General features: G+C 57.2%; 52 protein-coding genes and 1 pseudogene (2 of these 53 cut by a window edge). 12 read left to right on the top strand and 41 right to left on the bottom strand.

The features are described from left to right. From HGO40_RS01660 to rpmH, 25 genes and pseudogenes are all read right to left on the bottom strand, one after another. Positions 1-1,562, bottom strand: the 5' portion of a protein-coding gene (locus HGO40_RS01660) for a TnsD family Tn7-like transposition protein (RefSeq protein WP_108184498.1). Its footprint begins 106 nt before the window's first position; the window shows 1,562 of its 1,668 coding nt (coding positions 1-1,562); it begins with the start codon at positions 1,560-1,562; its stop codon lies beyond the left edge, outside the window. 16 nt (positions 1,563-1,578) lie between these two features. Beyond that, on the bottom strand, positions 1,579-3,039 hold the full coding sequence (locus HGO40_RS01655; protein ID WP_095160024.1) for an ATP-binding protein: 1,461 nt from the start codon (positions 3,037-3,039) through the stop codon (positions 1,579-1,581). Continuing rightward, positions 3,036-5,204, bottom strand: a complete 2,169-nt coding sequence (locus tag HGO40_RS01650) for a TnsB C-terminal domain-containing protein (RefSeq protein ID WP_108184499.1) — start codon at positions 5,202-5,204, stop codon at positions 3,036-3,038. Before HGO40_RS01650 ends, HGO40_RS01655 begins: the two co-directional genes overlap by 4 nt. Then, positions 5,201-6,055, bottom strand: a complete 855-nt coding sequence (locus HGO40_RS01645) for a TnsA endonuclease N-terminal domain-containing protein (protein WP_024014928.1) — start codon at positions 6,053-6,055, stop codon at positions 5,201-5,203. Before HGO40_RS01645 ends, HGO40_RS01650 begins: the two co-directional genes overlap by 4 nt. A gap of 283 nt (positions 6,056-6,338) precedes the next feature. Continuing rightward, positions 6,339-8,171 (bottom strand): glutamine--fructose-6-phosphate transaminase (isomerizing), encoded by a 1,833-nt coding sequence (gene glmS, locus HGO40_RS01640; RefSeq protein ID WP_250961610.1) that lies wholly within the window; start codon positions 8,169-8,171, stop codon positions 6,339-6,341. A 1-nt stretch (position 8,172) separates the two neighbouring features. Beyond that, the gene (locus HGO40_RS01635) at positions 8,173-8,949 is read right to left on the bottom strand and encodes a DeoR/GlpR family DNA-binding transcription regulator (protein ID WP_250961609.1); all 777 of its coding nucleotides are present in this window, start codon (positions 8,947-8,949) and stop codon (positions 8,173-8,175) included. Between the two features lie 211 nt (positions 8,950-9,160). Then, positions 9,161-10,528: a bifunctional UDP-N-acetylglucosamine diphosphorylase/glucosamine-1-phosphate N-acetyltransferase GlmU gene (gene glmU / locus HGO40_RS01630; protein WP_250961608.1), complete on the bottom strand. Its 1,368-nt coding sequence runs from the start codon at positions 10,526-10,528 to the stop codon at positions 9,161-9,163. Positions 10,529-10,651: 123 nt separating this feature from the next. Further along, complete coding sequence (locus tag HGO40_RS01625) at positions 10,652-11,068, bottom strand: F0F1 ATP synthase subunit epsilon (RefSeq protein WP_186706462.1); 417 nt, start codon at positions 11,066-11,068, stop codon at positions 10,652-10,654. A 45-nt stretch (positions 11,069-11,113) separates the two neighbouring features. Next, positions 11,114-12,490, bottom strand: coding sequence for a F0F1 ATP synthase subunit beta (atpD, locus tag HGO40_RS01620; protein ID WP_014340987.1), 1,377 nt, complete (start codon positions 12,488-12,490; stop codon positions 11,114-11,116). A gap of 27 nt (positions 12,491-12,517) precedes the next feature. Then, a complete protein-coding gene (atpG, locus tag HGO40_RS01615) occupies positions 12,518-13,378 on the bottom strand; it encodes a F0F1 ATP synthase subunit gamma (protein WP_250961607.1) in 861 nt (286 codons plus the stop codon). Between the two features lie 50 nt (positions 13,379-13,428). Further along, on the bottom strand, positions 13,429-14,973 hold the full coding sequence (gene atpA / locus HGO40_RS01610; protein WP_003207093.1) for a F0F1 ATP synthase subunit alpha: 1,545 nt from the start codon (positions 14,971-14,973) through the stop codon (positions 13,429-13,431). 21 nt (positions 14,974-14,994) lie between these two features. After that, entirely contained in the window at positions 14,995-15,531 is a 537-nt protein-coding gene (locus tag HGO40_RS01605; protein WP_003207094.1) for a F0F1 ATP synthase subunit delta, read from the bottom strand. Positions 15,532-15,543: 12 nt separating this feature from the next. Beyond that, complete coding sequence (locus HGO40_RS01600; RefSeq protein ID WP_250961606.1) at positions 15,544-16,014, bottom strand: F0F1 ATP synthase subunit B; 471 nt, start codon at positions 16,012-16,014, stop codon at positions 15,544-15,546. Between the two features lie 58 nt (positions 16,015-16,072). After that, positions 16,073-16,330: a F0F1 ATP synthase subunit C gene (gene atpE, locus HGO40_RS01595; RefSeq protein WP_003097235.1), complete on the bottom strand. Its 258-nt coding sequence runs from the start codon at positions 16,328-16,330 to the stop codon at positions 16,073-16,075. 131 nt (positions 16,331-16,461) lie between these two features. After that, the gene (gene atpB, locus HGO40_RS01590; protein ID WP_039593180.1) at positions 16,462-17,331 is read right to left on the bottom strand and encodes a F0F1 ATP synthase subunit A; all 870 of its coding nucleotides are present in this window, start codon (positions 17,329-17,331) and stop codon (positions 16,462-16,464) included. Positions 17,332-17,347: 16 nt separating this feature from the next. Further along, complete coding sequence (locus tag HGO40_RS01585) at positions 17,348-17,755, bottom strand: F0F1 ATP synthase subunit I (protein WP_053126821.1); 408 nt, start codon at positions 17,753-17,755, stop codon at positions 17,348-17,350. 148 nt (positions 17,756-17,903) lie between these two features. Beyond that, complete coding sequence (locus HGO40_RS01580) at positions 17,904-18,776, bottom strand: ParB/RepB/Spo0J family partition protein (protein ID WP_053126822.1); 873 nt, start codon at positions 18,774-18,776, stop codon at positions 17,904-17,906. Between the two features lie 9 nt (positions 18,777-18,785). Beyond that, positions 18,786-19,583, bottom strand: a complete 798-nt coding sequence (locus HGO40_RS01575) for a ParA family protein (RefSeq protein ID WP_003187199.1) — start codon at positions 19,581-19,583, stop codon at positions 18,786-18,788. Between the two features lie 18 nt (positions 19,584-19,601). Then, complete coding sequence (rsmG, locus tag HGO40_RS01570; RefSeq protein ID WP_250961643.1) at positions 19,602-20,237, bottom strand: 16S rRNA (guanine(527)-N(7))-methyltransferase RsmG; 636 nt, start codon at positions 20,235-20,237, stop codon at positions 19,602-19,604. Positions 20,238-20,242: 5 nt separating this feature from the next. After that, positions 20,243-22,141, bottom strand: coding sequence for a tRNA uridine-5-carboxymethylaminomethyl(34) synthesis enzyme MnmG (gene mnmG, locus HGO40_RS01565; RefSeq protein WP_250961605.1), 1,899 nt, complete (start codon positions 22,139-22,141; stop codon positions 20,243-20,245). A 692-nt stretch (positions 22,142-22,833) separates the two neighbouring features. Then, positions 22,834-24,204 (bottom strand): annotated as a pseudogene (mnmE, locus tag HGO40_RS01560) (tRNA uridine-5-carboxymethylaminomethyl(34) synthesis GTPase MnmE). A 79-nt stretch (positions 24,205-24,283) separates the two neighbouring features. Continuing rightward, positions 24,284-25,966 carry a membrane protein insertase YidC gene (gene yidC, locus HGO40_RS01555; RefSeq protein ID WP_250961604.1) on the bottom strand — a complete coding sequence of 561 codons (1,683 nt, stop codon included), beginning with the start codon at positions 25,964-25,966 and terminating at the stop codon, positions 24,284-24,286. A 2-nt stretch (positions 25,967-25,968) separates the two neighbouring features. After that, the gene (gene yidD / locus HGO40_RS01550; protein ID WP_010465488.1) at positions 25,969-26,214 is read right to left on the bottom strand and encodes a membrane protein insertion efficiency factor YidD; all 246 of its coding nucleotides are present in this window, start codon (positions 26,212-26,214) and stop codon (positions 25,969-25,971) included. Continuing rightward, positions 26,207-26,608 carry a ribonuclease P protein component gene (gene rnpA / locus HGO40_RS01545; RefSeq protein WP_003207107.1) on the bottom strand — a complete coding sequence of 134 codons (402 nt, stop codon included), beginning with the start codon at positions 26,606-26,608 and terminating at the stop codon, positions 26,207-26,209. Before rnpA ends, yidD begins: the two co-directional genes overlap by 8 nt. Positions 26,609-26,624: 16 nt before the next feature. Beyond that, positions 26,625-26,759 carry a 50S ribosomal protein L34 gene (gene rpmH, locus HGO40_RS01540; protein WP_003213577.1) on the bottom strand — a complete coding sequence of 45 codons (135 nt, stop codon included), beginning with the start codon at positions 26,757-26,759 and terminating at the stop codon, positions 26,625-26,627. Between the two features lie 568 nt (positions 26,760-27,327). Between rpmH and dnaA the strand changes: the two genes are divergently transcribed. From dnaA to gabP, 5 genes are all read left to right on the top strand, one after another. Continuing rightward, positions 27,328-28,854 carry a chromosomal replication initiator protein DnaA gene (dnaA, locus tag HGO40_RS01535; RefSeq protein ID WP_250961603.1) on the top strand — a complete coding sequence of 509 codons (1,527 nt, stop codon included), beginning with the start codon at positions 27,328-27,330 and terminating at the stop codon, positions 28,852-28,854. 38 nt (positions 28,855-28,892) lie between these two features. Beyond that, entirely contained in the window at positions 28,893-29,996 is a 1,104-nt protein-coding gene (gene dnaN / locus HGO40_RS01530) for a DNA polymerase III subunit beta (protein WP_003196145.1), read from the top strand. Positions 29,997-30,010: 14 nt separating this feature from the next. Continuing rightward, positions 30,011-31,114, top strand: coding sequence for a DNA replication/repair protein RecF (recF, locus tag HGO40_RS01525; protein WP_092167953.1), 1,104 nt, complete (start codon positions 30,011-30,013; stop codon positions 31,112-31,114). A gap of 5 nt (positions 31,115-31,119) precedes the next feature. Next, on the top strand, positions 31,120-33,537 hold the full coding sequence (gene gyrB, locus HGO40_RS01520) for a DNA topoisomerase (ATP-hydrolyzing) subunit B (protein WP_250961602.1): 2,418 nt from the start codon (positions 31,120-31,122) through the stop codon (positions 33,535-33,537). A 304-nt stretch (positions 33,538-33,841) separates the two neighbouring features. Further along, positions 33,842-35,236 carry a GABA permease gene (gene gabP / locus HGO40_RS01515; protein WP_250961601.1) on the top strand — a complete coding sequence of 465 codons (1,395 nt, stop codon included), beginning with the start codon at positions 33,842-33,844 and terminating at the stop codon, positions 35,234-35,236. Positions 35,237-35,356: 120 nt separating this feature from the next. Here gabP and HGO40_RS01510 read toward each other — a convergent pair whose 3' ends face one another. Continuing rightward, positions 35,357-36,091 carry a response regulator transcription factor gene (locus HGO40_RS01510; protein WP_186706455.1) on the bottom strand — a complete coding sequence of 245 codons (735 nt, stop codon included), beginning with the start codon at positions 36,089-36,091 and terminating at the stop codon, positions 35,357-35,359. Between the two features lie 218 nt (positions 36,092-36,309). Here HGO40_RS01510 and HGO40_RS01505 point away from each other — a divergent pair, with 218 nt between their 5' ends. After that, positions 36,310-37,827, top strand: a complete 1,518-nt coding sequence (locus HGO40_RS01505) for a sensor histidine kinase (protein ID WP_250961600.1) — start codon at positions 36,310-36,312, stop codon at positions 37,825-37,827. A 201-nt stretch (positions 37,828-38,028) separates the two neighbouring features. Here the strand turns inward: HGO40_RS01505 and HGO40_RS01500 are convergent, their stop codons facing one another. The 4 genes from HGO40_RS01500 to glyQ form a co-directional block, all read right to left on the bottom strand. Further along, complete coding sequence (locus HGO40_RS01500; protein ID WP_250961599.1) at positions 38,029-38,808, bottom strand: lysophospholipid acyltransferase family protein; 780 nt, start codon at positions 38,806-38,808, stop codon at positions 38,029-38,031. 80 nt (positions 38,809-38,888) lie between these two features. Next, entirely contained in the window at positions 38,889-39,422 is a 534-nt protein-coding gene (gene gmhB / locus HGO40_RS01495) for a D-glycero-beta-D-manno-heptose 1,7-bisphosphate 7-phosphatase (protein WP_250961598.1), read from the bottom strand. Positions 39,423-39,425: 3 nt separating this feature from the next. Next, on the bottom strand, positions 39,426-41,480 hold the full coding sequence (gene glyS, locus HGO40_RS01490) for a glycine--tRNA ligase subunit beta (RefSeq protein ID WP_250961597.1): 2,055 nt from the start codon (positions 41,478-41,480) through the stop codon (positions 39,426-39,428). Then, positions 41,477-42,430: a glycine--tRNA ligase subunit alpha gene (gene glyQ / locus HGO40_RS01485; RefSeq protein ID WP_250961596.1), complete on the bottom strand. Its 954-nt coding sequence runs from the start codon at positions 42,428-42,430 to the stop codon at positions 41,477-41,479. The genes glyS and glyQ overlap by 4 nt, the downstream gene beginning before the upstream one ends. Positions 42,431-42,511: 81 nt before the next feature. Here glyQ and HGO40_RS01480 point away from each other — a divergent pair, with 81 nt between their 5' ends. From HGO40_RS01480 to HGO40_RS01460, 5 genes are all read left to right on the top strand, one after another. After that, entirely contained in the window at positions 42,512-43,069 is a 558-nt protein-coding gene (locus HGO40_RS01480) for a DNA-3-methyladenine glycosylase I (RefSeq protein WP_250961595.1), read from the top strand. Positions 43,070-43,112: 43 nt separating this feature from the next. Then, positions 43,113-44,000: a lysophospholipid acyltransferase gene (locus HGO40_RS01475; protein WP_250961594.1), complete on the top strand. Its 888-nt coding sequence runs from the start codon at positions 43,113-43,115 to the stop codon at positions 43,998-44,000. 387 nt (positions 44,001-44,387) lie between these two features. Then, positions 44,388-45,113, top strand: coding sequence for a hypothetical protein (locus HGO40_RS01470; protein WP_250961593.1), 726 nt, complete (start codon positions 44,388-44,390; stop codon positions 45,111-45,113). Positions 45,114-45,243: 130 nt separating this feature from the next. Beyond that, positions 45,244-45,597 carry a VOC family protein gene (locus HGO40_RS01465; protein WP_250961592.1) on the top strand — a complete coding sequence of 118 codons (354 nt, stop codon included), beginning with the start codon at positions 45,244-45,246 and terminating at the stop codon, positions 45,595-45,597. Between the two features lie 164 nt (positions 45,598-45,761). Then, positions 45,762-46,550 (top strand): SDR family NAD(P)-dependent oxidoreductase, encoded by a 789-nt coding sequence (locus HGO40_RS01460; RefSeq protein WP_250961591.1) that lies wholly within the window; start codon positions 45,762-45,764, stop codon positions 46,548-46,550. A gap of 114 nt (positions 46,551-46,664) precedes the next feature. Here the strand turns inward: HGO40_RS01460 and HGO40_RS01455 are convergent, their stop codons facing one another. The 4 genes from HGO40_RS01455 to HGO40_RS01440 form a co-directional block, all read right to left on the bottom strand. After that, positions 46,665-46,994 carry a hypothetical protein gene (locus HGO40_RS01455; RefSeq protein ID WP_250961590.1) on the bottom strand — a complete coding sequence of 110 codons (330 nt, stop codon included), beginning with the start codon at positions 46,992-46,994 and terminating at the stop codon, positions 46,665-46,667. 33 nt (positions 46,995-47,027) lie between these two features. Further along, positions 47,028-47,447 carry an organic hydroperoxide resistance protein gene (locus HGO40_RS01450; RefSeq protein ID WP_250961589.1) on the bottom strand — a complete coding sequence of 140 codons (420 nt, stop codon included), beginning with the start codon at positions 47,445-47,447 and terminating at the stop codon, positions 47,028-47,030. Between the two features lie 370 nt (positions 47,448-47,817). Then, positions 47,818-48,942 (bottom strand): GGDEF domain-containing protein, encoded by a 1,125-nt coding sequence (locus HGO40_RS01445; RefSeq protein ID WP_250961588.1) that lies wholly within the window; start codon positions 48,940-48,942, stop codon positions 47,818-47,820. Positions 48,943-49,243: 301 nt separating this feature from the next. Next, complete coding sequence (locus HGO40_RS01440; RefSeq protein WP_033062452.1) at positions 49,244-49,618, bottom strand: lysozyme inhibitor LprI family protein; 375 nt, start codon at positions 49,616-49,618, stop codon at positions 49,244-49,246. Between the two features lie 680 nt (positions 49,619-50,298). On the opposite strand from HGO40_RS01440, the gene HGO40_RS01435 reads away from it, so the two are divergent. Next, a complete protein-coding gene (locus HGO40_RS01435; RefSeq protein ID WP_250961587.1) occupies positions 50,299-50,646 on the top strand; it encodes a DUF6124 family protein in 348 nt (115 codons plus the stop codon). Positions 50,647-50,797: 151 nt separating this feature from the next. On the opposite strand, the gene HGO40_RS01430 is transcribed toward HGO40_RS01435, so the two are convergent. The 7 genes from HGO40_RS01430 to HGO40_RS01400 form a co-directional block, all read right to left on the bottom strand. Further along, entirely contained in the window at positions 50,798-51,661 is an 864-nt protein-coding gene (locus HGO40_RS01430) for an HNH endonuclease (protein WP_250961586.1), read from the bottom strand. After that, the gene (locus tag HGO40_RS01425; RefSeq protein WP_250961585.1) at positions 51,658-53,226 is read right to left on the bottom strand and encodes an AAA family ATPase; all 1,569 of its coding nucleotides are present in this window, start codon (positions 53,224-53,226) and stop codon (positions 51,658-51,660) included. The genes HGO40_RS01430 and HGO40_RS01425 overlap by 4 nt, the downstream gene beginning before the upstream one ends. A gap of 373 nt (positions 53,227-53,599) precedes the next feature. Continuing rightward, positions 53,600-54,523 carry a Kiwa anti-phage protein KwaB-like domain-containing protein gene (locus HGO40_RS01420; RefSeq protein ID WP_250961584.1) on the bottom strand — a complete coding sequence of 308 codons (924 nt, stop codon included), beginning with the start codon at positions 54,521-54,523 and terminating at the stop codon, positions 53,600-53,602. 2 nt (positions 54,524-54,525) lie between these two features. Further along, on the bottom strand, positions 54,526-55,104 hold the full coding sequence (locus HGO40_RS01415; protein ID WP_063323629.1) for a KwaA family protein: 579 nt from the start codon (positions 55,102-55,104) through the stop codon (positions 54,526-54,528). A 374-nt stretch (positions 55,105-55,478) separates the two neighbouring features. Further along, positions 55,479-56,252 (bottom strand): MetQ/NlpA family ABC transporter substrate-binding protein, encoded by a 774-nt coding sequence (locus HGO40_RS01410; protein WP_250961583.1) that lies wholly within the window; start codon positions 56,250-56,252, stop codon positions 55,479-55,481. Positions 56,253-56,329: 77 nt separating this feature from the next. Next, entirely contained in the window at positions 56,330-56,992 is a 663-nt protein-coding gene (locus HGO40_RS01405) for a methionine ABC transporter permease (protein ID WP_250961582.1), read from the bottom strand. Continuing rightward, positions 56,992-57,671, bottom strand: the 3' portion of a protein-coding gene (locus tag HGO40_RS01400; protein ID WP_250961581.1) for a methionine ABC transporter ATP-binding protein. Its footprint extends 328 nt past the window's final position; the window shows 680 of its 1,008 coding nt (coding positions 329-1,008); its start codon lies off the right edge, out of view; it ends in the stop codon at positions 56,992-56,994. The genes HGO40_RS01405 and HGO40_RS01400 overlap by 1 nt, the downstream gene beginning before the upstream one ends.

Here is a 57,671-nt window from a genome sequence, read left to right as displayed (position 1 = left end):
AAGCCTTCGATTGGTTCACATACTTTTTCGAGCATTGCTGCACAGAGAGGAAGCTTGCAGAGCTGCTTTTCGAAGCGAGAAAGAACATGAAGCTCCCGACCAATCCTGGTACGCGAAATGCGGACAGGCTTGCCCGCGAGAGCATAAAGCGTGTCGGCACACTGACGGACTTCGCCGGCCAGTCTCGCATCGAGGGCAGCGAACATTTCGGTGCTATTTAGACGAGGCGTACGATGTGGGCTTGGGTTTGCAGTTGACTCCGAAAGCCACTGTCTATCGTGACGATACAGCCATGCATACCCCCTGCATGCATGTGCTTTGTAAAATCGATAATCAGCCTCGAAAGCCGCGCGTCTTGCGCATAGCTCAATGTGAAATCGTGCCTCCCTCCAAGCATCTTGCCCGCCGGGTACATTTCGGATGTGACGATAGACATACGCTGATGAAACGCCTAGAACGGCAGCGATCTTTTTGGCATCAGCTCCTTCAAGAGCATGTTCCCACACAGCGGCTGACGAACAGTCCAAGCCTTCACCAGGCATCACCGGAGAAAGGCGCGCGTGAAGCCGAATGTGAGCTTTCGGATCACATGCCACCGCCTGTTTCACAGGGCATTGACCATGCAGCAAGCTCACCATTTCAACGCCCAGAGCACCGGCCAATAAGATGTATTTGAGCGGATGGTGAGAGGTTATAGGCGTACGAAGCAGCTTCGTGACCCATGAGGCGGGTGTACCTGCACGAACATCTCCGAGTATAGAAAATTCCCATTCTCGCGGGAGTGCGGCAAAAAAATCGGCCATGTGCTGCGCCAGCATGTGCAGGTGCAAGCGATGGTTATCAGAAGCAAGGTTGAGCTGCGTTGCCCTGTGTAAAAGCGTGAAGCGCACCGCCTCCGCCGACAAAGCAGTGACTTCAGACTCGAGGACCTGAAGTGAGCGCAACGCTATTTCGTGAAGCGGTGGCATGCACCGCAACGGGGTGTCGAGAAGTACTGTGTGTGCTTGCACATTCTCATCACTGGGCAGATTGAGTTGTCGAGAGCTGCGGCTGGACCAGCGAGGATCAAGGATCCTGAGTGACGTACCGTGATGCGGACATACCAGCACGCCTGGAAGCATGTGGACCCTGTGCCAGTAAGCGACTCCCCGTTGAGCCTGATCTTGGGCGATACATTCTGGGCATAACCGCACTCGGGAGGCGAATCCAATACGGCTCGCGTTGACGCCCAGCTTTAACATCAAGCCTTTACCATCAGCGGTCATCAGCGTCCGAGCGTGTTCAACCTGGCTCACCCTCAAAAACGGCGCGTAATAGGGTAGTAATGTGTGGCGCATCAGGACCTCGGCTACCGATAGCTCGGTACCGCTGGGTAGCGCGTCGACAAAATCCCCTAAGTGACTCGGGAATGCCACATTTTGCGAAAAAGCTGCCGCCGATTTCAGTCCGGCAAATGCTGCTTGGCAATTACGAACACCGCAAAGACGGGCATAACGAGAAATCACGCTGTGCAGCGTCTCGTCGGGAAACGCGGCGGGGAAGAAATGGAGTTTAAGCTGCACTTCACCCCCCTCCTACTCACGCTTTGTGATACATCGGTGAGAACTCAAACAGGTCCTCGTTGAGCCAGCCCGCAGCGCGCAGAGCGTCGAGGGGAGCGTCATGTTCGCTAAGCGCTTTAGCCTCTGAGTTTTCCACAGCAGTAGCAATCGGCGATGGGTGATCTTTCGCAAGAATGGTTGGAGATGGGTCTGCCGGTTTCTCACGGGATACAACGCTTCGAAGCAAGGTGAGGCGATCCTCTCGTGCCAATCCATCGAAGACCATCATTTCGCTCAGTTGATCCTCAATCGGCAGCAAATCGTCAAACTGTCGCATCCGCTTCGGATCACGGCTACGCAGGGCTGAAAGGGCTGGCTTTAGAATCTGCATTTTTGAGTTGCTTACCTTCACCATGACCTCGGCAGTCAAACACTCCGAGCCACTCTGGACCGCATAACGCTGACTCAATACCAGCAGCTTGACCAGGAAATCTGTCACGCCTTGAGTGTGTTCATACAGCGTGTCAAAAATCTCGTCGGTCAGCTCGGCAGTCTGCTTGCACCACTGATAGCTCCAGAGATTTTCGACCAACAACCGCCACTCCTCATCATCCTTTTCGAATCGTTTGAATTCGAGCGTACCGGCACCACAAACTCGGCGGGCAGTCCGCATGGCTTCTGAGAACAGGCTAATTGTCGAGTTCGTGCCACTGAAAACCACCGGGATACCGATGTTGTTTACCAAGTGCAGGAAAAAATTCAGCATGCTCTCTTTACCACCGGTTTTCGCCAGGTGGAGGTTTTGCAGCTCGTCGATCAACAAGGCGCCGATGAAAAACGTGCTGGCCACCTGCTCCATCTGTTGCAGCGCATCATTGATGTTTCGATGCCTGTAGCGCTTGTGGTAGTCCTTATCTCCTAGAGCGTCACCAACCGCATAAAAAAACTGCTGGCAAAATCCAGCCAGCGATCCATCCCGAGGGCAGTCAAGCTTCAGCCATGTGATTTGGGTATGAACAAACTGCTTTCCCTCATAGCGCTCATGACGGATTGTCTGTGGATAAAGGCTCAAGATGGCGTGGAGCGCCGTCGACTTGCCAATGCCGCTCAGGCCGACGACGGTAAACGTTTCTGCAGTGGACTTGAACGCATCGTGGTAACGCTGAGCTCCCGATAAAGAATGCAAATGCCGGACGGTAGCGGGCGACATAGGGTTACGCCCGACATACCCTCGACGGATGAGCAGTGAGAACAGGGCCTCCAGTTCCAGATGTAGCAAGAACGGCTGTACGACGGTTCTCAGCCTGTCGATACAGTGAATTCGAGTGGCTCCTTCGAGCGTCAGCTCTTTCGGATCCACCGGCTGAGGAAAGTTCGAGATCAGTTCAACAGCCGCCGCCTCCGACAATATCGGAGGCAAAGCTTCGATCAGCGGGTTACCCGCGTACTCACTAATGTCCTGTCTGACGTAATTGGCAAACGTCTGTGCACCTTTCATTTTGCCTGTCCTGGCCGAATTCTTTTGAGCAAATCGATAACCTGCGCGGTGCGCTCGCCGGCATATGAATCATGCGCTTTCGGTGTCGTTTCAGATTGAAGTGAAGCTGGCTCCACCCTCACGCCTTCAGGAACAACCGCATTTTCACGCTCACGGAGACGTTCTTCTGCGCGGTTCTCGCGGATGTGTCCAGTGGCCTCTGCCTTGGTAGGCGGAGCAGGTTCCTGTTTTCGTTCTGCGAGCGCATGACTGATGATCTGGTGGACCTGATCGCTAAGCTGCACACGGCTTTCCAGCTCAGCTCGCCGGCGCGTAGGCGGTTTTTGGCGATAGGCTTCGAGCAGATCAAAAATCTCGTCCGAGCGGTAATTCGCGTAACCGGCATCCGATCGTCGAAGATCACAACGGATAAACTGCTTGGCCTCTCCTTGAATCCAAATGTGTGCCGCCGAGTTCGGATCGAACCAACACTCTATTGACCAAACGCCCCCTTTGCGAGCCTTGGCAAACCAATCTTTCTCTATGGCCATATCACACACGTAGTGCATGCCGCGAAACATCACTCCGCCCTTTTGAACGGTCGCGCGCTCACGCGGTAAAAGGTGGAGATAAACCAGCTCGTCGGGACGTTTGTTGGATTCGATCAGGTCGTTGTCGCAGGCCCAATTCCATATACCGTTGGGGGTAGGTTCTACGCCGTCATTCATCATCGCTTGAGTCAGTCGGTCAGGCTGTCGATGGTGTCGGTTATAGTGGAGCACGCAATTAATGAGGATTTGGGTGAACTCTTTGAGGTTCAGCGTGGCATCGAGCCGGTAATCTCGCTCGCCGCGCTCTTTGTCCCTCGCAGCTACCCCGCCAGGTAGCCATCTGATACCCGTCAAATCATTCAAAATGCCAAACCGACTTTCTACCATAGGCTTCCAATCAGGCCGATAAGGTGGAGCAGTGCCCATCTCAATTCCCAATCCTGAGGATAACCCCTCTGCTGCGAGTGACAGCATCTCTCCCCGGTCGGCGTAAATCTGGTGGGGCAGGTGGTGACAATTCCAATCATCTGCATTGATTTCAACGCCGTTCTGAGCGCAGAACTCGACTTTGGAGGTAAACGCGTTGAACAGCGCTTGTCTCGCCCCATTCCAACTAGGGCCCTCCAATCCTACATAGAGACCAGCAATTATTCCGGAGAAACTATCCACTACGATATAAACGACGGGCCGACCAATGAGCATCCGTCTAGAGTAGCTGTTGACCAAATAAATATCGGCAATCGTTGCGTCGATTTCGAACTGATGACAGGGTCCACGCAGCCAATCTCGAACGGTACCTGAAAGCGGACGGCAATCCTTTAACCACCTCCTCAACCCTTTACGGCCACGCTCGGTTTCAATCTCGTCGAAAAAAATCTGCCCCCAATATTGGAACTGCCTCAAGCTGGGGAGTTCTGAACCAGGCAACAAACGAAGCGCTTCTTCACTGTTTTTAGAGATGTCTCGAACAGAGTAGAATCGTCTCAACATTTCGTCATATGCGCTCGAAATGGAAGATTTCTTATCTCTTACATAAAGAGCATATCCAACACGGATGCATCGTTTATCAACTGCACTGAGCATCTTTGAAGGCGAAGTAAGAACGCCTTGAAATTTAGGCTTTCGCCCTGGTGGCCTGCTCGGATCATATTTTCTATCGGCAACACCTACTGCCGTATAATTGTTAAGCAATGAGTTGCGAACTTGACCATATAACCAATAGCGGTAAAGAAGCCGATAGATCGTTTTCCGCTGAATTCCGAGTTCTGACGCCCGTTTGCTAACAAGTCGGCCTAACTCACCTCGTACAAATATTTGTCCTGGGTATTCAGGATCTAGCAGAGGGGCGATGACGGCCCACTTTTCGTCCCGGCCTTGCTTGGCTCTCTCATCCAACTGTTCCTCAAGCACAAGCATGAACTCGGGCGTGGCAATGGCTGCTGATTTGGTGTGACCAGACGCTAACGATCGACGCAGCTCCTCCAGTCCAACAGCGTATGGCTGCCGGGGTGGGTCAGCTAGATCCATCAAAACTGCTAAGTCATGCGTTTCATCCTGGTAAAGGAGCCTGGCTATCGTAGCGATGACCGACAGATCGGTTACAGGCTCGAAAACGTCATTAACGAGAACAGTCATGACATTTTCTCCTTCAACGATACTTGGACAGGGCTCGGTGAAACTTCGAAGCCAGGAACTAGACCAGTAAGGTGGAGAGGAGTGTTAACCAAATCGATTTTCAGTATCTTGTTCCAAACCAGATGAAAGAAAATTGCTTGAGCGTCTATATAGGAAATGGACAGAAGTGATGCTATTTTTCTTAGACAGGTGGCCAAGGTCCACGAATATTCCCGGCTGTTTACAAGGCACTCGATAAAATTCGAATGCAACGGCGCTTTCATTAAATCACGAGAGAGCTTCGAGTACCTCCTGATTAGTCCAAGATTTTTAATCAAATCTCGTGTAAAAAACTCGTCTGTTACGATTTTCCAATCAACACCTTGGCTTTCCCAAAAACGCTTTTCAATTTCAAGTTTTTCAAGCGTTCTTTTACTTCCGTTGCCAATTAAATCGGAACGATACTTCACCGTCCTAGCTACCGATTTGAAGTTTCCGCTCGGGTCCTTAACAGTTAACAGGAAGTCTGTTGTCATCACATAAGGCAGTGTTGTTCTAGGGTATCTTGGATAGCGTACATCGATCGCCGACGCTATCGCTTGCGCACGCTCTGTGGGTAGTAAAGGGTATTGCTCCCGGATATCCACGACGTCTTCAGAAAATTCACACACAAGGAAGTAGGAACGCTCGAGATCTGACAGGAGGTGATGAATCCTCTCGATCTTCACACCTTGAATCTTGTGCGAACGACCTATCGACGGGACATCTTGTACCCGCAGCCAAGGCACGTAGCTTGCCCCGGCGCCTTCGCCAAATCCATTTGCAATGTGCCGTTCAATGTCCTGCTGTGATGCAAATTTACGACCTCGCAACCCACGCCTCCTCAGTCGATGCGGACCGCTTCACCTCGCGTCGAGAAAAAGTCGTAGAAGGACACGACCGCCAAAGCGGCCGCATTCAAAACATTTTCCAGACTACACCCGCTGAAAGTTGAAGCGATGATTCCAGACCAAAGGGAAAGCCTGGAAAGGAAAACCCCCGTAGATACGGGGGTTTGAGCCTTGTGTCAATCTATGTTCATGCGTGTCAAACTTTATTGTTTTGTGTCAATCTTTATTGTTGAAAACCAGGAGGCTGTTCCTGCGCGCGACGTCCTTACTCAACCGTTACCGATTTTGCCAGGTTACGCGGCTGGTCCACGTCGGTACCCTTGAGAACGGCGACGTAGTAGGACAGCAGTTGGAGCGGGATGGTGTAGAGAATCGGCGACAGGATGTCGTGGATGTGCGGCATGTGCACCACGTGGGTGCCTTCGCCGTTGGTCATGCCGGCCTTCTCGTCGGCAAAGACAATCAACTGGCCGCCACGGGCGCGCACTTCCTGCAGGTTGGACTTGAGCTTTTCCAACAGTTCGTTGTTCGGCGCGACGGTGACGACGGGCATGTCGTTATCCACAAGCGCCAGCGGACCGTGCTTGAGCTCGCCGGCCGGGTAGGCCTCGGCGTGGATGTAGGAGATTTCCTTGAGCTTCAGGGCTCCTTCCATCGCCACCGGGAATTGCGCGCCACGGCCCAGGAACAGGGTGTGGTTCTTCTCGGCGAACAGCTCGGCGATTTTTTCCACGGTGCTGTCCATGGCCAAGGCTTCGCCCAGGCGGGCCGGCAGGCGACGCAGTTCTTCCACCAGCTTGGCCTCGACGCCCTCACCCAGCGTGCCGCGGACCTGGCCCAGGGACAGTGTCAGCAACAGCAGGCCCACCAGTTGCGTGGTGAACGCCTTGGTCGACGCCACGCCGATCTCACGGCCGGCCTGGGTCAGCAAGGTCAGGTCCGACTCACGCACCAGCGAACTGATGCCCACGTTGCAGATCGCCAGGCTGGCGAGGAAACCCAGTTCCTTGGCGTTGCGCAGGGCAGCCAGGGTGTCGGCGGTCTCGCCGGATTGGGAAATGGTGACGAACAGCGTGTCGGGTTGCACCACCACTTTGCGATAACGGAACTCGCTGGCGACTTCGACCTGGCACGGAATACCCGCCAGCTCTTCCAGCCAGTAACGGGCGACCATGCCGGCGTGGTAACTGGTGCCGCAGGCGACGATCTGCACGTTGCGGACCTTGGCGAACAACTCGGCCGCCTGTGGACCGAACGCCTGGACCAGCACCTGGCTCTGGCTCAGGCGGCCTTCCAGGGTGCGTTGCACCACGGCCGGTTGCTCGTGGATTTCCTTGAGCATGAAGTGGCGGAACTCGCCCTTGTCGGCGGCTTCGGCCCCGTCGCGGTACTGGACGGTTTCACGTTCCACGCTTTTGCCATCCAGGTCCCAGATCTGCACGCTGTCGCGGCGAATCTCGGCGATGTCGCCTTCTTCCAGGTACATGAAGCGGTCGGTGACCTGGCGCAGCGCCAACTGATCGGAAGCGAGGAAGTTTTCCCCCAGGCCCAGGCCGATCACCAAGGGGCTGCCGCTGCGGGCCGCCACCAGGCGATCGGGTTGTTTCGCGCTGATGACCGCCAGGCCGTAGGCACCGTGCAGTTCCTTGACGGTGGCCTTGAGGGCGACAGTCAGGTCTGCCAGGTCCTTGAGCTTGTGGTTGAGCAGATGGGCGATGACTTCAGTGTCAGTGTCCGAAGTGAACACATAACCGAGCGCCTTGAGCTGTTCACGCAGGGCTTCATGGTTTTCGATGATGCCGTTGTGCACCACCGCCAGGTCGCCGGAGAAATGCGGGTGAGCGTTACGCTCGCATGGCGCGCCATGGGTGGCCCAACGGGTGTGGGCGATGCCCAGGCGACCGAGCAGCGGTTCGGCGTCCAGCGCCTGCGCAAGCTCGCTGACCTTGCCTGGGCGACGCATGCGCTCGAGCTTCGCGTCTTGGGTGAGCACCGCTACACCCGCGCTGTCGTAGCCGCGGTATTCGAGACGCTTGAGACCTTCAAGCAAGATGGCAGTGATGTTGCGTTCAGCAACGGCGCCGACAATTCCACACATGCTATTTCTCCTGGCTGACAGGCGCGCAGATCACGGTAATGCCGCGGGCCTGAATCTGGTCGCGGGCCTCTACGGGCAGGCGATCATCGGTAATGAGGGTATGGACGCTGCTCCACGGCAGTTCCAGGTTGGGAATCTTGCGGCCGATCTTGTCGGCCTCCACCATCACGATCACTTCCCTGGCCACCTCAGCCATCACACGGCTCAGGCCCAGCAGTTCGTTGAAGGTGGTGGTACCTCGAACCAGATCGATGCCGTCGGCGCCGATGAACAACTGGTCGAAATCGTAGGAACGCAGCACTTGCTCGGCCACCTGCCCCTGGAACGACTCGGAGTGAGGGTCCCAGGTACCGCCGGTCATCAACAGCACCGGTTCGTGCTCCAGTTCGCTCAAGGCATTGGCGACATGCAGGGAATTGGTCATCACCACCAGGCCCGGCTGTTGGCCGAGGTGAGGGATCATGGCGGCGGTCGTGCTGCCGCTGTCGATGATGATCCGCGCATGATCGCGGATCAGCTTCACAGCGGCCCGGGCAATGGCGAGTTTGTACTTGGAAACGGTTTGCCCGTTATCGGCCACCAACTCCTGCGGCATCGGCACCGCGCCACCGTAGCGACGCAGCAGCAGGCCATTGGTCTCCAGGGCGGCGAGGTCCTTGCGAATCGTAACCTCCGAGGTTTCGAAGCGCTTGGCCAGCTCATCCACACTGACCTCGCCCTGCTCTTGGAGCAAAGCAAGGATGTTGTGACGGCGCTGTGGCGTGTTGCGTTTCGACATGGCGGCTTAAGTTTCGATTCGAAAGATAACGTAAGCAATCAAAACCTATTGCAGCGATATCGTCAAGGCGCCGATAGAAAAAATCAGAAATCACGCAAATCGAATGTGGGAGCGGGCTTGCTCGCGAATGCGTTGGGTCAGCAACGAATTAATTGGCTGAACCACCGCTTTCGCGAGCAAGCCCGCGCCCACAAGGGGGATGTGGATAACTTCAGGGCTTCTTTATTTTCTCTGGTCGCTTCCAGCCGTCGATGTTGCGCTGGCGGGCGCGTCCGACGGCCAATTGGCCGTTATCCACATTCTGGGTCAGGGTGGATCCGGCGGCCGTGGTTGCACCATTGGAGATATCCACAGGCGCCACCAAAGAGTTGTTGGAGCCAATGAACACATCGTCACCCAACACAGTCTTCCACTTGTTGGCGCCATCGTAGTTGCAGGTGATGGTGCCAGCGCCGATATTGGTGCGCGCACCGACTTCAGCATCACCCAGGTAGGTCAGGTGGCCAGCCTTGGCGTCTTCGCCCAGATGAGCGTTCTTGAGCTCGACGAAGTTACCCACATGGGCCCGGGCTTCCAGCACCGAGCCTGGCCGCAAGCGGGCAAACGGGCCGGCATCGCTGCCTTCACCCATGACCGCGCCGTCGAGATGGCTGTTGGCCTTGATCACCACGCCTTTGCGCAGGGTGCTGTCCTTGATCACGCAGTTCGGGCCGATGATCACGTCGTCTTCGATACCGACCTTGCCTTCGAGAATGACGTTGATGTCGATGACCACGTCGCGACCTACGCTGACTTCACCGCGTACGTCAAAACGGGCAGGGTCGCGCAGGGTCACGCCTTGGGCCATCAGGCGGCGGGCGGCGCGCAGCGGGTAGTGGCGCTCCAGCTCGGCCAGTTGCCGGCGATCGTTGGCGCCCTGCACTTCCATGGCGTCCAGCGGCTGCTCGGTGGCGACGACCAGACCGTCGGCAACGGCCATGGCAATCACATCGGTCAGGTAGTACTCGCCTTGGGCATTGTTGTTCGACAGACGACTCATCCAATCACCCAGGCGCTCGGCCGGCACCGCGAGAATACCGGTGTTGCCCTCGGTGATCGCGCGCTGGGCTTCGTTGGCGTCTTTTTGCTCAACGATTGCCGTCACTTGGCCGTCGGCGTTGCGCACAATGCGGCCGTAACCGGTGGGATCATCCAGTTCGACGGTCAGCAAACCCAACTGCTGTGGCGCGACCTGCTTGAGCAAGCGCTGCAAGGTCTCGACTTCGATCAGCGGCACATCGCCGTAGAGAATCAGCACCGTATTGGCCGTGATGAACGGCACGGCTTGGGCCACGGCATGGCCAGTGCCCAGTTGCTTGTCCTGCAGGACGAAATTCAGGTCATCCGCCGCCAGGCGCTCGCGCACCGCATCGGCACCATGGCCGATCACCACGTGAATGCGCTGTGGATCAAGTTGCCGGGCGCTGTGGATAACATGACCGAGCATGGAATTGCCGGCGATCGGGTGTAAGACCTTGGGCAACGCCGAACGCATGCGGGTGCCTTGGCCGGCCGCGAGGATAACGATTTCAAGAGACATGACTGGCTACCAATCCTGGGTGGTCAGCGGCTGCGACCAGGTAATGAATGTCGGGAAAAGAAAAAAGGGTAGCCGAGGCTACCCTTTTTAATCAATCGCACAGAAAGCAGACGGCTTAGCCGCTTACTTCTTGCGGATCTGCTGAAGCGTACGCAGCTGGGCTGCGGCTTCTGCCAGACGTGCAGCAGCAGAACCGTAGTCGAACTCCGCGCCTCGCTCGTGCAGGGCCTTCTCGGCGGCCTTGACGGCCTCCTGAGCGGAGGCTTCGTCCAGGTCGGCAGCACGTTGCACAGTGTCGGCAAGGACCTTGACCATGTTCGGCTGAACCTCGAGGAAACCACCGGAGATGTAATACACCTCGGCTTCCCCGCCCTGCTTGATCAAGCGGATCGGACCCGGTTTCAGATTAGTGATCAGCGGTGCGTGACCCAGAGCGATACCAAGATCCCCCAGCTCACCATGCGCAATCACCATCTCGACCAGACCGGAGAAGATTTCCCCTTCCGCACTGACGATATCGCAATGGACTGTCATAGCCATCTGATTGCCTCAACCTAAATTAGCGCCCGTTGCCGGGCGCCGGGATTACAGTTTCTTGGCTTTCTCGATCGCTTCTTCGATGCCGCCGACCATGTAGAACGCTTGTTCTGGCAGGTGGTCGTAGTCACCGTTGAGGATGCCTTTGAAGCCAGCAATGGTGTCTTTCAGGGAAACGTATTTACCCGAGGCACCGGTGAAGACTTCAGCCACGAAGAACGGCTGCGACAAGAAGCGCTGGATCTTACGAGCACGGGATACCAACTGCTTGTCGGCTTCCGACAGCTCGTCCATACCCAGGATCGCAATGATGTCCTTCAGCTCTTTGTAGCGCTGCAGCACGTACTGGACGCCGCGAGCGGTGTCGTAGTGCTCCTGGCCGATCACGTTCGGGTCCAGCTGGCGCGAAGTCGAGTCCAGTGGGTCAACCGCTGGGTAGATACCCAGGGAAGCGATGTCACGGGACAGAACGACGGTGGCGTCCAAGTGGGCGAAGGTGGTCGCTGGCGACGGGTCGGTCAAGTCATCCGCAGGTACGTATACCGCTTGGATCGAAGTGATCGAACCTTCCTTGGTCGAAGTGATACGTTCTTGCAGAACGCCCATCTCTTCAGCCAGGGTCGGCTGGTAACCTACTGCCGAAGGCATACGGCCCAGCAGTGCGGAAACTTCGGTACCGGCCAGGGTGTAACGGTAGATGTTGTCGACGAACAGCAGAACGTCGTTACCTTCGTCACGGAACTTCTCGGCCATGGTCAGGCCGGTCAGGGCTACGCGCAGACGGTTTCCCGGCGGCTCGTTCATCTGGCCGTAGACCAGTGCCACTTTGTCCAGAACGTTGGAATCCTTCATCTCGTGGTAGAAGTCGTTACCCTCACGAGTACGCTCACCTACACCCGCGAACACGGAATAACCGCTGTGCTCGATGGCGATGTTACGGATCAGTTCCATCATGTTTACGGTCTTGCCTACACCGGCACCACCGAACAGACCGACTTTACCGCCCTTGGCGAACGGGCAAACCAGGTCGATAACCTTGATGCCGGTTTCCAGCAGGTCGTTGCCGCCCGCCTGTTCAGCGAAGGATGGCGCAGGACGGTGAATGCCCCAGCGCTCTTCGGTGTCGATCGGACCCGCTTCGTCGATCGGGTTACCCAGTACGTCCATGATCCGGCCCAGGGTCGCTTTACCGACCGGTACGGAGATGGCAGCGCCAGAGTCGACAACGTCCAGACCGCGCTTCAAGCCTTCGGTAGAACCCATCGCAATGGTACGAACGATGCCGTCGCCCAGCTGCTGCTGAACTTCCAGGGTAGTTTCCGCGCCTTGTACTTTCAGCGCGTTGTAGATGCTCGGTACGCTGTCGCGTGGGAATTCCACGTCGATAACGGCGCCGATGATTTGAACGATACGTCCGCTACTCATAGCTGGATCCTCTGAATATTTGAACCGTTAAACCGCGGCAGCGCCGCCGACGATTTCCGAGATCTCTTGGGTGATCGCAGCCTGACGCGCCTTGTTGTAGATCAGCTGCAAATCGCTGATCAAATCACCGGCGTTGTCGGTAGCGTTCTTCATCGCGATCATCCGCGCCGCTTGTTCAGCTGCGTTGTTCTCGACCACCGCCTGGTAGACCTGCGACTCCACGTAGCGGACCATCAAGCCGTCGAGCAGCTCCTTGGCATCCGGTTCGTAGAGGTAGTCGCAGTGGTGCTTGAGTTCGTGTTCCGGGGTCGCCACCAGTGGAACCAATTGCTCCACGGTTGGCAGGTGCGGCTTGGTGTTGATGAACTTGTTGGATACCACGGAAAGACGGTCAATCCGGCCTTCCAGGTAAGCATCCAGCATCACCTTGACGCTGCCGATCAGGTCATTGATCGACGGCTCTTCACCCAGGTGGCTGATAGCAGCGACGACGTTGCCGCCGAAGTTGCGGAAGAAAGCCGCACCCTTGCTACCAATCACGCACAGATCGATCTCGACGCCTTGTTCGCGGTTTACAGCCATGTCCTTGACCAGGGCCTTGAACAGGTTGGTGTTCAAGCCACCACACAGACCACGGTCACTGCTCACCACGACGTAACCGACGCGCTTGATAGCACGGTCGATCATGAACGGGTGGCGATATTCCGGGTTGGCGTTGGCCAGATGACCAATAACCTGGCGGATGCGCTCCGCATAAGGGCGGCTAGCAGCCATGCGCATTTGAGCCTTGCGCATTTTGCTGACCGCCACTTTTTCCATGGCGCTGGTAATTTTTTGCGTGCTTTTGATGCTCGCAATCTTACTGCGAATCTCTTTTGCGCCTGCCATGTAACACCTATCAGGTTAGCAAGCGGGAGCCTTGCGACTCCCGCTGCGGCTTACCAGGTTTGGGTGGCCTTGAACTTCTCGATACCGGCTTTCATGCCAGCGTCGATTTCGTCATTGAAGTCACCCTTCACGTTGATCTTGGCCAACAAGTCGGCGTGATCGCGGTTGAAGTAAGCAATCAGCGCTTGTTCAAAGCTGCCGACCTTGGCGATTTCAACGTCAGTCAGGAACCCACGCTCAGCGGCATACAGCGACAGCGCCATGTCAGCGATCGACATTGGTGCGTATTGCTTCTGCTTCATCAGCTCGGTAACGCGCTGACCATGCTCAAGTTGCTTACGGGTCGCTTCGTCCAGGTCAGAAGCGAACTGGGCGAATGCCGCCAGTTCACGATACTGGGCCAGGGCGGTACGGATACCACCGGACAGCTTCTTGATGATCTTGGTCTGAGCGGCACCACCCACACGGGATACCGAAACACCGGCGTTCACAGCAGGACGGATCCCGGAGTTGAACATGGCCGATTCCAGGAAGATCTGACCGTCGGTGATGGAAATCACGTTGGTCGGAACGAACGCGGAAACGTCGCCAGCCTGGGTTTCGATGATCGGCAGAGCGGTCAGGGAGCCGGTCTTGCCGGTCACTGCGCCGTTGGTGAACTTCTCTACGTACTCTTCCGAAACGCGGGATGCGCGCTCCAGGAGACGGGAGTGGAGATAGAACACGTCGCCTGGGTAGGCTTCACGGCCTGGTGGACGGCGCAGCAGCAGGGAGATCTGGCGGTAAGCCACTGCCTGCTTGGACAGATCGTCATAAACGATCAGCGCGTCTTCACCGCGGTCGCGGAAGTATTCGCCCATGGTGCAACCGGAGTACGGTGCCAGGAACTGCAGCGCAGGAGATTCCGATGCGCTGGCCGCCACGATGATGGTGTTGGCCAGGGCGCCGTTTTCTTCCAGCTTGCGAACCACGTTGGCGATGGTCGATTGCTTCTGACCAATGGCTACGTAGACGCAGAAAATGCCGCTGTTCTTCTGGTTGATGATCGCGTCGATCGCCAGAGCGGTCTTACCGATCTGACGGTCACCGATGATCAGCTCACGCTGGCCACGGCCGACAGGGATCATGGCATCGACAGCCTTGTAGCCAGTCTGTACAGGCTGGTCTACCGACTTACGCCAGATCACGCCAGGAGCAACTTTCTCGACCGCGTCGGTCTCGGTGTTGTTCAGCGGACCTTTGCCGTCAACAGGGTTGCCCAGTGCGTCGACGACGCGACCCAGCAGTTCCTTACCAACCGGAACTTCGAGGATGCGGCCGGTGCACTTGGCGCTCATGCCTTCGGCCAGCGACTGGTAGGAACCCAGTACAACGGCACCTACGGAGTCTTGCTCCAGGTTGAGGGCCATACCGTAGACGCCGCCCGGAAACTCGATCATCTCGCCGTACATGACGTCGGCCAGACCGTGAATCCGCACGATACCGTCAGATACGCTGACGACAGTGCCTTCGTTACGGGCTTGGGAGGTCACATCGAGCTTGTCGATGCGGCCCTTGATAATTTCACTTATTTCGGAAGGATTGAGTTGCTGCATTGCTCTGCTGCCCCTTCAAACTCAAGATTTCAATGCTTCGGCAAGTTTCGCGATTTTGCCGCGAATCGAGCCATCGATAACCAGGTCGCCGGCGCGGATTACAACGCCCCCTATCAGGGACTTGTCTTCCTCGACTTGCAGGCGCACTTCCCGGTTGAGTCGTGCACTGAGAACCTTGGCGAGTTTGTCTTGCTGTTCTTGGTTCAATGCGAAAGCACTGGTCACTTCCACGTCTACCGACTTCTCTTGCTCGGCCTTGTACAGGTCGAAAAGAGTGGCGATCTCCGGCAGAAGCAGGAGACGGTCATTTTCGGCAACGACGTGAATGAAATTCTGTGCCTTGGCATCGAACTTGTCGCCGCACACGTCAATGAACGTGGCGGCCTTTTCTGCGCTCGTCAGTCGCGGGGCCTTGAGCACGCGCTGCATGGTGTCGTCTTGCGACACCGCTGCAGCCAGGCCGAGCATGGCTGACCAATTGGCCAGTTGCTGGTGGGCCTGAGCGTGCTCGAAGGCCGCCTTAGCGTAAGGTCGGGCCAACGTGGTCAGTTCTGCCATGATCGCCCTCGCTTAGATTTCAGCAGCCAGTTGGTTAACCAGCTCTGCGTGCGCGTTTTGATCGATTGTGGCACGCAGGATCTTCGAAGCACCGCCAACGGCCAGGGCACCCACTTGGGCACGCAGCGCGTCTTTGACACTGTTGAGTTCCTGTTCGATCTCGGCTTGACCCTGAGCCTTCACACGGTCAGCTTCGACGCGAGCCTGTTCACGGGCTTCGTCGACAATCTGGGTACCGCGTTTCTTGGCTTGCTCGATGATTTCAGCTGCCTGAGCTTTCGCTTCGCGCAGTTGCTGACCCACTTTCTCATGGGCCAACTCCAGGTCGCGAGCTGCACGGCTGGCAGCGTCCAGACCATCAGCGATCTTCTTTTGACGTTCGTGCAATGCCGCAATGACCGGAGGCCATACGAACTTCATGCAGAACAGTACAAAAATCAGGAACGCAACGGACTGGCCAATCAGGGTCGCATTAATGTTCACGCCAACACCTCGCAGTTACGTTGTCCATCACACCAATCTACTCGAGACATCCGAGTAATTAGCCAGCGATTTGACCAACGAACGGGTTCGCAAAGGTGAAGAACAGCGCGATACCAACACCGATCATGGTCACGGCGTCGAGCAGACCGGCCACGATGAACATTTTGACTTGCAGCATTGGAACCATTTCTGGCTGACGCGCTGCGCCTTCCAGGAACTTGCCGCCCAACAGGCCGAAACCAATTGCGGTACCCAGTGCGCCCAGGCCGATCAACAGTGCAACAGCGATAGCGGTTAGACCAACTACAGTTTCCATCTTTCCTCCCGACTTTTACGTCGTATGGTTTAGGTTTTTTAGATTAAAGCGGTAAAACAAATCGTTTCTCAGCCCGGTTCGGGCTCCTTCCCGTTTGACCGGGAAGGACATCAGACTAGTCGAGACTGGCCTTAATGGTTTTCTTCGTGCGCCATCGACAGGTAGACGATGGTCAGCATCATGAAGATGAACGCCTGCAGGGTGATGATCAGGATGTGGAACACAGCCCACGCCCATTGCAGGACTACACCCAGGCCGCTGAGCCACAGCAGGCCGCTGCCGAACATCACAGCGATCAGGATGAACACCAGTTCGCCGGCATACATGTTGCCGAACAGACGCAGTGCCAGAGAAATTGGTTTGGCGATCAGGGTCACGAATTCCAACAGGAAGTTCACCGGGATCAGCAGGGCTTGAACGAGGATGTTCTTGCTGCCGAACGGATGCAGGGTCAGTTCGCCGATGAAGCCGCCGATGCCCTTGACCTTGATGCTATAGAAAATGATCAGTGCGAAAACCGAGAACGCCATGCCCAGGGTCGCGTTCGGGTCGGTGGTCGACACGGCGCGGAATGGGATGTGTGCATCGCCGGAGATCAGGATGGCCAGCTGAGGAATCCAGTCGACCGGTACCAGGTCGATGGCGTTCATCAGGAACACCCAGACGAAGATGGTCAGTGCCAGCGGTGCAATCACCGGGCTGCGCCCATGGAAGCTGTCTTTCACGCTGCCATCGACGAATTCGACCAGTACTTCAACGAAGTTCTGCAGTGCACCTGGCTGACCGGAAGTCGCCTTCTTGGCCGCCATGCGGAAAAGAAGAACGAAGATCAGGCCCAGTGCGACCGACCAGCCGAGGGTATCGACGTGGAAAGCCCAGAAGCCCATTTCCTTGGCTTCTGCTGCGGTATGGGCGAAGCCCCAGCCGCCGTTGGGTAGCTGACCGAAAGTCAGGTTCTGCAAGTGGTGCTGGATATAGCCCGAAGCGGTTGTCTCTGCCATGGTTGCCTCAAACGCCCTAAGGTCTCGAAAGTCTTGTTCTCATTAGCAGGGGAGCGAACCAGCTGACCAGTTGGGTCAGCACGAAGACGCCGAATACAGCCAGCGGCGCCAATGGCTTCACACCTGCGAACGTCAATGCAAACAGCACTGCCGTCAAAATCAGTTTCCCCGCCTCGCCGGCATAAAAAGACCGGACGATAGCCTGGGCTGCTCGGGCGCCGGAAAACCGAAAGGCCCTGTGAGCAAAGTAAATATTGGGAAGCAAGGCTATCAGGCCTCCGCAAAGCCCTGAGTATCCGGCGACGACTCCTTTCCATTGCCAGAGCGCCAATGTGGCGATCAGTACGACGGTAAATTGAGCCATCAGAACCGGGAAAACTGCCAGACGATGGAACGGCAAGCGGTTTGGCGTGCGGGTTTCCATCGCTTTTGCTCTCCAATAGTCGGCCGCCATAATTCAATAACTTGGCATAATTTGTGCCGACAAAATGCGCGCAGAGTATAGGGGCGGTTCTGCCCCTATTCAACCTTCAGGTAGTGATTTCCGACTGCGCGCTACAAGAGCAATTGTTTCAGCGAATGTGCGCAAGAACACCTTGCAGCTCATCGAGAGAGTTATAGCCAATCACCAATTGCCCTTTGCCCTTCTTTCCGTGGCGAATCTGCACCGCAGAGCCCAGGCGCTCGGCCAGGCGCTGTTCAAGACGGGCGATATCCGGATCAGGTTTTGGCGCTTCGACAGGGGCGGGTTTACCGCTCAACCATTGACGAACCAGTGCCTCGGTCTGGCGCACGGTAAGGCCGCGTGCGACAACATGTCGCGCCCCTTCAACCTGTTGATTTTCCGGCAAACCGAGCAATGCCCGGGCATGACCCATTTCCAGGTCGCCATGGGACAGCATGGTCTTGATGACTTCCGGCAACGCAATCAAGCGCAACAGGTTGGCCACGGTCACGCGGGATTTGCCCACCGCCTCGGCAACTTGTTGCTGGGTCAGCTGGAATTCCTGCTGCAAGCGCTGCAGGGCCACGGCTTCCTCGATCGGGTTGAGGTCTTCGCGCTGGATGTTCTCGATCAACGCCATGGCGATGGCCGTTTCATCCGGGACGTCGCGGACCATTGCCGGGATGGTTTCCTGGCCGGCCTGCTGGCTGGCGCGCCAGCGACGTTCTCCGGCGATGATCTCGAAGCGGCCATTGGCGATCGGCCGGACCACGATCGGCTGCATCACGCCCTGGCTCTTGATCGACTGGGCCAGTTCTTCCAGCGCCTGCGGGTCCATGTCCCGGCGCGGCTGGTATTTGCCGCGCTGGATCAGGTCCAGGGGCAGGTGCTGCAACTCGCGCTGGTCGGCCTGCACGGCCTGTTCTTCCAGCGAGCTGACAGTCGGACCGCTGAGCAGTGCATCCAGTCCACGTCCGAGACCTCGTTTCTTGACGGCCATGGGGTTTCCTTAAGTTGGCTGGGCTGCAGCGGTGCGTGGGTTGCGGCGCTGACGGCGAACCATCTCGCCCGCCAGGGCCAGGTAAGCCAGCGCACCACGGGATTGTTTGTCGTAGGCCAGGGCCGGCATGCCGTAGCTAGGGGCTTCGGCCAGACGGATGTTTCGCGGAATGACGGTGTCGTAGAGCTGCTCGCCGAAATGTTCCTTGAGCTGGGCCGAAACGTCGTTCATCAGGCTAAGGCGCGGGTCGTACATGGTCCGCAACAGGCCTTCGACCTTCAGTTCCGGGTTCAGCAGTTCGGCGATGCGCTTGATGTTATCCACAAGGTCGCTCAGCCCTTCCAGGGCGAAGTACTCGCACTGCATGGGGATAATGACCCCATCGGCGGCCACCAGGGCGTTGAGGGTCAGCATCGACAGCGACGGCGGGCAATCGATCAGGATGTAGTCGTAGTTTTCCCGGATCGGTGCCAAGGCGCTGCGCAGGCGGCTTTCCTTCATCTGCATTTCCAGCAGCACCACTTCGGCTGCCGTCAGGTCACGGTTGGCCGGCAGCAGTTGATAACCGCCGTGTTCCGAGAAGTGCATGGCCTGGCCCAGATCGCATTCGCCGATCAGGACGTCGTAGATGGAGTTTTCCAGGCCATGCTTATCCACACCGCTGCCCATGGTGGCGTTGCCCTGTGGATCGAGATCGATCAACAGCACCCGGCGCTTGGTCGCGACCAGGGATGCTGCGAGGTTGATGCAGGTGGTGGTCTTGCCCACACCACCTTTCTGGTTCGCTATCGCGAATACCTTAGCCATTCTTGCTTGTGTTCCCAATCATGCCGTGCGGCGCAGTATCAGCAGATGGCGTTGGCCTTGGCAACCGGGTACGGCCAAGGCGTGTTCGCTATCGAGGTGGAAGTCTGCCGGCAATGCTACCAGCTCATCGGCCGGATGAACGCCCTTCATTGCCAGCCAGCGCGTATTGGTATCGCCCAGGTGGCGAGTCCAGTTGCTGAAGTTCTCCATGCTGCTGAACGCCCGGGAGATGATCCCGTTGAACGGCTCGGCAGGCTGGAACGCTTCGACGCGGCTGTGGATAACTTGCAGGTTATCCAGTTTGAGTTCGAGTTTGACCTGGGTCAGGAAGCGGGTTTTCTTGCCATTGCTGTCCAAACAGGTCACTTGCGAGTCGGGAAACAGGATGGCCAGCGGGATCCCCGGCATGCCACCGCCGCTGCCAACATCCAGCCAGCGACCGTTTTCGATGAAGGCCATGACACTGAGACTGTCGAGCAGATGCCGCGAGACCATTTCATCCGGATCGCGCACGGCGGTCAGGTTGTAGGCCTTGTTCCACTTGATCAACAGCGCCAGATAGCCCAGCAATTGGGCGTGCTGGGCCTCGGTCAGGCTGATACCGAGCTGACGGGCACCTGTGGATAACTCTTCAGCGTGTTGCGAGGTGCCCATCGAACTCAAGCGCTTTGCTCCAACTGGCGGCCCGCGCCGCGTTTTTTCAAATGAATCATCAACAGCGAAATCGCCGCCGGCGTGACGCCGGGAATGCGCGAAGCCTGGCCCAGGGTCTCTGGACGGGACGCACCGAGCTTGCCCCGAATTTCTTTCGACAACCCGGAAATGCCGGTGTAATCGATATCCACAGGAAGCCTGGTGTCTTCACTGGCGCGCAGACGGGCGATTTCGTCCTGCTGGAGGTCGATGTAACCGGCGTATTTGGTCTTGATCTCGACCTGCTCGGCGACCTGTGGATCTTCCGCGCCCTGGCCGGTCACTTCCACCAGCCCGGCGTAATCGATTTCCGGGCGGCTCAAGAGATTGAGCAAATTGTATTCGTGGGTCAGCGGCGTGCCGAATTTCGCCGCGATGGCATCGCCCTGCTCGGTACCGGGACGCACCCAGGTGCTTTTCAGGCGCTGCTCTTCCAGCTCGATACTTTCGCGTTTCTGGCAGAACGCGGCCCAGCGCGCGTCATCCACCAACCCCAGTTCGCGACCTTTCTCGGTCAGGCGCAGGTCGGCGTTGTCTTCCCGCAGGATCAGGCGATATTCCGCGCGGGAGGTGAACATCCGATACGGTTCCTGGGTACCCAAGGTAATCAGGTCGTCCACCAGCACACCGATGTACGCCTCATCGCGGCGCGGGCACCAGGCTTCTTTGCCCTTGGCGAGCAGTGCGGCGTTGGCGCCGGCGAGCAAACCCTGGGCCCCCGCTTCTTCGTAACCGGTGGTGCCGTTGATCTGCCCGGCAAAGAACAAACCGCCGATAACTTTGGTTTCCAGGCTGTACTTCAGGTCGCGCGGATCGAAGTAGTCGTACTCGATCGCATAACCCGGACGCACGATGTGCGCGTTCTCCATGCCACGGATCGATTGCACGATCTGCAACTGCACGTCGAACGGCAGGCTTGTGGATATCCCGTTCGGATACAGCTCATGGGTGGTCAAGCCTTCCGGTTCGATGAACACCTGATGGCTTTCCTTGTCGGCAAAGCGATGGATCTTGTCTTCGATCGACGGGCAATAGCGCGGGCCGACACCTTCGATTTCACCGGCAGCGGAGTACATCGGCGATCGATCGAGGTTCGCCGCGATGATTTCGTGGGTGCGGGCGTTGGTATGGGTGATCCAGCAACTGACTTGCCGTGGATGCTGTTCCTTGTTGCCCATGAACGACATCACCGGGATCGGCGTATCGCCAGGCTGCTCGGTCATCACCGAGAAATCCACGGACTTGCCATCGATGCGAGGTGGCGTACCGGTTTTCAGGCGCCCGACACGCAATGGCAACTCACGCAGACGGTGAGCCAGAGCGATCGATGGCGGATCACCGGCGCGACCGCCGGAAAAATTCTGCAAACCGATGTGGATAAGTCCGCCGAGGAAGGTCCCGGTGGTCAACACCACGCAATCGGCGAAGAAACGCAGGCCCATCTGTGTGACGACACCACGTACCCGGTCCTGCTCGACGATCAGGTCATCGGCCGCTTGTTGAAATATCCACAGGTTCGGCTGGTTTTCCAGGATTTCGCGGACAGCGGCCTTGTAGAGGACTCGGTCGGCCTGGGCGCGAGTGGCGCGCACGGCCGGGCCTTTGCGGCTGTTCAATACGCGAAACTGGATACCACCCTTATCGGTGGCCATGGCCATCGCGCCCCCAAGGGCATCGATCTCCTTGACCAGGTGGCTTTTGCCGATCCCGCCAATGGCAGGGTTGCAGCTCATGGCGCCGAGGGTTTCCACGTTATGCGTCAGCAACAGGGTTTTTGCCCCCATGCGCGCTGATGCAAGTGCTGCCTCGGTACCGGCATGACCGCCGCCGATGACGATCACTTCAAAACGGGAAGGGAAATCCACCACGCACCTCGTGCCTGCTTTATTCAGGTAATTCGGAATTAGGTTTTGAGTCTGGCCCTGGGCGTTTTTCGAACCAGGTCGGCAAGTATAGGGACTTCGCCCTTTCTAAAGAACCCTTTGCACAAAATTTAACCAGCTGTGGAGAACTCGCGGTTAAAAAAATAAAAAAGAAAGAAATTTATAAAATCTTTGTTTTTATGTTTATTCTTACTGAGTCCAATATCTGTGGATAACGTCCTATAGGCCTTTATTTTCAATGTGTACAGAGATTCAAAACCCTGTGGTCATGTGCCACTGAGGGGCTTGGATAACCGGTGTAAGCCTGTGGATGAATGAGGTGGTTATCCACAGAGGCGGTTATCTTCAGTTTTGAAGGCGGTTTATCAACCGACCTCAATGGCAGTTATTCACAGGGCTTAATCCACAGAAAACAGCCGACAAGGGGTCGCCGAAGCGCCCACAGGCAAGCCGCCATTAAGGGCAATCCGTTCAAAAAAAGAGAGGAGGTAGCGGGTTTGTGTTGCGCTCGATAGGCCTGTGGCGAGGGAGCTTGCTCCCGCTCGCCTGCGAAGCAGTCGTAAACCGGCGGGTGCGGTGTATCAGATAATCCGCATTCGACAGCTTTTGGGGCCGCTTCGCGACCCAGCGGGAGCAAGCTCCCTCGCCACGGGTTCGTCGTCAGTCCGGTAGGGTTATTTACCGATGCAGAAGCTGGAAAAGATTCGTCCCAGCAAGTCATCGGAGCTGAAGGCGCCGGTAATTTCCCCCAGGGACTGTTGCGCCTGGCGCAAATCTTCAGCCAACAACTCCCCTGCCCCTGCCAAGGTCAGCTGCGCGCGACCGTGTTCGAGGGCCGCGCTGGCATGGCGCAACGCTTCAAGGTGCCGCCGGCGAGCGCTGAAGCTGCTTTCCGAGGTCTGTTCATAGCCCATGCAGGCCTTGAGATGCTCGCGCAGCAGCTCCAGGCCTTCACCTGCAGACTTCGCGCTCAGGCTGATGGTCACGTGCCCGTCATCACTGACGTCGAGGGCAATCGCTTCCCCGGTCAAATCGGCTTTGTTGCGAATCAGGGTGACTTTCGCCGGATCCGGGCGCACCTCCAGGAACTCCGGCCACAAGGCAAAGGGATCGTCCGCTTCCGGTGCGGTGGCATCCACCACCAGCAATACCCGATCGGCTTCGCCAATGGCCTTGAGTGCCCGTTCAACGCCGATTTTTTCCACCTGGTCCTCGGTGTCGCGCAAACCGGCGGTATCCACCACGTGCAGCGGCATGCCGTCGATGTGGATATGTTCACGGAGGATGTCCCGGGTGGTGCCGGCGATCTCGGTGACAATAGCCGCCTCGCGACCGGCCAGGGCATTCAACAGGCTGGATTTGCCGGCATTCGGTCGTCCAGCGATCACCACGGTCATGCCATCGCGCAACAAGGCACCCTGCCCGGCTTCGCGCAGTACTGTGGATAACTCATCGCGCACCTTATCGAGCATGCTCAGCACGTGGCCATCGGCGAGGAAGTCGATTTCCTCCTCCGGAAAGTCGATGGCGGCTTCGACGTAGATCCGCAGGCCGATCAATTGTTCGGTGAGGTTATGCACACGCTGGGAAAACGCCCCCTGTAAGGAACGCAAGGCGTTGCGGGCGGCCTGTGCGGAACTGGCTTCGATCTAATCGGCAATCGCCTCGGCCTGGGCCAGGTCGAGCTTGTCGTTGAGAAAGGCGCGTTCACTGAATTCCCCCGGCCGGGCCAGGCGGCAGCCCAGTTCAAGGCAACGCTTGAGCAGCATGTCCAGCACGATAGGGCCGCCATGCCCTTGCAGTTCCAACACGTCTTCGCCCGTGAACGAATTCGGCCCCGGGAAATACAAGGCCAGTCCTTCGTCGAGCACCTGTTGGTCATCACTGAAAAACGGGCCGTAATGGGCGAACCGCGGCTTGAGCTCACGGCCGCTGATGGCCTTGGCCGCGACACTGGCCAACGGCCCGGAAATACGGACGATGCCGACACCACCGCGACCTTGGGCGGTGGCGACGGCAGCGATGGTTTCACGCGGTGCGCTCATAAACCGGTATCCAGACAAAAGTGGCAGATAGCAAAACGCCCCACTAGGGGGCGTTTTGTGTGGTTATCCACAGAGCAAGTTACGCCTCGGCTTTTTTCGTCGCCGCTTCGATCTTACGCGTGATGTACCACTGCTGAGTGATGGACAACACGTTGTTCACAACCCAGTACAGCACAAGACCCGCCGGGAACCACAGGAAGAAGAAGGTGAAGATGATTGGCATCATTTTCATGACCTTCGCCTGCATCGGATCCGGAGGCGTTGGGTTCAGCTGCTGCTGGATGAACATGGTCGCGCCCATGATGATCGGCAGGATGAAGAACGGATCCTTGATCGACAGGTCGGTAATCCACAGCATGAACGGCGCCTGGCGCATCTCCACGCTTTCCAGCAGAACCCAGTAAAGTGCAAGGAACACGGGCATCTGGACAAGAATCGGCAAGCAACCACCCAGCGGGTTGATCTTCTCTTTCTTGTACAGCTCCATCATGGCCTGGGACATTTTCTGCCGGTCATCGCCATGTTGTTCTTTCAGGGCGGCCAGTTTCGGTGCCACTGCACGCATGCGCGCCATCGACTTGTAGCTGGCGGCCGACAACGGGAAGAAGATCCCCTTGATCAGCATGGTCAGGAAAATGATCGACCAACCCCAGTTGCCGACAAGGCTGTGGATATGTTGCAGCAGCCAGAAGATAGGCTGGGCAATGAACCACAGGAAGCCATAGTCAACGGTCAGTTCCAGGCCTGGGGACAACTCTTTCAGCACGGCCTGGCTTTTTGGACCGGCGTACAGGACGGCACTGGTTTCGGCTTTTGCACCGGGCGCGGCAGACAATGTCGGGCCGGTGTAACCGATGATGAAGTTGCCTTTGCTGTCTTTACGCGTCTGGACGACGTTGCTGTCGCCTTTCTGCGGGATCCAGGCTGTTACAAAATAGTGCTGCAGCCAGGCAACCCAGCCACCTTGGACGGTTTCCTTCAGCTGAGCCTTGTCCATGTCCTTCATGGACACTTTTTTGTACGGTTCCGAACTTGTCCACAGGGCTGCGCCCAGGTAAGTCGCGGTGCCGGTGGCGGTGCTGGAAGAAGGATCGTCGCTGGCGTCACGCTTGAGTTGCGCGAACATCGCACCGGACCAAGGCTGGGCGCTCTGGTTGTCGATCAGGTAAGAGACGGTTACGTCGTACATGCCACGTTTCACAGTGAAACGCTTGGTGTAGTTGACGCCATCCTTGCTGAACTTCAGGTCCACGACCAGTTGGTCCTGGCCATCAGCCAGTTGATAAGTCTTCTTCTCGGCAGAGTAGATCGGGCGACCGGCCGGGTTCGAATCCGGACCGTTGGTACCGATCAGGCCACTTTGGGCCAGATAGGTGCGCTCGTTACCGTTGTCGAACAACTGGAACGGGATTTCCGGATGATCCTGGCGACGTGGGTACAGCGGCAGCTTCAGCTGGGCGACGTCACCACCTTGTGGATCGATTGCCAGCTCGAGCACGTCCGTCTTGATCTGGATGAGATCTTTGCTTACGGCCACCGGGGCTTCGGCAGGAGCGCTGGTATCGCTTGCCGCGCGTGGGATGTCGTCATTGCTGGCAGCGTTGTTGCCAACTGGAGCATCCGGCAGGCTCGGTGCGGTATTGCTGGCTGCAACATTCTGAGTCGGCAGGGCAGCCTGGCCATAGTCCTGGTTCCATTTAAGGACCATGACGTAGGACACGATTGCCAGGGCGACGATCAGGATCGTGCGTTTGATATCCATGATTACTCGGCCATCGAAGAAGAACGGGAGGTAGGGATAGGCGGAACCGGGTCATAACCGCCGGGATTCCACGGATGACAGCGACCTAAACGACGAAAGGTCAGCCAGCCACCGCGCAGGAGGCCATGATTTTCTATGGCTTCGTACGCGTAGCAGGAACAACTGGGGTAGAAACGACAGTGACTGGCCATCAAAGGACTAATGGCATAGCGATAAAACTGGATCGGAACGAGTGCCAGTTTACGCATCGGGACTGTCTACCCCTACAGTTTCGGTGTTGACTGCTGGTACTGGCTTGTTGCGCGCCAGACGCTTCCAGAGCTTGCCGAAATGCTGAATCAATTCGGGGTTTTCTACGTCACCCAAACCTTTGCGCGCGACGATAACGATGTCCCATCCGACCAGTGAATCCTGGTTCAGGCGAAACGATTCGCGCATCAGACGTTTGAGGCGATTGCGCTGAACGGAGAGCTTGACGCTCTTTTTCCCGATGACCAGCCCTAGTCGGGGGTGATCGAGATCGTTACTGCGCGCAAGGAGCAGGAGATTTTTCCCCGGAACCTTGCCGGTAGGGGAGTCAAAGACTGCCTTGAAATGCCGGGGGGTAAGCAGACGCTTTTCCCGACTGAAGTCCTGACTCACCTCCAGTGCCGGATTATCAAACTGCCAGACGCGCACGACCTTTGGCGCGACGACGCGACAGGACGGCACGACCGTTCTTGGTAGCCATGCGAGCACGGAAACCGTGGGTACGAGCGCGTTTGATAGTGCTTGGTTGGAAAGTACGTTTCATTGTCGTGTTACCTGGTTCGTCCACAACGGGCCGGAATGGCCCCCGTTTTAAGAGACCGGGGATTCTAGAGAAAGCAAGCCTCTAGGTCAATTTCCAACCAGCGTTTCCTTTAAATAGATATCCAGGCGTTTTTCGCGGATTCATCACCGAGCGCTAGATATAGATATAAAGAAGGGAATTATTTAAAGCTTTTCTGTAAAGCTTATAAAAGCTAGGCCGCCACTTGTCTGTGGATAACCATGCCAAGGCCTTGTAATCCGCCATGTACAGAGAATGACAACTACACGGGAAAGCAGTGGCCAGCCTGTGCTGCGCTGTCGGATAAGCTGTGGGTGAAATGCCTGGTTATCCACAGGGCGGTTATCCACCGAGTTTCGCCCCCAGTTGTGCAACGACCTCAGGCGCGGTTATCCACAGAGCTTATCCACCGACCGCTGGTCGTCTTTCTCTCGGTTAACGTACTGATAAATCATGGCCGATGAGCAAGCTGCGTGTGGATAAGTGCACGTCTGCTCGCTACAATGGCCGCTTGTTTTTGCCTCACCGGCTTTCAACTTAGGGGATATCCGTGTCAGTGGAACTTTGGCAGCAGTGCGTGGAGCTTTTGCGCGATGAGCTGCCTGCCCAACAATTCAACACTTGGATCCGTCCACTACAGGTCGAAGCCGAAGGCGACGAGTTGCGTGTCTATGCACCGAACCGTTTCGTTCTCGACTGGGTCAACGAAAAGTACCTGGGCCGGGTCATGGAACTGCTCGACGAGCATGGCAATGGCATGGCGCCTGCGTTGTCCTTATTAATAGGCAGCAAACGCAGCTCGGCACCCCGCGCCGCGCCCAATGCGCCGCTGGCTGCCGCCGCGTCACAGGCCCAGCAGGCTGCGCCGGCACCGGTCAACAACCATGCCGCCCCGGCGCCCGCGCCTGCCTCGAGCAAGCGCAATACACAAAAGGTTGCCGAAGTCAGCGAAGAGCCTTCCCGGGACAGCTTCGACCCTATGGCCGGCGCCAGCTCCCAGCAGGCACCGGTGCGGGCCGAACAGCGCACCGTCCAGGTCGAAGGCGCGCTCAAGCACACCAGCTACCTGAACCGGACCTTTACCTTCGAGAACTTCGTCGAAGGTAAATCCAACCAGCTGGCCCGCGCGGCGGCCTGGCAGGTGGCGGATAACCCCAAGCACGGCTACAACCCGCTCTTCCTGTATGGCGGCGTAGGCTTGGGTAAGACCCACTTGATGCACGCCGTGGGCAACCACTTATTAAAGAAGAACCCGAATGCCAAGGTCGTGTACCTGCATTCCGAGCGTTTCGTGGCCGACATGGTCAAGGCGCTGCAACTGAACGCCATCAATGAATTCAAGCGTTTCTACCGTTCGGTGGATGCCTTGCTGATCGATGACATTCAGTTCTTCGCCCGCAAGGAACGTTCCCAGGAGGAGTTTTTCCACACCTTCAACGCATTGCTTGAAGGCGGGCAGCAGGTCATTCTCACCAGTGACCGCTACCCGAAAGAGATCGAGGGCCTCGAGGAACGCCTCAAGTCGCGTTTCGGCTGGGGCCTGACGGTGGCCGTCGAGCCGCCGGAACTGGAAACCCGGGTCGCGATCCTGATGAAGAAAGCCGACCAGGCCAAGGTCGAGCTGCCTCATGACGCCGCCTTCTTCATTGCCCAGCGTATTCGCTCGAACGTGCGTGAACTCGAAGGTGCCCTCAAGCGGGTGATCGCTCACTCGCACTTCATGGGCCGCGATATCACCATCGAGCTGATTCGCGAATCCTTGAAGGACCTGCTAGCGCTCCAGGACAAATTGGTTTCTGTGGATAACATTCAGCGAACGGTTGACGAATACTACAAACTCAAGATCTCCGACCTGCTGTCCAAACGCCGTTCGCGTTCGGTGGCACGTCCACGCCAGGTGGCCATGGCCCTGTCCAAGGAACTGCCCAACCACAGCCTGCCGGAAATCGGCGATGTGTTTGGCGGACGCGACCACACCACCGTGTTGCACGCCTGCCGCAAGATCAACGAACTTAAGGAATCCGACGCGGACATCCGCGAGGACTACAAGAACCTGCTGCGTACACTGACCACTTGATGACCACCAGCGCAGCTTTTAAGGCAAGGGACTAGACCATGCATTTCACCATTCAACGCGAAGCCCTGTTGAAACCCCTGCAACTGGTCGCAGGCGTCGTCGAACGCCGCCAGACCTTGCCGGTACTTTCCAACGTGCTGCTGGTTGTCGAAGGCCAGCAATTGTCGCTGACCGGTACCGACCTGGAAGTCGAGCTGGTCGGTCGTGTGCAACTTGAGGAACCGGCGGATCCGGGTTCCATCACCGTGCCGGCGCGCAAGCTGATGGACATCTGCAAGAGCCTGCCCAACGACGCGCTGATCGACATCAAGGTCGATGAGCAGAAGCTCGTGGTCAAGGCCGGTCGCAGCCGCTTCACCTTGTCCACACTGCCAGCCAACGATTTCCCGACCGTTGAAGAAGGCCCGGGTTCGCTGACTTGCAGCCTGGACCAGAGCAAACTGCGTCGCTTGATCGAACGCACCAGTTTCGCCATGGCCCAGCAGGACGTGCGTTATTACCTCAACGGCATGCTGCTGGAAGTGTCGGCTGGCGTTATCCGCGCTGTTGCCACCGACGGGCACCGCCTGGCGATGTGCTCGATGCAGGCCGATATCGGTCAGCCGGATCGCCACCAGGTGATCGTGCCGCGTAAAGGTATCCTGGAGCTGGCCCGCCTGCTGACCGAGCCGGACGGCAATGTCAGCATCGTGCTGGGCCAGCACCACATCCGCGCCACCACGGGCGAGTTCACCTTCACGTCGAAACTGGTGGACGGCAAGTTCCCGGACTACGAACGTGTGCTGCCAAAAGGCGGCGACAAGCTGGTGCTGGGCGATCGCCAAGCGCTGCGCGAAGCCTTCAGCCGTACCGCGATCTTGTCCAACGAGAAGTACCGCGGCATTCGTCTGCAACTGGCCAATGGTCAGCTGAAGATCCAGGCGAACAACCCGGAGCAGGAAGAAGCGGAAGAAGAAGTAGGCGTTGAGTACAACGGCGGCTCTCTGGAAATCGGCTTCAACGTCAGCTATCTGCTGGACGTACTGGGCGTGATGACCACCGAGCAAGTGCGTCTGATCCTGTCCGACTCCAACAGCAGTGCGCTGGTGCAAGAGTCCGACAACGACGACTCGGCTTACGTTGTCATGCCGATGCGTCTGTAATCAGAATCAGCTAGATGTCCTTAAGTCGCGTCTCGGTCACCGCGGTGCGCAATCTGCACCCGGTGACCTTCTCCCCTTCCCCCCGCATCAATATCCTTTACGGCGCCAACGGCAGCGGCAAAACCAGCGTCCTGGAAGCCGTGCACCTGCTCGGGCTTGCTCGTTCGTTTCGCAGCACCCGCCTGTTACCGGTCATCCAGTACGATCAGTTGGCGTGCACGGTGTTTGGCCAGGTGGAGCTGGCGGAAGGCGGCCACAGCGCCCTGGGGATATCGCGAGATCGGCAAGGCGAGTTTCAGATCCGCATCGATGGGCAGAACGCTCGCAGTGCGGCGCAGCTGGCCGAGATCCTGCCGTTGCAGCTGATCAACCCGGACAGCTTCCGTCTGCTGGAAGGCGCACCGAAGATTCGCCGGCAGTTTCTCGATTGGGGCGTGTTCCACGTGGAACCGCGTTTCATGTCGACGTGGCAACGCTTGCAGAAGGCGCTGCGCCAGCGAAACTCTTGGCTGCGGCATGGTACACTTGACGCCGTTTCGCAAGCGGTTTGGGACAGGGAACTGTGCCAGGCCAGCGCTGAAATCGATGAATACCGCCGCGCTTACATCAAAGCCTTGAAACCGGTCTTCGAGCAGACCTTGAGCGAACTGGTTGAGCTTGAGGGCCTGACGCTCAGCTATTACCGAGGCTGGGACAAGGACCGGGAACTGAGCACCGTGCTGGCTGGCTCGCTGCAACGAGACCAGCAGATGGGCCATACCCAGGCTGGACCACAACGCGCTGACTTGCGCCTCAGATTGGGCGCACACAATGCCGCGGACATCTTGTCCCGGGGGCAGCAGAAGTTGGTGGTGTGTGCCTTGCGTATCGCCCAGGGGCATCTGGTTAGCCAGGCCCGTCGCGGTCAGTGTATTTATCTGGTGGATGACTTGCCGTCCGAGCTGGACGAAGCCCACCGTCGCGCCCTGTGCCGCTTGCTGGAAGACTTACGCTGCCAGGTGTTCATTACCTGTGTAGACCACGAATTATTGAGGGAAGGCTGGCAGACGGAAACGCCAGTCGCCCTGTTCCACGTGGAACAGGGCCGTATCACCCAGACCCACGACCATCGGGAGTGAAGGCATTGAGCGAAGAAAATACGTACGACTCAACGAGCATTAAAGTGCTGAAAGGCCTGGATGCCGTACGCAAACGTCCCGGTATGTACATTGGTGACACCGACGATGGCAGCGGTCTGCACCACATGGTGTTCGAGGTGGTCGACAACTCCATCGACGAAGCCCTCGCCGGCCATTGCGACGACATCAGCATCATCATCCACCCGGATGAGTCCATCACCGTTCGCGACAACGGCCGTGGCATCCCGGTAGACGTGCACAAAGAGGAAGGCGTTTCCGCCGCCGAGGTCATCATGACCGTCCTCCACGCAGGCGGTAAGTTCGACGACAACTCCTACAAGGTCTCCGGCGGTCTGCACGGCGTAGGTGTATCGGTAGTGAACGCACTGTCCGAACAGCTTGTTCTTACGGTTCGCCGTAGCGGCAAGATCTGGGAACAGACCTATGTCCACGGCGTGCCCCAGGCACCGATGGCGATCGTTGGCGACAGCGAGTCCACGGGCACCCAGATCCATTTCAAGGCCTCGAGCGAAACCTTCAAGAACATCCACTTCAGCTGGGACATCCTGGCCAAGCGGATTCGTGAACTGTCCTTCCTCAACTCCGGTGTCGGCATCGTCCTCAAGGACGAGCGCAGCGGCAAGGAAGAACTGTTCAAGTACGAAGGTGGCCTGCGTGCGTTCGTTGAATACCTGAACACCAACAAGACTGCGGTCAACCAGGTGTTCCACTTCAACGTCCAGCGTGAAGACGGCATCGGCGTGGAAATCGCCCTGCAGTGGAACGACAGCTTCAACGAGAATCTGTTGTGCTTCACCAACAACATTCCCCAGCGTGACGGCGGTACCCACCTGGTGGGCTTCCGTTCGGCACTGACCCGTAACCTGAACAACTACATCGAACAGGAAGGCCTGGCGAAGAAGCATAAAGTCGCCACCACCGGTGACGATGCCCGTGAAGGCCTGACCGCGATCATTTCGGTGAAGGTGCCGGATCCGAAGTTCAGTTCCCAGACCAAGGACAAGCTGGTGTCTTCCGAAGTGAAGACCGCAGTTGAACAGGAGATGGGCAAGTACTTCTCCGACTTCCTGCTGGAGAACCCGAACGAAGCCAAGCTGGTGGTCGGCAAGATGATCGCCGCCGCCCGTGCTCGTGAAGCCGCGCGCAAGGCCCGTGAGATGACCCGCCGTAAAGGTGCGCTGGACATCGCCGGCCTGCCGGGCAAACTGGCTGACTGCCAGGAAAAGGACCCTGCCCTGTCCGAACTGTACCTCGTGGAAGGTGACTCTGCTGGCGGTTCCGCCAAGCAGGGCCGCAACCGCCGCACCCAGGCCATCCTGCCGCTCAAGGGCAAGATCCTCAACGTGGAGAAGGCGCGCTTCGACAAGATGATTTCCTCCCAGGAAGTCGGCACCTTGATCACCGCGTTGGGCTGTGGCATCGGCCGCGAAGAGTACAACATCGACAAGCTGCGCTATCACAACATCATCATCATGACCGATGCTGACGTCGACGGTTCGCACATCCGTACCCTGCTGCTGACGTTCTTCTTCCGTCAGTTGCCCGAGCTGATCGAGCGCGGCTACATCTACATCGCCCAGCCGCCGCTGTATAAGGTCAAGAAAGGCAAGCAAGAGCAATACATCAAAGACGACGACGCCATGGAAGAGTACATGACGCAGTCGGCCCTGGAAGACGCGAGCCTGCACCTGAACGAAGATGCCCCAGGCATTTCCGGCGAAGCCCTTGAGCGCCTGGTCAACGACTTCCGCCTGGTGATGAAGACCCTCAAGCGCCTGTCGCGCCTGTACCCACAGGAACTGACCGAGCACTTCATCTACCTGCCAGCCGTGAGCCTGGAGCAACTGTCCGATCACGCAGCAATGCAGGATTGGCTGGCCCAGTACGAAGTACGCCTGCGCACTGTCGAGAAATCCGGCCTGGTCTACAAAGCCAGCCTGCGTGAAGACCGTGAGCGTAACGTCTGGCTGCCGGAGGTCGAACTGATCTCCCACGGCCTGTCGAACTACGTCACCTTCAACCGCGACTTCTTCGGCAGCAACGACTACAAGACCGTGGTATCCCTCGGCGCGCAACTGAGCACGCTGCTGGACGAAGGTGCCTACATCCAACGTGGCGAACGCAAGAAAGCCGTGACCGAGTTCAAGGAAGCCCTTGAATGGCTGATGGCCGAAAGCACCAAGCGCCACACCATCCAACGATACAAAGGTCTGGGTGAGATGAACCCGGATCAGCTGTGGGAAACCACCATGGACCCGGGCTCGCGCCGGATGCTGAAAGTCACCATCGAAGACGCCATTGGCGCGGACCAGATCTTCAACACCTTGATGGGTGATGCGGTCGAGCCTCGTCGTGACTTCATCGAGAGCAACGCGCTGGCGGTATCCAACCTGGATTTCTGATTCTTCTGCAGCGCTCCGCTCCAACAAAAAGCCAACGCACATGCGTTGGCTTTTTTTTACGCTTGAAAAATGTCCGCGTCCTTAAGACCCATCGGTCACAAACAGGGTAGCTGGGTAACAACCTGGCATAAAGCCTTCATTCTCAATGGGTTAGGAATCTGTGAAGAGCCCCGGTTACCGGGGGCCTCAGGTTTTCTGGCGTAAAACTTGCGTGTTTAATAACTTACACATCGTTTTTTTAAATTTACAGGAAACGATGGGATCGAGGTGGTACGAATAAATCCAAATGCCAAGGGTTGTCTCAATGAGTGGTACGCAAACTTCCGATAATCTGACGCAAGGGCTCAAGCCCCGTCATGTGACGATGCTTTCCATCGCCGGTGTGATTGGTGCCGGCCTGTTCGTCGGCTCCGGTCACGCGATCGCTGCGGCCGGTCCCGCGGTGCTGCTGGCCTACGCTGCCGCAGGTGCCTTGGTGGTGCTGGTGATGCGGATGCTCGGCGAAATGGCAGTAGCCTCGCCGGACACCGGCTCCTTCTCGACGTATGCGGACCGAGCGATTGGGCACTGGGCCGGTTTCACCATCGGCTGGCTTTACTGGTGGTTCTGGGTCCTGGTGATTCCGCTGGAGGCCAACGCTGCCGCAACGATTCTTCATGCGTGGTTCCCGGACATTGCAATCTGGGCCTTCACGCTGGTCATTACCCTGCTGTTGACGGTCACCAACCTGTTCAGCGTGAAGAATTACGGCGAGTTCGAATTCTGGTTCGCCTTGGTCAAGGTGCTGGCAATCATCGGCTTCATCGGGCTGGGAGTGATGGCAATATTCGGCTGGCTGCCCACTAGCCAGGTCAGCGGCGTTTCGCACCTGATCGACACCCAGGGCTTCCTGCCCAACGGTATGGGCGCGGTGCTGGGGGCGATCCTGACCACCATGTTTTCGTTCATGGGCACCGAGATCGTGACCATCGCCGCGGCCGAATCGAAGAACCCAGGCCAGCAGATTTCCAAGGCGACCAACTCGGTGATCTGGCGGATTGGTTTGTTCTACCTCGTCTCCATCTTCATCGTCGTGGCCCTGGTGCCCTGGAACGACCCGCTCCTGGCCAGCGTCGGCTCCTACCAGACGGTGCTGGAACGCATGGGCATTCCCAATGCCAAGCTGATCGTCGATATCGTGGTGTTGGTGGCGGTCACCAGTTGCTTGAATTCGGCGCTGTACACGGCCTCCCGGATGATGTTCTCGTTAGGCAAGCGCGGTGATGCGCCGGCCGTTTCCCAGCGCACTAACAAGAGCGGTACACCTTATTGGGCGGTGATGCTGTCGACCGGTGCGGCCTTCCTCGCGGTGTTTGCCAACTACGTGGCACCGGCGGCGGTCTTTGAATTCCTGCTGGCCAGTTCGGGTGCCATTGCGTTGCTGGTGTACCTGGTCATCGCGGTTTCGCAGCTGCGTATGCGCAAGCAACGTATAGCCCGTGGTGAAAAAATCGCCTTCAGCATGTGGCTGTTCCCTGGCCTGACCTACGCGGTGATTCTCTTCATCGTCGGGGCCTTGACCATCATGCTGTTCCAGGAAGCCCACCGTGTGGAGATCCTGGCGACGGGGCTGCTCAGCATGCTGGTGGTCGTGTCCGGATTGCTGATACAGCGCCGCCGGATCGCAAAGGCTGGGGGCTTGGTGCGGACGGTCAGCTGATATCCATTGCGGCGAGGGAGATTGCTCCCGCTTGAGGCCGGAGCACGCACAAAAAAGGGGCGGCTGCGCAGCCCAGCGGGAGCAAGCTCCCTCGCCACAGAGGTATCCAACTGACCTTTTTTAACTTGCGACAGACGCCTCACTCCCCGCTGCCACACTCTCCAACCGATACCCATACCCATAAATCGTCAGCAACTGCCAACCCCGATCCGCCGTCAGCCCGAGCTTGTTGCGCAGACGGTAGATGTGGGTGTCGAGCGGGCGGGACGAGGTCATTTCCTCATGGGTCCAGAAGCGTTCGTAGAAATATTCCCGGGACAGCGGCCGGCCCAGGTTGGCGAACAGGCACCGGGCCAGGCGGTATTCCCGTTCGGTCAGGCTGATGGGAATGCCGGCGCGGGTGATGGTCAGTTCGGCGTCGTCGAATGCCAGGTCATTGAACACCAGCACGTCGCTGGCGGGCGCGCGTTGCAGGTTATGACGGCGCAGCACAGCGGTGACCCGGGCCTTGAGCTCGTTGGGCCTGAAGGGTTTGCTCACGTAGTCGTCGGCACCGGCGTTGAGGGCCTGGACGATGTCGTGTTCGCCGTCGCGGCTGGTCAGCATGATGGCGGCCGGTGGCGAATCCATGTGTTCGCGGGTCCAGCGCAGTAGCGAGAGCCCGCTGAGGTCGGGCAGTTGCCAGTCGAGGATCAACAAGTCGAAGGTTTCCCGGCGCAATTGCCGCAACAGGTCTTCGCCTCGCTCAAAGCTGTGCAGCGTCCAGGCTGGCTCGTTCCTGCCGGGGATTTGTTGCAAGGTCTGCTCTACCCGGCGCAACTCGGCCGGTTCATCGTCCAGTATGGCGACACGCATGGAATGCGATTCCTTGATCTCGAAAATAACGGACATCTTCAGGTGGGAATGAAAGGCCGCCAGGGGCTGATCCATTGACCTGTCGCTGGCTGCGACAATACCGGCTCGCCGCCCGCAGGGAAAGGCAGCAGCGCGCCACCCATCGAGTTCGTTATAGTCGTGGGCTTGATACAGACCTGTGAAGAGATCCCCAGTTCTTGAGTTCGGCCAGGAGGCCTATGAGTAACCAGCGTCGCCGTGAGAGTCGTGAGCCCACCCAGGTCCAGCGGTGGTTCCGCCAGTTGGTGCGGGAGTGGTTGTGGATAAGTCTGCTGCTGTTGCCGTTGTCGGCCTTGCTGTCATTGAGCAGCCAATCAACGGGCGACCATTCAGGTGCTGCGTTGTTGTCGGTATGCCGGGTGGGGGGCGTATTGGGGTTGTTGCTGCTGCGCCCGCGCCTGGCCTTGTGGACAACCGTGGGCGGCATGAGCCTGGCCTTGCTGATCAGCGCCGTACTGGGCGCGCAGGGTTGGTGGTGGTCGCCCATGGCCAGTGTGCTGGGCATCATGTTCGGCTACTTGATTTGGAATTGGCGACGCCTGAGTGTGGTGCTGGCCTATTTCGGCTGGGAGCTGGCGCGTCTGGACGCGGAGCCCAAGGTTTTTCCGGAACGTCGTCGTACTTCATACACCGGCAGCGATCGTTTGCAGGGGCAGATCATGGCCCTGGAACAAGCCATGAGCCGAACCCGCGACACCCGGCGCTTCATCGCCGACGGCCTGGAATACCTGCCCGTGGCGACCATGATCAGCGATCCTCAAGGCAAGTTGCTGCTCGGTAATCGCAAGGCCCGTGAGCTGTTCGGCCATGGCCTGGCGGGCGGGGATGTGCTCGAGCATCTCGCGCAATTGGGTTATCCCGGGTTGGAGCATGGGGCGCATCACCGGTTATCCACACTGCCCTTGGTGGAGTTTCGCGATATTCGCGAGCGCAGCTTGCGCCTGGAACGGGCGGCACTGTTCCCGGTTGATGGCGATGCGCCGATTGGCTGGTTGCTGAGCCTCACGGATCTGAGCGCCGAACGTGAGGCGGAAGAACAGCGTAGCGTCATGCTGCGTTTCCTCTCCCATGATTTGCGCGCGCCTCACTCGGCAATCCTTGCGCTGCTCGATGTGCAGCGGCACCAGGCGGGCGGCGATCATCCGTTGTTCGACCAGATCGAGCGCCAGGTACGTCGCGCGCTGGACCTGACCGAGGGCTTCGTGCAATTGGCCAAGGCGGAATCCGAGGCGTATCAGTTCCAGCCCACGCTGTTCGCGATGCTGGTGCTGGATGTGCTCGACCAAGCGCTACCCATCGCCCAGGCAAAGCGCATCCAGTTGGTTCATGAACTGGAAGATGAAGAGGCGATGGTGAGGGCGGATCAATCGTTGCTGACCCGTACGCTGTTCAATCTGCTGGAAAATGCCATCAAATACAGCCCGCCCGACGCCTGCATTTCCCTGCAGGTGCATTGTGCGTCGGGCTGGTTGATCTGCAATGTCGCCGACCAGGGCAAAGGCATCAGCGCCGAAGAACTGCCGGACCTGTTCAGCCAGTACCGACGATTTTCGTCGGCCCAAGGGGTGGAGGGCATTGGCCTGGGATTATCGATGGTCAAGGCGGTGGTGGACCATCACGAGGGGAAAATCGAGTGCCACAGCGTAGTGGGCAAGGGGACGACGTTCAGCCTGCGCTTCCCGTTGCTGGAAGATTAAAGATCGCAGCCTTCGGCAACTCCTACGAGGATTGGATAGGTCCTGTAGGAGCTGCCGAAGGCTGCGATCTTTTGAGTGCTATAAAAACTTATGCACCTGAACACGGCTTTTATGTGTTTAGGAAATATGTATTAAAAACAAATACATACAGCATAAAAACAACGAATTCCGAAAAAACGGTACACAGGTTATCCACAGATCTCAAACAGCGGCTTGTTCCGTGGGGACTTCCGCCACAGGGCCGGGAGGAAGCGAGCCCATGTCCCGTTGTGCCTGTTCATTCCAGGCTTGTACGCGGTCATTGAGCTCGGCGATGGCGCGGGGGCCAGTGCCTTCGGCATACATCGGCGCGCCGATCACCACGGTGATGACGCCCGGCGTCCTGATCCAGCCAGCCTTTGGCCAGAATTTGCCGGCATTGTGTGCAATCGGCAGCACCGGCAGTTCAGCGTTCACCGCCAATGCGGAACCGCTGCGGGAGAACTTTCCAACCGTCCCGTAAGGAACACGGGTGCCCTCGGGGAAGATCAGCACCCAGGTGTTGTCCCTCAGCAGCTCGTCACCCTTCTTCGCCACTTGCTTGAGCGCCAGTTTGGGGTTGTCGCGATCGATGGCAATCGGGCGCAGCATCGCCATGGCCCAGCCGAAGAACGGTACGAACAGCAGTTCACGCTTGAGAACCTGACTCAACGGCTCGAAATAGGCCGAGAGAAAGAACGTCTCCCAGGTGCTCTGATGGTTGGACTGAATTACGCAGGGCCGGTCCGGCACGTTCTCGGCGCCCTTCACTTCATAGCGAATGCCCAGGAACACCTTGCTCAGCCACAGTGCGCAGCGGCACCAGTACACGTTGATGAAACGGTAGCGCGCCCGGAACGGCAAAAAAGGCGCGATAAAAAAACTCAAGGAACACCACAACAAGGAACTGGTGCCCAGCAGCAGGTAAAAGAGGAAGCTTCTGATGGCCTGCAATATCGACATAGCGGCGTTTACCGTTGCGGGCACTGCCCGCCTGTTTAAGCGCTTCCCGAACAGTCCTTGATCAGGATGTCTTGGGAGCTCTAATTGTGGATAAGTTCAGCGGCAATCGCCGCCAGGTCGTCAAAAATCAAGGTGCCCACCGGCAGGGTCTTGCCCAGAGTCTTCTCGCCTTTCCCGGTCTTTACCAAAACTGGCTGACAATCGACGGCCTTGGCCGCCTCCAGGTCACCGAGACTGTCACCGACGAACCACACACCTGCCAAAGCCACATCGTAATGCGCGGCAATGGTTTTCAACATGCCCGGCTTGGGCTTGCGGCAATCGCAGCCGTCGTCCGGCCCGTGCGGGCAATAGACGATCAAGCCGACTTCCCCGCCCTGCTCCGCCACGAGGGCGCGCAAGCGCTCGTGCATGGCATCGAGGACGGCGAGGTCATAGTAACCGCGGGCAATGCCCGACTGGTTGGTGGCCACTGCCACCGTCCAGCCGGCCTTGCTCAACTGCGCGATGGCTTCGATCGAACCGGGCAGCGGCAGCCACTCCTCCACCGATTTGATGTAAGCGGCGGAGTCGTGATTGAGCACCCCGGCCCGATCGAGAATCAGCAGTTTCAAGCGTTACCCCAGCAGCGAAATATCGGCGACGCCGAGGAACAGCCCACGCAGACGCGCCAGCAGCGCGTAACGGTTGGCCCGTACTTTGGCGTCTTCGGCATTGACCATCACCGCCTCGAAAAACGCATCCACCGGCTCGCGCAGTGCCGCCAGGCGTGCCAGGGTTTCGCTGTACTGACGCGCTGCCGCCATTGGCTGGACCGCCTGGTCCGCCTGCTGGATCGCCGAATACAGGGAGAACTCGTTGGCATTGTCGAAGTACTTGGCTTCGACGGTGGCCGCGATGTTGCCTTCGGCCTTGCCCAGCAGGTTCGACACCCGCTTGTTCACCGCCGCCAACGCTGCCGCTTCCGGCAACTTGCGGAACGCCTGCACCGCTTGTACGCGCTGGTCGAAGTCCAGGGCGGAGCCCGGCTTCAGGGCACGCACCGACAGGTAGGTCGCAACGTCGACGCCTTCATCTTCATAACGCGCACGCAGACGGTCGAAGATGAATTCCAGCACCGCATCGGCCAGGCCGGCGGCCTTGACCTTGCTGCCGAACGCATTGACGGCGAACGCCACGGCGTCGTTCAGGTCCAGGTCCAATTGCTTGTCGATCAGGATCCGCAACACGCCCAGCGCCGCGCGACGCAAGGCATACGGGTCTTTGCTGCCGGTGGGCAACATGCCGATGCCGAAGATGCCCACCAGGGTGTCGAGCTTGTCGGCGATCGCCACGGCCGCACCGGTCAGGGTGGTCGGCAGCTCAGCGCCGGCACCGCGCGGCATGTACTGCTCGTTCAGGGCCAGGGCGACGTCTTGCGGCTCGCCGTCGTTGAGGGCGTAGTAGTAACCGGCGACGCCTTGCATCTCCGGGAACTCACCGACCATCTCGGTGGACAGGTCGCACTTGGACAGGATGCCGGCACGGGCCGCGCGCTGGGCGTCGCCGCCGATGCGTGGAGCGATGAATGCCGCCAGTTTCGAAACGCGCTCGGCCTTGTCGTAGACGCTGCCGAGTTTCTCCTGGAACACCACGTTGCGCAGGCGCTCGTTGAAGCTTTCCAGGGGTTGTTTCTTGTCTTGCTTGAAGAAGAACTCGGCATCGGTCAGGCGCGGGCGAACGACTTTTTCGTTACCGGCGATGATCTGCTGCGGATCCTTGCTTTCGATGTTGGCGACCGTGATGAAGCGCGGCAGCAACTTGCCTTCGGCGTCCAGCAGGCAGAAGTATTTCTGGTTGTCCTGCATGGTGGTGATCAGCGCTTCCTGCGGCACTTCAAGGAAACGTTCCTCGAACGAGCACACCAGCGGCACCGGCCATTCCACCAGCGCGGTCACCTCGTCCAGCAAGTTGGCCGGCACGATGGCGGTGCCTTCCTGCAAGGTGGCCAGCTCTTCGGTGCGCTTGCTGATCAGCTCGCGGCGCTCGTTGGCGTCGGCCAGCACGTAGGCGGCACGCAGGTCGGCCAGGTAGTTGGCCGGCGAGGTGATGCGCACGCTTTGCGGGTGATGGAAGCGGTGACCGCGGGAATCGCGACCGGCCTTCTGGGCCAGGATCGTGCAATCGATGACCTGGTCACCGAGCAGCATGACCAGCCACTGAGTTGGACGTACGAACTCTTCCTTGCGCGCAGCCCAGCGCATGCGCTTGGGGATCGGCAAGTCATTGAGCGAGTCTTCGACGATGGTCGGCAACAGGCTGGCGGTCGGCTTGCCCTTGATGCTCTGGCTGTAGCGCAGCTTCGGACCGCTCTGGTCGATTTCGCTCAGGTCAACGCCGCACTTCTTGGCGAAGCCCAGGGCGGCCTGGGTCGGGTTGCCATCGGCATCGAACGCGGCCTGGCGTGGTGGGCCGTCGAGGTTGATGCTGCGGTCCGGCTGTTGGGTCGCCAGGGCGGTGATCAGCACGGCCAGGCGGCGCGGCGCGGCGTACACCTGTTTGACTTCGTAGCTCAGGCCGGCGGCTTGCAGGCCCTTGTCGATACCGGCCAGGAACGCATCGGCCAGGGTGTTCAGGGCTTTGGGTGGCAGTTCTTCGGTGCCCAGTTCAACCAGAAAATCTTGAGCACTCATTGTGCAGCCTCCAGCTTAGCCAACACTTCATCACGCAGGTCCGGGGTCGCCATCGGGAAGCCCAGCTTGGCACGGGCCAGCAGGTAGGCTTGCGCAACGGAACGTGCCAGGGTGCGTACACGCAGGATGTATTGCTGGCGCGCGGTCACGGAAATCGCCCGGCGGGCGTCCAGCAGGTTGAAGGTATGGGACGCCTTCAACACCATTTCATAGCTCGGCAACGGCAGCGGCTGGTCCAGCTCGATCAGGCGCTTGGCTTCGCTCTCATAGAAATCGAACAGCTCGAACAGCTTCTCGACGTTGGCGTGTTCGAAGTTGTAGGTGGATTGCTCCACTTCGTTCTGGTGGAACACGTCGCCGTAGGTCACTTTGCCGAACGGGCCGTCGGCCCAGACCAGGTCGTAGACCGAATCCACGCCCTGCAGGTACATGGCCAGGCGTTCCAGTCCATAGGTGATCTCGCCGGTGACCGGGTAGCACTCGATGCCGCCCGCTTGCTGGAAGTAAGTGAACTGAGTCACTTCCATGCCGTTGAGCCAGACTTCCCAGCCCAGGCCCCAGGCGCCCAGGGTTGGCGATTCCCAGTTGTCTTCGACGAAACGAATGTCGTGCACCAGCGGGTCGAGGCCGACGTGCTTGAGGGAGCCCAGGTACAGTTGCTGGAAATTTTCCGGGTTTGGCTTCAGCACGACCTGGAACTGGTAGTAGTGCTGCAGGCGGTTCGGGTTTTCGCCGTAGCGGCCGTCAGTCGGGCGGCGGCTGGGCTGCACATAAGCGGCGTTCCAGGTTTCCGGGCCGATGGCACGCAGAAACGTGGCAGTGTGGAAAGTGCCGGCGCCTACTTCCATATCGTAGGGCTGAAGTACCACGCAACCTTGCTCGGCCCAGTATTGCTGGAGGGCGAGGATCAAGTCTTGGAACGTACGCACGGCTGGCGTAGGCTGGCTCACGAAATTCACCTGTTTCTTGGGCTGCGATTTACAGAGCGGGAGTATACCCGATTCGTTCGTGCGCACGCCCCCTGGAGCCTTATGCCACGCTGCTTTTGGTGTTCTGACGATCCGTTGTACATGGCTTATCACGATCAGGAGTGGGGCACGCCGCTGCGCGATGCGCAGGGTTTGTTCGAGTTGCTTTTGCTCGAAGGGTTCCAGGCCGGGTTGTCCTGGATCACCGTTTTGCGCAAACGCGAGCGCTACCGGGAAGTGTTGTACGGCTTCGATGTGCAGCGGGTGGCGCAGATGAGCGATGCGGAAATCGATGAACTGATGCTCGACCCCGGCATCATCCGCAACCGTCTCAAGCTCAAGGCCGCCCGCCGCAATGCGCAGGCCTGGCTGGCCCTGGAAGACCCGGTGGCGTTCCTTTGGTCGTACGTAGGCGGCACACCCATCATCAATCATTTCAAGGACCGCACCGAAGTGCCGGCCATCACGCCCGAGGCAGTGGCGATGAGCAAAGGCCTGAAGAAAGCCGGATTCACTTTTGTCGGCCCGACCATTTGTTATGCGTTGATGCAGGCCTCGGGCATGGTCATGGACCACACCCAGGACTGCGACCGCTACGCCGAGTTGGTAAACGGCGGTTAGAATAGCCGGCTCGCAACACGGCCCATACATTCAGGAGTGACCTGTGGATAAGTTGAAAGGCGCCTTGCTGGTCGGCGCTCTGCGGTTGTTTGCGCTGCTGCCCTGGAGGGCAGTGCAGGCAGTGGGCGCGGCGATTGGCTGGCTCATGTGGAAATTTCCCAACCGTTCCCGCGACGTGGTGCGGATCAACCTCGCCAAGTGCTTTCCCGAGATGGACCCGGCCGAGCGCGATCGCCTGGTGGGCCAGAGCCTCAAGGACATCGGCAAATCCCTGACCGAAAGCGCCTGCGCCTGGATCTGGCCGGCCCAGCGCTCCATCGAACTGGTGCGCGAAGTCGAAGGCCTGGAAGTGTTGAAGGAAGCCCTGGCTTCCGGCAAAGGCGTGGTTGGCATCACCAGCCACCTGGGCAACTGGGAAGTGCTCAACCACTTCTATTGCAGCCAGTGCAAACCGATCATTTTCTACCGTCCGCCCAAGCTCAAGGCGGTGGATGAACTGCTGCAAAAACAACGCGTACAGTTGGGCAACAAAGTCGCGGCGTCGACCAAGGAAGGCATCCTCAGCGTCATCAAGGAAGTGCGCAAGGGCGGCCAGGTGGGCATTCCCGCCGACCCGGAACCGTCCGAGTCCGCCGGTATCTTCGTGCCCTTCTTCGCCACCCAGGCCCTGACCAGCAAGTTCGTACCGAACATGCTTGCCGGCGGCAAAGCAGTCGGCGTGTTCCTTCATGCCCTGCGCCTGCCGGACGGCTCGGGCTACAAAGTCATCCTCGAAGCCGCCCCGGACGCGATGTACAGCACCGACACCGAAACCTCGTGCGCAGCCATGAGCCAAGTGGTGGAGCGCTATGTACGGGCCTACCCAAGCCAGTACATGTGGAGCATGAAACGCTTCAAGAAACGCCCACCGGGCGAGGCGCGGTGGTACTGAGGGCCTGTTGCTTCATATGAGCGAGGCTGCTTGGGATTTGTGGTGGATGCAGAAACTGTGAACACCCAAGCCCCCGGTGGGAGCCGAGCTTGCTCGCGATAGCGGTGGGTCTGCTTGCGTCGATGTTGAATGTGCCGCCGCCATCGCGAGCAAGCTCAGCTCCCACAGTTTTTCCAGGTAGCTCACAGACATCGCATCCATCCCCAACCCCTGTGGGAGCGAGCCTGCTCGCGATAGCGCTCCTGACAGCCACCGCTTAACCAACTGGCCCCACCCTCCTGTGGCGAGGGAGCTTGCTCCCGCTGGGCTGCGCAGCAGCCCTTGCTCCTAAAGCTCGGTCCTCCGCTGTCGATAACCCGATGTATCCGCCAATCATGGACCGATGAAATGGAATTCTCTGTTAGCTCTGCCGCTATCGCTCCCGCCAACACCAACCTCACCCGCTCCGACCAGAAGCTGGTAACCCATCCGCCAGCAGACGCCGTAAAGCAGTTGGCAAACGCCGGCCCTGCGGCGATCTACCACCCCAGCGACGACGCCCAGGTCATGGTGGAATCGCTAGTGGTCATCGAAACCTGGATCGGTCGCTCCCAATCGCCACACTTCCCTCGATTCGCCGCACTTGCCGAGAGCGCGAAAAACACCCGGAAGACTTCTTTCGAGACCTTCCAGTCAACGCTGTCGGCAACCCATCCGGACCTGGCCGGCAAGAAATACGGCTTCACCGTCGAGGCCGATGGCCGACTCAAGGTGCTCAACGCGGCCGGCCAACTCAGCAGCGCAGACACCCAGCGGCTGACCGATTTGCTCAATGAATCCAGCGACCTGAAAGCCTCAGCCGTTGCGTTCCGCGACGCCTCTATCGACATGGTCGACGCCGACTCGCCCTGGTCCGGCAGCTACCTGGGCCTGTACAACCTGACCAAGGAAAACTTCGCCGGCACCATCGACTTGGCGCCGATGCTCAAAAGCAGAAGCTCTATGTCTCCCCAGGAGTTTTCGGACGGGTTGTTTTTCAACCAATTGGCCTACAAAGGCGAACGGGCGACGCGAGAGACGGAAGCCGCGATGCTTGCACGGCGTGCTGCGCAGCGATTCAGCGCGCAGGCCTGAAAGGTTGGGGCTACCGAATCTTGCCCAACCCCTGTGGGAGCGAGCTTGCTCGCGAAGAGGCCGGCACATTTACATGAATGTCGGCTGATGCCCTAAGCTTGCTTGTCCCCCACTCGCCAAGGAAGCATCAATGGGCATTCGCGGAAAAGACCGTCAGATCGATAACATCGAGTTCAATGTCAACGACATCGCCCGAAGCAAAGCCTTCTATGGCGGTGTGTTTGGCTGGAATTTCGTCGACTACGGCCCGACCTACACCGAATTCAGCGACGGTCGCCTGACCGGTGGCTTCACGACCGGCGAACCGGTGCGCCCGGGCGGCCCGTTGATCATCCTGTACGCCGATGACCTTGAAGCCACTCAATCCAGGCTCGAAGCCGCAGGGGCGACTATCAATCGTGAAGTGTTCGCCTTCCCGGGTGGCCGGCGTTTCCACTTTATCGATCCGGATGGTTATGAACTGGCCGTATGGTCGGCTTCCTGATGCCTGACTGAGCACAAAGAGGCGAAAAGCCTCAATCGTGTCCATGATTAAAGACCTGCGATATCGGCGACGTCGGGATGGCAACGCCATCTCTACGTCCGTTGGATGACTGTCCAGCCAGAACGATCGCACTTCCTCTGGTCCATTCATCAAGGAGTCCCCTCATGAACATCGACTTCACCGGACGTCACGTCCTGGTCACCGGATCCACCAGCGGTATCGGCTTTGCGACCGCCAAAGGCTTCCTGGAAGCCGGCGCCCACGTGGTCATCAACGGTCGCAGCGAGAGCAGCGTGGAGGATGCGTTGCAACGCTTGGGCGCCCTCTCTTCAAGGGCGACGGGCTTTGTCGGCGATCTCAGCCATGAGTCCGGCTGCCAGGCACTCATCGCCCAGCACCCAAGCTTCGATATCGTCATCAACAACCTGGGCATTTTCAAACAGCAAGACTTCTTCGAAACGCCAGACAGCGAATGGCAGCGCTTCTTCGAAACCAACGTAATGTCCGGCGTGCGAATTTCCAGGGCCTACGCCCAGGGCATGGTCGAGCGCGGTTGGGGGCGGATTGTGTTTGTCTCGTCGGAATCGGGCGTGAACATTCCTGCTGACATGATCCACTACGGCTTCACCAAAACCGCGCAACTGTCCATCGCTCGCGGCCTGGCCAAGCGCCTTGCCGGCACGGGTGTGACGGTGAACTCGGTGTTGCCAGGGCCGACCCTTTCCGAAGGCGTTGCCCAGATGCTCCAGGCAGACGTCGAGCGTAGCGGGGAAAGCCTGGAAAAGGTCGCGGCAGATTTCGTCAACGAGCACCGCAGCACCTCGATCATCCAGCGCGCGGCGCGTGTCGAGGAAGTCGCCAACATGATCATCTACGCCAGTTCGGAACAGGCTTCGGCCACCACCGGAGCGGCGTTGCGCGTCGATGGCGGTGTGGTGGATAGCATCGTTTAGGACTTATGACACGTTGAAAAAAAACGCCGCTTCGTCGTGAGAGATAAGCGGCGCTTTTGTTTTGGAAGCAACATGGGTGGGTTCGACCGGCTTTCGGAGTGATGAAGGGATCGTTCAGCTCACTCTGTTTTCCATCAGACGATCCGAGCCGCCTTCGGCCACGCGGTTTTGGATCAGGCGATCCGAACCACCCTCGGCGACACGGTTTTGGATCAGGCGATCCGAGCCGCCCTCGGCTACGCGGTTTTGGATCAGTCGATCCGAGCCACCCTCGGCGACGCGGTTTTGGATCAGTCGATCCGAACCGCCTTCAGCGACACGGCTTTCGATCAGGCGATCCGAACCACCCTCAGCGAACGTAGGTTGAACAAAAGTAGTCGCAAACGCGTTGCTGAGCGACAGAGCCAGAAGCGAGCCAACGAGAGTTTTGCCGAGAGTGTTCATGTCCTGATCCTTTTAATTCGTAGATGAAGTGAGTTAGACGGTGACGTGCAAACGGACGTCGACGTTGCCGCGAGTCGCGTTGGAGTACGGGCAAACCTGGTGAGCCGCGTCGACCAGCGCTTGAGCATCGGCTTGATCCAGGCCTGGCAGGGTGATGTGCAGGTCGATGTCCAGGCCGAAACCGCCAGGGATCTGGCCGATGCCGACGTGTGCCGTGATCGAGGCGTCAGCAGGAATGCTGCGTTTGCTCTGGCTGGCGACAAACTTCAATGCGCCGATGAAGCAGGCCGAGTAGCCGGCGGCGAACAACTGCTCAGGGTTGGTCGCTTCACCACCAGCGCCGCCCAGGGCTTTTGGAGTGGCCAGTTTCACGTCGAGAATCTTGTCGCTGGAAACAGCACGGCCATCACGGCCACCGGTAGAGGTTGCGACTGCGGTGTAGAGAACGTTCATGGTGTTTCCTCGCTTGCTGATGGGTTTGATCAATTTAGGTCTGCGCTAAATGTTTGTGCGCTAACCAGTTGAGATAAAGTTAACGGATGAATAATTAGCGCGCAAGATAAATTTTCAAAGATTTGTCGTTTTTGGATTAAACAATTGATCTAAAAGGAAATTTATTTTTAGGCTCTGCGGTATCGCTAGCCCGCGTGGGCCGCAAGGTAAGCCAAGGAGAAGGAGTTTCCAGGGAAATCAGCAGGGTCAGCGCAGTGGCAGGCCTTCATAGAGAGGAAAATTCATAAAGCAGAATGATGGGTTTTTCGATCATTCCCACGCAGAGCGCGGGAACGATAAAAATTCAACGGATGATGCAAAGCCAACCCAACTAAGCAACCGCCACTCGATTACGCCCCAACGCCTTCGCTCGATACAGGGCCTTATCCGCATCGTTCATCAAGCTGTGAAGGTCCTTATTACAGGCCCCCGTCGACGCCACGCCAAGGCTGGCGGATATGCCCTGAACAGGCTCGATCATCAAACCCGAAATCGTATCGATGAGCTGTTCTGCAATTTGGGTCGCGACTTCGATGGACGTATCCGGAAGCAGAATGGCGAACTCTTCCCCACCGAGTCGTCCGTGGATATCGGTTGCCCTAAACGATGAACTGATCACCGTCCCCATCTCGCGTAAAACCTGATCCCCCACCTGATGGCCGTAGGTGTCGTTGATGTGCTTGAAGTGATCCATGTCCAACATGACGGCACACAACCCTACCCGGCTGCTCTTACATTCGTCATAAAGCTGCTGGGCATGCTCGAAAAAAGCCCGCCGACTCTTCAGGCCGGTCAGTTCATCGGTTTGTGCGGCGCGGGTCGAAATGCTGTTCGCCTGTTCCATTTCACGGGTGAGTCGAAAGGCGATTTCCAGTGCCTGGGACATTTTGTGCGTGGCCCGGGCGGCAAATGCCGCAAACACCAGGATCGAAAGGGCCATGCCAACTTGGATCGGCGACGGTTGAAACAGCAGCCAGGCGGTGCACGGGAACAGCACCACGCCAATGGAAGCCAGCGTCATGTCGCGGTAAGCCGAATAGCAGGACACCGCGCTGACGGACATTCCGACGGTAAAGAGCATGACCAACGCCTGGGACAACAGATCGTCCGCCGGCATGAGCACAAACGCCCCGCCGCCCCAGATGCTGGCGGACAGCACCAGCGTGACCCAGTATCGGCGCTCCCAGCGTTGAGGCGTGCGCTCACTTTCGTCGCTGCGGAAATAGGCGACAAACATCGCGATACGCAACAGCGTCGATGCGGTCAGGATGGCAATCCACCAAAGAATGACGCTGTGCTCAAACCGGTCCCAACACAGCCAACTCAGCATGATGGCAGCCAGGTAACTGCCGAAAACCGCAGAAACGGACTGGCGAAACAGTTGCTGCAATCGGTCCGTTCGCACCTGCTCGGCTATGAAAGAAGCCTGGCCGTTCCGAGATCTTGGGCCATCCATTTGATCCACCTGATCGTGACGCAACGAAAACGGCGATTGTGGCACCCTGCCACCAACGCAAACAACTGAATTACACCCAAGGCCCCGATTGAACCGAAACCCCGTGGCGAGGGAGCTTGCTCCCGCTGGGCTGCGCAGCAGCCCCAACCATTCCTACAGACAAACTGCATCATCTTCTTTACAGGAATCAGGCTGGGATCAATCCTGCCTTCCGATAGCTCAAAATCAGATCATCGAACCCGCCAAAGAAAAACCCGACGCGTTACGTCGGGTTTTTCAGCGAGGGCAAGTTGTTTACGGGTTACTCGACTTGCGACAGCTTGGCGTCGTCGCAACCGGCAGCACGGCACTCGCGCTCGACAGCCTTGAGTATGACGATACGCGCCTCGGTCTTCTCGTTGGCACAGTCCAGGTAGAGCAGGCCATCGTTGGAACAGGCGCTGTCACGATTTTTGATCCACTGGATTTGAGCGGCTTTCACCTTTTTCTTTTGATCAGGGTTCAGGGCACTCATCGTCTTCTTGTATTGATCGTTGATGTCCTGATCCGACTGAACCATTTTCAGCGACGCGCAATAGGTTCTGTCATAGGCGTTTCTAGGGTTATCGCAACTCATCGCGGATGCCGATGCGGATGCCATTGCCAGCAATGCCCCAACCAACAAAGACTTGATCACTTACTTCACTCCCTGAATGCCCTCTATTGATTAGAGGTCGCGGCGAGGAATTTATCATGAGGGTTGTAGAACAATGAAGCAGATCCTAGGGTTCATTCGACCCGAACAATGGGCAAATGCTGACAGAGGTTCGGGAGCCAGTGATTGCTGAAAAAGCCTCCGTCGGTCCCGTCGCCCTCGCCGAATCCCCAACCGGTCAAACGTGGCGAGGGAGCTTGCTCCCGCTGGGCTGCAAAGCAGCCCCACCCACCCCGGAAAATTGCCTACAGACAAAACCGCATCACCCACTTCAAACCCCAACTGCAAACCCGTCAAGCCCCAATTTATGGGCCAAAACCAAGTCCTGTTTATTCCGCTGGCGTGATCCTTCCATCAAGCTACACATCCTTGCGCCATTACCTACAACTACGCCAGAATCCGCCCGCTTGTGCGCCTTGTCCCTGGGTTCTATCGTTTCCCTGCCACTGCCCATCAGTGGTCGGGTTTAGTAGCTCGGTTAGTCATCTACGGTTGCATGAGTGTCATCCAGTCAGGCGTTTGCCTGCACTTGATGGTGGCTGTGCGCAAGGCGCCTTCGGGCGCGCCGGGTTTGGTGACTTTACCGGTCTACTAACTTGCGCACAGCTGCCTCCTTTCGTTTAGTAGCGAAATGGTGGCGGCCCTACTAGAGAAAAGTCCCAATGTTCAAACCTACTCCGAATCCACCAGAGACAGGCCACGCCAAATCCAAGGCCAAAAAGCACGACGACGCCGCCAAACGCGCCTTGGATCACTACCTGCTACCGAAACCTGAAAAGTCCGAAGATCCGTCCCAACCGGGCCAACTCTTCACCGTCGCAAAAAACGCCGACAACGAATCCCTCCTTGCCAACCTCAGCGAAACCCTAGCGGCAGCCGACGCGATGGTCAGCAACCTCGCCTTCGATCTGGAAGGTCCGCGTCGTCACATCCTTCTCGGCATCCAGCAATTGATCGAATTGAGTTCATTGCTGGCGAATCGGGTGTTGGATAACGTTGATCCGCGCTAGCAGGTAAACATCCTCCCCAAAGCAACCCCAGCATTTTGTGCCGGGGTCGCTTTATTTAATCTGACTGCCGCTGCTCTTAACCCTAATATGAAGGGGAGGGAATAGATTGCGCCAATACCTATCCTTTGCGGTCGGTTGGCCACAGAAAATCCTACTCTTCAAAATGTCTCATCAATGCCTGATAAAGCCCGCACTGCCAGTGATTTGAAAATTGTGCTGTAGAAACTCCTGGCGCCAAAATCGTTTCGCTAATAACTTGATTGTTTAGCCCAATTCTCTGGAGTGAAGCTACTTGTGCCATCACTGTACCCAATATCTGAGCTGCCTTAACGGAGTAACGATGCCCTAGGTTGAAATCCTCAAAGTGTCTCTCAACTCGACGCTTATCCGTTTCGCTCCAGTCAGAAGGTGGGTTTACAAAATACTCAAACTGACCTGGCTCTCCTCCTCCTTCCTCCTCATACCGCGCAAAAATCCACTGTTCATTGAAGAATCTCTCATGATCTAAATACGGTTGAATTATTTGATGTTCAGCCTGTATAGCGAACACAGCGGCTTTCCCATCCATATTACAATCCCGACAAGATGGGACCAAATTAGCGGGTAGCACAGAGTACTGAGGAAAATGAGATTTAGGCAAAAAGTGATCTAAATTTCTAGGTGTACCTATACCACCGCAAAACGGACAACTTTCTTTGGCAGCATTCAGCAGTTTATTGTATATCTCTCTTGCTGGCTTTTCTTCGGGAACAAAATATGTTTCATACAACTTAATAAAATCAGACTTATTTAGGTCGCTGAGTACTATAGGATTCAAGTCAATACTGAGGTCTATAGGGGCGATACTATAAAGATTTCCTTCGCGAGAACTTGAAGCATACAGTTCGCCTTCAACTATCAAGCTCGCCTTTGCACCTTCAATGCTTAGTTTAAAGGCCGCGTTGCCAGTGATACCAAGTAGGCATGTGTCTAACACTTGCTCGAATGTATAATCTGGCGCAGTTAGACGCATCATGATATTTTTCCCTTATCACGACTAGTTACAAGTGCTCGTAAAATCGCCTTGCCCTCTAAACCAAGCTGGCCACTATAGTCTTGAACTATCTCATCATAAGACATTCCTGAGCTTACAGACGTGGCCAAAAGGTCATGAAAGCCCGCTCGTTCGACTTCCAAGTTAAAAACCTCGGAAGTCAGGATGCCAACATTTTCACCAAAAGTTTCAATTTTTGGACGACTGGTCAATACATCTTTACCTACTCGATGGATTATCCAGGCGCAAGATTTTGGTACTTCCTGAAGAACAACCGGCGAGTGTGTAGCTATGAGCGCAACGCCATTTTGGTCATGCAGCAAGTCAGCTAATGCACGAATAAAAGCAGACAGTAGAGGTGGGTGTAGGTGGCTCTCCGGCTCATCCAGTAAAACAAGGGTTTTTTCTTCAACTGTTGCAACAAGACGGGTTATTGTAAGTAATACTATAGCGTGCCCTGAGCTCATTTTTGAAAGGTACGGTAGAGCTTTATCTAAATAGACCGATTTAAAATGATCAGAGTCTGATTGGTCCGCTACGGGTGTGTTATCGCGCACCCACCTATATACCGATTCCAGTTGTTCAAGCTGCATGAATGAAAAATTCTCATCCGAACCTAGCTTCTGTATTGAGCTTAACCAACGTGATGTCTTAGATGTATTTTGGAAACACGAACAGAGCGCTTTGATACAGTCCACTCTCAGTTCCGGTATGGTTCGGAGTCGACCATTTCCCTCTGCGTCTTTCAAACCAATGTAGAAATAGCACGTACCTTTCGCTGGATCGGGTTGCTCATTAGGTGGGGTAAACGGGTCAAACGCGCTGAATGACACTGAGACTAAACTACTAAAATAATCGGATTCTATTTTTTGGCCCCACTTACCATAAAAATCACCGACCCCCAGTTCATTAGTGATCGCAACAATCATTCCATTTAAAAGTGTTGTCTTACCAACACCATTTCGACCAAATACGGCGTGGATGTGTGTGCTTGGCTTGGAATCCACCACCACTTCAAAATCCATTTCAATACCGCCGCAGTCTTCTGTATCTTTCCTGACGTACCTAAAGCTGTAGCCTGTCAACTCAGCCTTACCATCTAGCACACGAGAAAACTGCCCCTTGACAACAGAAAGGCTATGATTTCTCAGGAGAGATGTTCCCAAAACACTTTCATCACGGATACTGTCAATTATTTCGGGAAGTACAACGATATCCCGTAACCCGCGCAAGATATTTTTTCTAAAAACAGGATCTAACATACCCATGCTTTTATAGAAACTCACACCCTGTCCTAATGAAAAAAAATCATCTGACAAAAACTCGAAACTTTCTGGAAGTTTTGAGTAGGTAGGTATACTTGTGGTTTGTCCTTTGAAGCCTATTTTTGTACGGCCGATGTCCCAAAGCACGCCGGCATGATCATGAACGCTCATGGAGAACATAGTAACGAATGAATAATCATTCCAATTATCTTTTGTCAAGTAAATGGTGTTTTCACCATGGCTTGGTCTGCTTGAACCAACAGGAAGAACAATAAATTTCATTTGTTACCCCAAATAATAATTCTAAAGCACTTCTCTGATCCAAATTCCATTTTGCGATGACATTTCTGTAGGCAAGCGACTCTTTTACCATCTCCATGTCCATAGTGATACATATAGCGCGACAATGAATGAGAGCTTCTAAAACTAACCTATCATTCTGGCAGCGCGAGACAAGAAGAGTCATTCCTTTTTTTACTAAAGAATGAAACTACAGAGTCCTATTGGTGACCGAGCCTGCCACAACCAGATTGCTGGGTCATGAGAAAATTACACCTAAATAAATTCGTCTCCTTTTTTTACAAGGGAAAAAGTATATTGATTTATTTGATATAAAATAATTCGTCCTGCTCCATGCCTGCTCTGTGGCTCAGCACTAACCAACCGGGCTAGCTGAAGCTACGTCGAAATCGTTGTTGGTCAGTTCGGAGTGTAGGCGATGATTTAGGAGTACCTGAATGATTACACGTGCGGTTTCAGCGGTAGGGACAATTTTCCCGTCGGCATCAAAATTGATGTTCCACTGACGCTCTTGGTTTACTTGGCGTAACCTTTCCATGAATCCGGGGTTCTCATAATGCGCTCGCTCCTGCACCACCGCCATACGCCGCAGGTGAGTGGTGTTACTACCGACAAATTCAATCAATACGGCCATATCCGCAAACGCACCTTGAAAGCCTGCGTCAGCCTGCAGTTCTGTGAACGAAGACACGTAGGTCTGCTTGTAGTCTAATATGGATTCAAAATTGGACTTGCCAAGTACTAAGACATCGTTATTAATGACGAAAAAGTCAAACCGTTTTGGAATACTGAACGCCTGCTCACCGGCGAGATCAAGCTCATTTCTTTCAAAAACTAGATTCAAAAGGCTGGAACGGTTTTTTACTTTCCAGTCTGACGTCAGCTTGCAGACGCAGTGGAGTGTGTCGTCACCCAAGGTCATGCGAACCAAGTAGCCTGCGCTGCCTTCGAGTCCTGAGACATTCTCGATCAGGTGTTCTTCCGGAGGGCGGCTTACCAAATCTTGCAGCACCGGGAAAACGGTTTCATCGGACTCCAGATAGAGGCAAGAGTTGTCGTTAACGGAGGCGAGTAATCCGTAGTCTTCGGCCTCAGTGCATCGCTCGATCCATCTGGCAGCAAGGTTTCTTAACTCTGTCGCGAGTTCAGGCGTCGTGACCACAGCGGACGCTCGAAAGCGCGATTGCTTGCTATTGCTTTTTCTGAACGTCCAAACGCTCAGTTCCGCGTTGGTTACATCAAACCCATGAAGCTTCGCTAAAGCCTGCGGTGCTGTCATTGCTAACTCCTTTTTGCGAGCACATAAATTCCCTGAATTACGCAGAATTTTAGCGTATCGCCAGGGTGTACCTTTGTCTTAGCCAATGCGATCACATCGCGGGTGTTCCCAGCGGTCGTCACTTTCAGTTCGTGAAGCTGCCAACCGATCGCCAGCAGCAGGGGGTTCATTAGAATTTGCCCAGACCGATAAGTAATCAGGAACATCCACGTCAGGAAGATGAGAAAACCGTAAAACTTGCCGTTGCTTGCCAGGTCGAGCCCCATGAAGGAGACAACATATGGAAACACGTAGTTAATGAGGTCGTTGGGAACTGTTTTAGAGTCTTTGACGGTGAGTTGGTGGTCGGCCGGCATGCTTTTGAGCACCCAAGTAAAGAGCCCAAGGCTAAGCAGACAGATGATGAACAATCCGAGCGAGCGACCACCGTTCATGAGGATAGGTAGAGTACAGCGCTGGAGCGACCAGCAGATTGGCTGCTTCCAGCTGGCTTCGGAGACATCCTGAAGAAGCAAAATCACACTCAAGGGAAAGTAAGAGCCCAAGAACAGGAAAACCGCCGGGATAATTTTGACCTTCATCGCGTCCCTCGATGTGTCATAAATATCAAAAAATATAATGGCACTATGCCAACGATTTGGGGGCATGGGAAGCGAAGGTTTTCCTAGAATCGTATAGGAAAAGCGTTATTCCAGGATTTTGACGATCGGTGATTTTATTATGCACGCCGTCAATGAGGTTACTGAGACGTTTCAGCTTAGGGCCGATGATCCGGCTATTTCTGCAGCTAGGTGTATTGCTGATCAGGTCGAATAAATATGGACGACTGTACGCTAGATTTAGAGCAAGCCTGGTCGACGACGAAGGTCGTAGCGGCTTTGATGGATAGAAGACATCGCAAAAAAAACGGGCCTGCATTCCCACGCAGCCCCGTTTTCTTCACCACCCAATCAAATCAAAACGCCGGCAAAACCGCGCCTTTGTACTTCTCAAGAATAAAAGCCTTCACCTCCGGCGTATGCAGCGCCGCAACCAGCTTCTTCATCGCCTCACTGTCCTTATCATCCTCACGAGCCACCAGGATGTTCACATAAGGCGAGTCGTTACCTTCGATCACCAACGCATCCTTGGAAGGATCAAGCTTGGCTTCCAACGCATAGTTGGTATTGATCAACGCCAGATCCACCTGAGTCAGCACCCGTGGAATGGTCGCCGCTTCCAGCTCACGGAATTTCAAATCCTTTGGATTCTCGGTGATGTCCTTGGTCGTCGACAGGATGTTGTTCGAATCCTTCAACTTGATCAGCCCAGCCTTAGCCAGCAGCAACAGCGCACGGCCGCCGTTGGTGGCGTCGTTCGGGATCACCACGTTGGCGCCGCCCGGCAGTTCGGTAAGCGCCTTGTACTTGCTGGAGTACGCGCCCAGGGGTTCCAAGTGCACACCGGCCACGCTCACCAGGTTCGTGCCCTTGGCCTTGTTGAACTCATCCAGGTACGGCTGGTGCTGGAAGAAGTTGGCGTCCAGGCGCTTTTCCGCGACCTGTACGTTCGGCTGGATGTAGTCGGTGAAGACTTTGACCTTGAGGTCCACGCCTTCCTTCGCCAGGGCCGGTTTGACGAATTCGAGGATTTCCGCGTGGGGCACCGGCGTGGCCGCGACGGTGAGGGTGTCGGCGGCGTGGGCGGAAAACGCTGCGGCGGCAGCGAAGGCAACCAGTAGTTTTTTCATTCAGCTAACTCCTTGTGGGGCGCCTGCTCTTGGCGCCTGCCAGCGAATGGCCGGCTCATGTTTATTGGCCCGAGGCCTTATTTTCTAGAGAAATGCACAACCAGTTTGTCGCCCACGGTCTGTAGGACTTGCACCAGCACCAGCAGCAACACCACCGTGACCACCATCACATCGGTCTGGAAACGCTGGTAGCCGAAGCGGATCGCCAGGTCGCCCAGACCACCGGCGCCGACTACACCGGCCATGGCCGTGTAGGACACCAGCGTAATCGCTGTCACCGTAATCGCTGCAAAAATGCCCGGGCGGGCTTCTGGCAGCAAGGCGTTGACGATGATTTGCCGCGTGGTCGCGCCCATGGCTTGGGTGGCTTCGATGATGCCGCGGTCGACTTCGCGCAGGGCGGTTTCCACCAGGCGGGCGAAGAACGGTGTCGCGCCGACCACCAGCGGTGGAATCGCGCCGGCCACGCCCAGGGAGGTGCCGGTGATCAACACCGTGAACGGAATCATCACGATCAACAGGATGATGAACGGCAGCGAACGCAGGATGTTCACGATCAGTGACAGCAGCGCATAAACACCGCGGGCTTCGCGCAGTTGGCGCGGGCTGCACAGGAACAGCAATACGCCCAGGGGCAAGCCGAGCAGCACGGTGAACAGCAACGAGCCGAACAGCATCAGGAAGGTGTCGCCGGTGGCCAGCCAGATTTCCAGCCAGTCGACGTTTGCAAAAAATTCCATCAGCGCAGCACCTCCATATGGACATCAGCCGCGGTGAAGCGGGCAAACGCCGCCTCCATGTCACCGCCGGTGATGGCGAGGGTCAGTTGCCCGTAGGGGGTGTCTTTGATGCGGTCGATGCGACCGGCCAGGATGCTGTAGTCCACACCGGTTTCCCGGGCGACGGTGCCGAGCAATGGCGCGTAGGTCGCGTCGCCCTGGAACGTCAGACGCACGATGCGCCCTGGGACGTGGGCGAAGTCGTCGCGCTGTTCGCTTTCGTCGATCTGCTCGTCTTCCTGGACGAAACGCTTGGTGGTCGGGTGCTTCGGATGCAGGAACACCTCGGCCACCGGGCCTTGCTCGACGATCACGCCGGCGTCCATCACGGCCACTTGGTCGCAAACGCGGCGGATCACGTCCATTTCATGGGTGATCAGCACGATGGTCAGTTTCAGCTCGCGGTTGATCTCTGCCAGCAGTTGCAGCACCGAGGCGGTGGTCTGCGGGTCGAGGGCGCTGGTGGCCTCGTCGCACAGCAGGATCTTGGGTTTGGTCGCCAGGGCGCGGGCGATGCCGACGCGCTGCTTCTGGCCGCCGGACAACTGCGCCGGGTATTTGCGGGCGTGGGCGGACAGCCCTACCCGCGCCAGCAACTCGGCGACGCGGCGGTCGATGTCACTACGGGACAACTCGCCGG

This window comes from Pseudomonas sp. CG7, assembly GCF_023701885.1.
Classification (GTDB): Bacteria; Pseudomonadota; Gammaproteobacteria; order Pseudomonadales; family Pseudomonadaceae; genus Aquipseudomonas; species Aquipseudomonas zanjanensis.
This window is presented reverse-complemented; position numbering and strand designations above follow the sequence as displayed.

What these genes read in the sequence shown, in the direction of transcription:
- HGO40_RS01655 (WP_095160024.1), bottom strand. Translation starts at nt 3,039, where the DNA reads ATGAAAGGTGCACAGACGTTTGCCAATTACGTCAGACAGGACATTAGT.
- HGO40_RS01650 (WP_108184499.1), bottom strand. Translation starts at nt 5,204, where the DNA reads ATGACTGTTCTCGTTAATGACGTTTTCGAGCCTGTAACCGATCTGTCG.
- glmS (WP_250961610.1), bottom strand. Translation starts at nt 8,171, where the DNA reads ATGTGTGGAATTGTCGGCGCCGTTGCTGAACGCAACATCACTGCCATC.
- HGO40_RS01635 (WP_250961609.1), bottom strand. Translation starts at nt 8,949, where the DNA reads ATGTCGAAACGCAACACGCCACAGCGCCGTCACAACATCCTTGCTTTG.
- glmU (WP_250961608.1), bottom strand. Translation starts at nt 10,528, where the DNA reads ATGTCTCTTGAAATCGTTATCCTCGCGGCCGGCCAAGGCACCCGCATG.
- HGO40_RS01625 (WP_186706462.1), bottom strand. Translation starts at nt 11,068, where the DNA reads ATGGCTATGACAGTCCATTGCGATATCGTCAGTGCGGAAGGGGAAATC.
- atpD (WP_014340987.1), bottom strand. Translation starts at nt 12,490, where the DNA reads ATGAGTAGCGGACGTATCGTTCAAATCATCGGCGCCGTTATCGACGTG.
- atpG (WP_250961607.1), bottom strand. Translation starts at nt 13,378, where the DNA reads ATGGCAGGCGCAAAAGAGATTCGCAGTAAGATTGCGAGCATCAAAAGC.
- atpA (WP_003207093.1), bottom strand. Translation starts at nt 14,973, where the DNA reads ATGCAGCAACTCAATCCTTCCGAAATAAGTGAAATTATCAAGGGCCGC.
- HGO40_RS01605 (WP_003207094.1), bottom strand. Translation starts at nt 15,531, where the DNA reads ATGGCAGAACTGACCACGTTGGCCCGACCTTACGCTAAGGCGGCCTTC.
- atpE (WP_003097235.1), bottom strand. Translation starts at nt 16,330, where the DNA reads ATGGAAACTGTAGTTGGTCTAACCGCTATCGCTGTTGCACTGTTGATC.
- atpB (WP_039593180.1), bottom strand. Translation starts at nt 17,331, where the DNA reads ATGGCAGAGACAACCGCTTCGGGCTATATCCAGCACCACTTGCAGAAC.
- HGO40_RS01585 (WP_053126821.1), bottom strand. Translation starts at nt 17,755, where the DNA reads ATGGAAACCCGCACGCCAAACCGCTTGCCGTTCCATCGTCTGGCAGTT.
- HGO40_RS01580 (WP_053126822.1), bottom strand. Translation starts at nt 18,776, where the DNA reads ATGGCCGTCAAGAAACGAGGTCTCGGACGTGGACTGGATGCACTGCTC.
- HGO40_RS01575 (WP_003187199.1), bottom strand. Translation starts at nt 19,583, where the DNA reads ATGGCTAAGGTATTCGCGATAGCGAACCAGAAAGGTGGTGTGGGCAAG.
- rsmG (WP_250961643.1), bottom strand. Translation starts at nt 20,237, where the DNA reads ATGGGCACCTCGCAACACGCTGAAGAGTTATCCACAGGTGCCCGTCAG.
- yidC (WP_250961604.1), bottom strand. Translation starts at nt 25,966, where the DNA reads ATGGATATCAAACGCACGATCCTGATCGTCGCCCTGGCAATCGTGTCC.
- yidD (WP_010465488.1), bottom strand. Translation starts at nt 26,214, where the DNA reads ATGCGTAAACTGGCACTCGTTCCGATCCAGTTTTATCGCTATGCCATT.
- rpmH (WP_003213577.1), bottom strand. Translation starts at nt 26,759, where the DNA reads ATGAAACGTACTTTCCAACCAAGCACTATCAAACGCGCTCGTACCCAC.
- dnaN (WP_003196145.1), top strand. Translation starts at nt 28,893, where the DNA reads ATGCATTTCACCATTCAACGCGAAGCCCTGTTGAAACCCCTGCAACTG.
- recF (WP_092167953.1), top strand. Translation starts at nt 30,011, where the DNA reads ATGTCCTTAAGTCGCGTCTCGGTCACCGCGGTGCGCAATCTGCACCCG.
- gabP (WP_250961601.1), top strand. Translation starts at nt 33,842, where the DNA reads ATGAGTGGTACGCAAACTTCCGATAATCTGACGCAAGGGCTCAAGCCC.
- HGO40_RS01510 (WP_186706455.1), bottom strand. Translation starts at nt 36,091, where the DNA reads ATGCGTGTCGCCATACTGGACGATGAACCGGCCGAGTTGCGCCGGGTA.
- HGO40_RS01505 (WP_250961600.1), top strand. Translation starts at nt 36,310, where the DNA reads ATGAGTAACCAGCGTCGCCGTGAGAGTCGTGAGCCCACCCAGGTCCAG.
- HGO40_RS01500 (WP_250961599.1), bottom strand. Translation starts at nt 38,808, where the DNA reads ATGTCGATATTGCAGGCCATCAGAAGCTTCCTCTTTTACCTGCTGCTG.
- glyS (WP_250961597.1), bottom strand. Translation starts at nt 41,480, where the DNA reads ATGAGTGCTCAAGATTTTCTGGTTGAACTGGGCACCGAAGAACTGCCA.
- HGO40_RS01480 (WP_250961595.1), top strand. Translation starts at nt 42,512, where the DNA reads ATGCCACGCTGCTTTTGGTGTTCTGACGATCCGTTGTACATGGCTTAT.
- HGO40_RS01470 (WP_250961593.1), top strand. Translation starts at nt 44,388, where the DNA reads ATGGAATTCTCTGTTAGCTCTGCCGCTATCGCTCCCGCCAACACCAAC.
- HGO40_RS01465 (WP_250961592.1), top strand. Translation starts at nt 45,244, where the DNA reads ATGGGCATTCGCGGAAAAGACCGTCAGATCGATAACATCGAGTTCAAT.
- HGO40_RS01460 (WP_250961591.1), top strand. Translation starts at nt 45,762, where the DNA reads ATGAACATCGACTTCACCGGACGTCACGTCCTGGTCACCGGATCCACC.
- HGO40_RS01455 (WP_250961590.1), bottom strand. Translation starts at nt 46,994, where the DNA reads ATGAACACTCTCGGCAAAACTCTCGTTGGCTCGCTTCTGGCTCTGTCG.
- HGO40_RS01450 (WP_250961589.1), bottom strand. Translation starts at nt 47,447, where the DNA reads ATGAACGTTCTCTACACCGCAGTCGCAACCTCTACCGGTGGCCGTGAT.
- HGO40_RS01445 (WP_250961588.1), bottom strand. Translation starts at nt 48,942, where the DNA reads ATGGATGGCCCAAGATCTCGGAACGGCCAGGCTTCTTTCATAGCCGAG.
- HGO40_RS01435 (WP_250961587.1), top strand. Translation starts at nt 50,299, where the DNA reads ATGTTCAAACCTACTCCGAATCCACCAGAGACAGGCCACGCCAAATCC.
- HGO40_RS01430 (WP_250961586.1), bottom strand. Translation starts at nt 51,661, where the DNA reads ATGATGCGTCTAACTGCGCCAGATTATACATTCGAGCAAGTGTTAGAC.
- HGO40_RS01425 (WP_250961585.1), bottom strand. Translation starts at nt 53,226, where the DNA reads ATGAAATTTATTGTTCTTCCTGTTGGTTCAAGCAGACCAAGCCATGGT.
- HGO40_RS01420 (WP_250961584.1), bottom strand. Translation starts at nt 54,523, where the DNA reads ATGACAGCACCGCAGGCTTTAGCGAAGCTTCATGGGTTTGATGTAACC.
- HGO40_RS01415 (WP_063323629.1), bottom strand. Translation starts at nt 55,104, where the DNA reads ATGAAGGTCAAAATTATCCCGGCGGTTTTCCTGTTCTTGGGCTCTTAC.
- HGO40_RS01410 (WP_250961583.1), bottom strand. Translation starts at nt 56,252, where the DNA reads ATGAAAAAACTACTGGTTGCCTTCGCTGCCGCCGCAGCGTTTTCCGCC.
- HGO40_RS01405 (WP_250961582.1), bottom strand. Translation starts at nt 56,992, where the DNA reads ATGGAATTTTTTGCAAACGTCGACTGGCTGGAAATCTGGCTGGCCACC.